General features: G+C 62.4%; 62 protein-coding genes and 1 pseudogene (2 of these 63 only partly in view). 35 read left to right on the forward strand and 28 right to left on the reverse strand.

Translation table 11 applies throughout. The features are described from left to right. From H8B02_RS00510 to H8B02_RS00535, 6 genes and pseudogenes are all read right to left on the reverse strand, one after another. Window positions 1–813, reverse strand: partial view of a CaiB/BaiF CoA transferase family protein gene (locus H8B02_RS00510; RefSeq protein ID WP_283842113.1) — the 5' portion only. 423 nt of this gene lie to the left of the window's left edge; the window shows 813 of its 1,236 coding nt (coding positions 1–813); it begins with the start codon at window positions 811–813; the stop codon falls past the left edge of the window. Continuing rightward, window positions 810–1,853, reverse strand: a complete 1,044-nt coding sequence (locus H8B02_RS00515) for a TRAP transporter substrate-binding protein (protein ID WP_229164015.1) — start codon at window positions 1,851–1,853, stop codon at window positions 810–812. Before H8B02_RS00515 ends, H8B02_RS00510 begins: the two co-directional genes overlap by 4 nt. A gap of 40 nt (window positions 1,854–1,893) precedes the next feature. Beyond that, a complete protein-coding gene (locus H8B02_RS00520; RefSeq protein ID WP_229164016.1) occupies window positions 1,894–3,183 on the reverse strand; it encodes a TRAP transporter large permease in 1,290 nt (429 codons plus the stop codon). Beyond that, the gene (locus H8B02_RS00525) at window positions 3,180–3,740 is read right to left on the reverse strand and encodes a TRAP transporter small permease (RefSeq protein WP_229164018.1); all 561 of its coding nucleotides are present in this window, start codon (window positions 3,738–3,740) and stop codon (window positions 3,180–3,182) included. The genes H8B02_RS00520 and H8B02_RS00525 overlap by 4 nt, the downstream gene beginning before the upstream one ends. 17 nt (window positions 3,741–3,757) lie before the next feature. Next, on the reverse strand, window positions 3,758–4,789 hold the full coding sequence (locus tag H8B02_RS00530) for a TRAP transporter substrate-binding protein (RefSeq protein ID WP_229164020.1): 1,032 nt from the start codon (window positions 4,787–4,789) through the stop codon (window positions 3,758–3,760). 342 nt (window positions 4,790–5,131) lie between these two features. After that, window positions 5,132–6,603: pseudogene (locus H8B02_RS00535) on the reverse strand (ATP-binding protein). A gap of 2 nt (window positions 6,604–6,605) precedes the next feature. On the opposite strand from H8B02_RS00535, the gene H8B02_RS00540 reads away from it, so the two are divergent. Next, the gene (locus H8B02_RS00540) at window positions 6,606–6,773 is read left to right on the forward strand and encodes a hypothetical protein (RefSeq protein ID WP_376711577.1); all 168 of its coding nucleotides are present in this window, start codon (window positions 6,606–6,608) and stop codon (window positions 6,771–6,773) included. 10 nt (window positions 6,774–6,783) lie between these two features. Here H8B02_RS00540 and H8B02_RS00545 read toward each other — a convergent pair whose 3' ends face one another. The 3 genes from H8B02_RS00545 to H8B02_RS00555 form a co-directional block, all read right to left on the reverse strand. Further along, window positions 6,784–7,938, reverse strand: a complete 1,155-nt coding sequence (locus H8B02_RS00545) for an OpgC domain-containing protein (RefSeq protein ID WP_229164022.1) — start codon at window positions 7,936–7,938, stop codon at window positions 6,784–6,786. A 166-nt stretch (window positions 7,939–8,104) separates the two neighbouring features. Continuing rightward, on the reverse strand, window positions 8,105–8,380 hold the full coding sequence (locus H8B02_RS00550; protein WP_212310257.1) for a hypothetical protein: 276 nt from the start codon (window positions 8,378–8,380) through the stop codon (window positions 8,105–8,107). Between the two features lie 161 nt (window positions 8,381–8,541). Beyond that, window positions 8,542–9,180 (reverse strand): LexA family transcriptional regulator, encoded by a 639-nt coding sequence (locus tag H8B02_RS00555; protein WP_092115615.1) that lies wholly within the window; start codon window positions 9,178–9,180, stop codon window positions 8,542–8,544. A 127-nt stretch (window positions 9,181–9,307) separates the two neighbouring features. Here H8B02_RS00555 and H8B02_RS00560 point away from each other — a divergent pair, with 127 nt between their 5' ends. The 5 genes from H8B02_RS00560 to H8B02_RS00580 all read left to right on the forward strand — a co-directional run bounded on the left by H8B02_RS00560 (window position 9,308) and on the right by H8B02_RS00580 (window position 13,430). Continuing rightward, on the forward strand, window positions 9,308–9,868 hold the full coding sequence (locus H8B02_RS00560) for a GcrA family cell cycle regulator (protein WP_229164024.1): 561 nt from the start codon (window positions 9,308–9,310) through the stop codon (window positions 9,866–9,868). Between the two features lie 93 nt (window positions 9,869–9,961). Further along, the gene (locus H8B02_RS00565) at window positions 9,962–10,537 is read left to right on the forward strand and encodes a DUF6456 domain-containing protein (RefSeq protein ID WP_229164026.1); all 576 of its coding nucleotides are present in this window, start codon (window positions 9,962–9,964) and stop codon (window positions 10,535–10,537) included. 359 nt (window positions 10,538–10,896) lie between these two features. Continuing rightward, window positions 10,897–11,319, forward strand: a complete 423-nt coding sequence (locus H8B02_RS00570) for a GFA family protein (RefSeq protein WP_229164028.1) — start codon at window positions 10,897–10,899, stop codon at window positions 11,317–11,319. A 304-nt stretch (window positions 11,320–11,623) separates the two neighbouring features. Next, on the forward strand, window positions 11,624–12,886 hold the full coding sequence (locus H8B02_RS00575) for a CaiB/BaiF CoA transferase family protein (protein WP_229164235.1): 1,263 nt from the start codon (window positions 11,624–11,626) through the stop codon (window positions 12,884–12,886). 361 nt (window positions 12,887–13,247) lie between these two features. Continuing rightward, window positions 13,248–13,430, forward strand: a complete 183-nt coding sequence (locus H8B02_RS00580) for a hypothetical protein (protein WP_229164237.1) — start codon at window positions 13,248–13,250, stop codon at window positions 13,428–13,430. Window positions 13,431–13,453: 23 nt separating this feature from the next. On the opposite strand, the gene H8B02_RS00585 is transcribed toward H8B02_RS00580, so the two are convergent. From H8B02_RS00585 to H8B02_RS00605, 5 genes are read right to left on the reverse strand one after another with little or no spacing between them, the layout of a single operon-like run. Then, window positions 13,454–13,774, reverse strand: a complete 321-nt coding sequence (locus H8B02_RS00585; protein ID WP_229164030.1) for a cupin domain-containing protein — start codon at window positions 13,772–13,774, stop codon at window positions 13,454–13,456. Further along, window positions 13,771–14,511 carry a YqcI/YcgG family protein gene (locus H8B02_RS00590; RefSeq protein ID WP_229164032.1) on the reverse strand — a complete coding sequence of 247 codons (741 nt, stop codon included), beginning with the start codon at window positions 14,509–14,511 and terminating at the stop codon, window positions 13,771–13,773. Before H8B02_RS00590 ends, H8B02_RS00585 begins: the two co-directional genes overlap by 4 nt. Window positions 14,512–14,551: 40 nt before the next feature. Further along, complete coding sequence (locus H8B02_RS00595) at window positions 14,552–15,844, reverse strand: MFS transporter (protein ID WP_229164034.1); 1,293 nt, start codon at window positions 15,842–15,844, stop codon at window positions 14,552–14,554. Next, window positions 15,844–16,158 carry a hypothetical protein gene (locus H8B02_RS00600; protein WP_229164035.1) on the reverse strand — a complete coding sequence of 105 codons (315 nt, stop codon included), beginning with the start codon at window positions 16,156–16,158 and terminating at the stop codon, window positions 15,844–15,846. Before H8B02_RS00600 ends, H8B02_RS00595 begins: the two co-directional genes overlap by 1 nt. A 35-nt stretch (window positions 16,159–16,193) precedes the next feature. Then, on the reverse strand, window positions 16,194–16,556 hold the full coding sequence (locus H8B02_RS00605) for a hypothetical protein (protein WP_229164037.1): 363 nt from the start codon (window positions 16,554–16,556) through the stop codon (window positions 16,194–16,196). Window positions 16,557–16,619: 63 nt separating this feature from the next. On the opposite strand from H8B02_RS00605, the gene H8B02_RS00610 reads away from it, so the two are divergent. From H8B02_RS00610 to H8B02_RS00620, 3 genes are all read left to right on the forward strand, one after another. Beyond that, window positions 16,620–17,639 (forward strand): GlxA family transcriptional regulator, encoded by a 1,020-nt coding sequence (locus H8B02_RS00610; protein WP_229164042.1) that lies wholly within the window; start codon window positions 16,620–16,622, stop codon window positions 17,637–17,639. 165 nt (window positions 17,640–17,804) lie between these two features. After that, complete coding sequence (locus H8B02_RS00615; RefSeq protein WP_229164044.1) at window positions 17,805–18,938, forward strand: alpha-hydroxy acid oxidase; 1,134 nt, start codon at window positions 17,805–17,807, stop codon at window positions 18,936–18,938. Window positions 18,939–19,086: 148 nt separating this feature from the next. After that, a complete protein-coding gene (locus H8B02_RS00620) occupies window positions 19,087–19,290 on the forward strand; it encodes a hypothetical protein (protein WP_229164046.1) in 204 nt (67 codons plus the stop codon). A 13-nt stretch (window positions 19,291–19,303) separates the two neighbouring features. Here H8B02_RS00620 and H8B02_RS00625 read toward each other — a convergent pair whose 3' ends face one another. After that, the gene (locus H8B02_RS00625; RefSeq protein WP_050419149.1) at window positions 19,304–19,489 is read right to left on the reverse strand and encodes a hypothetical protein; all 186 of its coding nucleotides are present in this window, start codon (window positions 19,487–19,489) and stop codon (window positions 19,304–19,306) included. A 231-nt stretch (window positions 19,490–19,720) separates the two neighbouring features. Between H8B02_RS00625 and H8B02_RS00630 the strand changes: the two genes are divergently transcribed. Beyond that, window positions 19,721–20,074 (forward strand): phasin, encoded by a 354-nt coding sequence (locus H8B02_RS00630; protein ID WP_021080362.1) that lies wholly within the window; start codon window positions 19,721–19,723, stop codon window positions 20,072–20,074. Window positions 20,075–20,103: 29 nt separating this feature from the next. Here the strand turns inward: H8B02_RS00630 and H8B02_RS00635 are convergent, their stop codons facing one another. Beyond that, complete coding sequence (locus H8B02_RS00635) at window positions 20,104–20,364, reverse strand: hypothetical protein (protein WP_229164047.1); 261 nt, start codon at window positions 20,362–20,364, stop codon at window positions 20,104–20,106. Window positions 20,365–20,560: 196 nt separating this feature from the next. On the opposite strand from H8B02_RS00635, the gene H8B02_RS00640 reads away from it, so the two are divergent. After that, window positions 20,561–20,863 carry a hypothetical protein gene (locus tag H8B02_RS00640; protein ID WP_229164238.1) on the forward strand — a complete coding sequence of 101 codons (303 nt, stop codon included), beginning with the start codon at window positions 20,561–20,563 and terminating at the stop codon, window positions 20,861–20,863. A gap of 99 nt (window positions 20,864–20,962) precedes the next feature. On the opposite strand, the gene H8B02_RS00645 is transcribed toward H8B02_RS00640, so the two are convergent. Both H8B02_RS00645 and H8B02_RS00650 read right to left on the reverse strand, forming a co-directional pair. Continuing rightward, window positions 20,963–21,148 (reverse strand): hypothetical protein, encoded by a 186-nt coding sequence (locus H8B02_RS00645; protein WP_229164048.1) that lies wholly within the window; start codon window positions 21,146–21,148, stop codon window positions 20,963–20,965. Window positions 21,149–21,538: 390 nt separating this feature from the next. Next, on the reverse strand, window positions 21,539–21,778 hold the full coding sequence (locus H8B02_RS00650) for a hypothetical protein (RefSeq protein WP_229164049.1): 240 nt from the start codon (window positions 21,776–21,778) through the stop codon (window positions 21,539–21,541). Between the two features lie 340 nt (window positions 21,779–22,118). Here H8B02_RS00650 and H8B02_RS00655 point away from each other — a divergent pair, with 340 nt between their 5' ends. The 6 genes from H8B02_RS00655 (at window position 22,119) to H8B02_RS00680 (ending at window position 26,009) form a co-directional block, all read left to right on the forward strand. Beyond that, a complete protein-coding gene (locus H8B02_RS00655) occupies window positions 22,119–22,355 on the forward strand; it encodes a hypothetical protein (RefSeq protein WP_229164050.1) in 237 nt (78 codons plus the stop codon). A 4-nt stretch (window positions 22,356–22,359) separates the two neighbouring features. Next, the gene (locus H8B02_RS00660) at window positions 22,360–22,653 is read left to right on the forward strand and encodes a hypothetical protein (RefSeq protein WP_212310240.1); all 294 of its coding nucleotides are present in this window, start codon (window positions 22,360–22,362) and stop codon (window positions 22,651–22,653) included. An 87-nt stretch (window positions 22,654–22,740) separates the two neighbouring features. After that, window positions 22,741–23,169, forward strand: coding sequence for a GNAT family N-acetyltransferase (locus tag H8B02_RS00665; RefSeq protein ID WP_229164051.1), 429 nt, complete (start codon window positions 22,741–22,743; stop codon window positions 23,167–23,169). Between the two features lie 437 nt (window positions 23,170–23,606). Next, window positions 23,607–24,764, forward strand: coding sequence for an acyl-CoA dehydrogenase family protein (locus H8B02_RS00670; protein WP_376711580.1), 1,158 nt, complete (start codon window positions 23,607–23,609; stop codon window positions 24,762–24,764). A gap of 7 nt (window positions 24,765–24,771) precedes the next feature. After that, a complete protein-coding gene (locus H8B02_RS00675) occupies window positions 24,772–25,326 on the forward strand; it encodes a flavin reductase family protein (protein WP_229164055.1) in 555 nt (184 codons plus the stop codon). Next, window positions 25,323–26,009, forward strand: a complete 687-nt coding sequence (locus H8B02_RS00680) for a TetR/AcrR family transcriptional regulator (protein ID WP_229164057.1) — start codon at window positions 25,323–25,325, stop codon at window positions 26,007–26,009. The genes H8B02_RS00675 and H8B02_RS00680 overlap by 4 nt, the downstream gene beginning before the upstream one ends. 6 nt (window positions 26,010–26,015) lie before the next feature. Here the strand turns inward: H8B02_RS00680 and H8B02_RS00685 are convergent, their stop codons facing one another. Both H8B02_RS00685 and H8B02_RS00690 read right to left on the reverse strand, forming a co-directional pair. Then, on the reverse strand, window positions 26,016–26,891 hold the full coding sequence (locus tag H8B02_RS00685; protein WP_312000582.1) for a polysaccharide deacetylase family protein: 876 nt from the start codon (window positions 26,889–26,891) through the stop codon (window positions 26,016–26,018). A 16-nt stretch (window positions 26,892–26,907) separates the two neighbouring features. Continuing rightward, window positions 26,908–28,002, reverse strand: a complete 1,095-nt coding sequence (locus H8B02_RS00690; RefSeq protein ID WP_229164062.1) for an LLM class flavin-dependent oxidoreductase — start codon at window positions 28,000–28,002, stop codon at window positions 26,908–26,910. Window positions 28,003–28,169: 167 nt separating this feature from the next. On the opposite strand from H8B02_RS00690, the gene H8B02_RS00695 reads away from it, so the two are divergent. The 8 genes from H8B02_RS00695 (at window position 28,170) to H8B02_RS00730 (ending at window position 36,648) form a co-directional block, all read left to right on the forward strand. Next, entirely contained in the window at window positions 28,170–29,051 is an 882-nt protein-coding gene (locus tag H8B02_RS00695) for an FAD binding domain-containing protein (protein ID WP_229164063.1), read from the forward strand. Continuing rightward, window positions 29,048–29,533 carry a (2Fe-2S)-binding protein gene (locus tag H8B02_RS00700; protein ID WP_229164064.1) on the forward strand — a complete coding sequence of 162 codons (486 nt, stop codon included), beginning with the start codon at window positions 29,048–29,050 and terminating at the stop codon, window positions 29,531–29,533. Before H8B02_RS00695 ends, H8B02_RS00700 begins: the two co-directional genes overlap by 4 nt. After that, on the forward strand, window positions 29,530–31,920 hold the full coding sequence (locus H8B02_RS00705; protein WP_229164065.1) for a xanthine dehydrogenase family protein molybdopterin-binding subunit: 2,391 nt from the start codon (window positions 29,530–29,532) through the stop codon (window positions 31,918–31,920). The genes H8B02_RS00700 and H8B02_RS00705 overlap by 4 nt, the downstream gene beginning before the upstream one ends. Window positions 31,921–31,985: 65 nt before the next feature. Next, window positions 31,986–33,239, forward strand: coding sequence for an ABC transporter substrate-binding protein (locus H8B02_RS00710; protein ID WP_229164067.1), 1,254 nt, complete (start codon window positions 31,986–31,988; stop codon window positions 33,237–33,239). 54 nt (window positions 33,240–33,293) lie between these two features. Then, window positions 33,294–34,178, forward strand: coding sequence for a branched-chain amino acid ABC transporter permease (locus H8B02_RS00715; protein WP_229164068.1), 885 nt, complete (start codon window positions 33,294–33,296; stop codon window positions 34,176–34,178). Window positions 34,179–34,185: 7 nt separating this feature from the next. Beyond that, complete coding sequence (locus tag H8B02_RS00720; protein ID WP_229164070.1) at window positions 34,186–35,172, forward strand: branched-chain amino acid ABC transporter permease; 987 nt, start codon at window positions 34,186–34,188, stop codon at window positions 35,170–35,172. Continuing rightward, window positions 35,169–35,939 carry an ABC transporter ATP-binding protein gene (locus H8B02_RS00725; RefSeq protein WP_229164072.1) on the forward strand — a complete coding sequence of 257 codons (771 nt, stop codon included), beginning with the start codon at window positions 35,169–35,171 and terminating at the stop codon, window positions 35,937–35,939. Before H8B02_RS00720 ends, H8B02_RS00725 begins: the two co-directional genes overlap by 4 nt. Before the next feature lie 4 nt (window positions 35,940–35,943). Then, window positions 35,944–36,648: an ABC transporter ATP-binding protein gene (locus H8B02_RS00730; protein WP_229164074.1), complete on the forward strand. Its 705-nt coding sequence runs from the start codon at window positions 35,944–35,946 to the stop codon at window positions 36,646–36,648. 45 nt (window positions 36,649–36,693) lie between these two features. On the opposite strand, the gene H8B02_RS00735 is transcribed toward H8B02_RS00730, so the two are convergent. Continuing rightward, the gene (locus tag H8B02_RS00735; RefSeq protein ID WP_229164075.1) at window positions 36,694–37,845 is read right to left on the reverse strand and encodes a zinc-dependent alcohol dehydrogenase; all 1,152 of its coding nucleotides are present in this window, start codon (window positions 37,843–37,845) and stop codon (window positions 36,694–36,696) included. Window positions 37,846–38,039: 194 nt separating this feature from the next. On the opposite strand from H8B02_RS00735, the gene H8B02_RS00740 reads away from it, so the two are divergent. The 7 genes from H8B02_RS00740 (at window position 38,040) to H8B02_RS00770 (ending at window position 44,026) form a co-directional block, all read left to right on the forward strand. Continuing rightward, window positions 38,040–39,047 (forward strand): ABC transporter substrate-binding protein, encoded by a 1,008-nt coding sequence (locus tag H8B02_RS00740; RefSeq protein ID WP_229164077.1) that lies wholly within the window; start codon window positions 38,040–38,042, stop codon window positions 39,045–39,047. Between the two features lie 37 nt (window positions 39,048–39,084). Next, entirely contained in the window at window positions 39,085–39,900 is an 816-nt protein-coding gene (locus tag H8B02_RS00745) for an ABC transporter permease (RefSeq protein WP_229164079.1), read from the forward strand. 4 nt (window positions 39,901–39,904) lie between these two features. Beyond that, entirely contained in the window at window positions 39,905–40,690 is a 786-nt protein-coding gene (locus H8B02_RS00750) for an ABC transporter permease (protein ID WP_229164081.1), read from the forward strand. Then, window positions 40,687–41,745: an ABC transporter ATP-binding protein gene (locus tag H8B02_RS00755; protein WP_229164087.1), complete on the forward strand. Its 1,059-nt coding sequence runs from the start codon at window positions 40,687–40,689 to the stop codon at window positions 41,743–41,745. Before H8B02_RS00750 ends, H8B02_RS00755 begins: the two co-directional genes overlap by 4 nt. Before the next feature lie 9 nt (window positions 41,746–41,754). Continuing rightward, window positions 41,755–42,594 (forward strand): phosphodiesterase, encoded by an 840-nt coding sequence (locus H8B02_RS00760; protein WP_229164088.1) that lies wholly within the window; start codon window positions 41,755–41,757, stop codon window positions 42,592–42,594. A 295-nt stretch (window positions 42,595–42,889) separates the two neighbouring features. After that, window positions 42,890–43,627 carry a Crp/Fnr family transcriptional regulator gene (locus H8B02_RS00765; RefSeq protein ID WP_092115577.1) on the forward strand — a complete coding sequence of 246 codons (738 nt, stop codon included), beginning with the start codon at window positions 42,890–42,892 and terminating at the stop codon, window positions 43,625–43,627. A gap of 129 nt (window positions 43,628–43,756) precedes the next feature. After that, a complete protein-coding gene (locus H8B02_RS00770) occupies window positions 43,757–44,026 on the forward strand; it encodes a hypothetical protein (protein WP_229164092.1) in 270 nt (89 codons plus the stop codon). A gap of 15 nt (window positions 44,027–44,041) precedes the next feature. Here H8B02_RS00770 and H8B02_RS00775 read toward each other — a convergent pair whose 3' ends face one another. The 5 genes from H8B02_RS00775 to H8B02_RS00795 form a co-directional block, all read right to left on the reverse strand. Continuing rightward, complete coding sequence (locus H8B02_RS00775; RefSeq protein ID WP_229164093.1) at window positions 44,042–45,133, reverse strand: amidohydrolase family protein; 1,092 nt, start codon at window positions 45,131–45,133, stop codon at window positions 44,042–44,044. Window positions 45,134–45,319: 186 nt separating this feature from the next. Continuing rightward, window positions 45,320–46,615, reverse strand: coding sequence for a TRAP transporter large permease (locus H8B02_RS00780; RefSeq protein ID WP_229164095.1), 1,296 nt, complete (start codon window positions 46,613–46,615; stop codon window positions 45,320–45,322). 15 nt (window positions 46,616–46,630) lie between these two features. Continuing rightward, a complete protein-coding gene (locus H8B02_RS00785) occupies window positions 46,631–47,143 on the reverse strand; it encodes a TRAP transporter small permease (RefSeq protein ID WP_229164097.1) in 513 nt (170 codons plus the stop codon). A 42-nt stretch (window positions 47,144–47,185) separates the two neighbouring features. After that, entirely contained in the window at window positions 47,186–48,217 is a 1,032-nt protein-coding gene (locus H8B02_RS00790; RefSeq protein ID WP_229164098.1) for a TRAP transporter substrate-binding protein, read from the reverse strand. Between the two features lie 41 nt (window positions 48,218–48,258). After that, a complete protein-coding gene (locus tag H8B02_RS00795) occupies window positions 48,259–49,002 on the reverse strand; it encodes a GntR family transcriptional regulator (protein WP_229164100.1) in 744 nt (247 codons plus the stop codon). A gap of 70 nt (window positions 49,003–49,072) precedes the next feature. On the opposite strand from H8B02_RS00795, the gene H8B02_RS00800 reads away from it, so the two are divergent. Further along, window positions 49,073–49,879: an SDR family NAD(P)-dependent oxidoreductase gene (locus H8B02_RS00800; protein WP_229164101.1), complete on the forward strand. Its 807-nt coding sequence runs from the start codon at window positions 49,073–49,075 to the stop codon at window positions 49,877–49,879. A gap of 405 nt (window positions 49,880–50,284) precedes the next feature. On the opposite strand, the gene H8B02_RS00805 is transcribed toward H8B02_RS00800, so the two are convergent. Together H8B02_RS00805 and H8B02_RS00810 are read right to left on the reverse strand one after the other, a co-directional pair. After that, the gene (locus H8B02_RS00805) at window positions 50,285–50,995 is read right to left on the reverse strand and encodes a molybdate ABC transporter substrate-binding protein (protein ID WP_229164103.1); all 711 of its coding nucleotides are present in this window, start codon (window positions 50,993–50,995) and stop codon (window positions 50,285–50,287) included. 40 nt (window positions 50,996–51,035) lie between these two features. Then, window positions 51,036–51,986, reverse strand: coding sequence for a Bug family tripartite tricarboxylate transporter substrate binding protein (locus H8B02_RS00810; RefSeq protein WP_376711581.1), 951 nt, complete (start codon window positions 51,984–51,986; stop codon window positions 51,036–51,038). A gap of 175 nt (window positions 51,987–52,161) precedes the next feature. Between H8B02_RS00810 and H8B02_RS00815 the strand changes: the two genes are divergently transcribed. Together H8B02_RS00815 and H8B02_RS00820 are read left to right on the forward strand one after the other, a co-directional pair. Beyond that, on the forward strand, window positions 52,162–53,232 hold the full coding sequence (locus tag H8B02_RS00815) for an ABC transporter substrate-binding protein (RefSeq protein WP_229164107.1): 1,071 nt from the start codon (window positions 52,162–52,164) through the stop codon (window positions 53,230–53,232). A 123-nt stretch (window positions 53,233–53,355) separates the two neighbouring features. Further along, window positions 53,356–54,596: the 5' portion of a molybdopterin oxidoreductase family protein gene (locus tag H8B02_RS00820; protein WP_229164109.1), read on the forward strand. It continues 859 nt past the right edge of the window; 1,241 of the gene's 2,100 nt are visible here — the first part of the coding sequence; the start codon lies at window positions 53,356–53,358; the stop codon falls past the right edge of the window.

Below are 54,596 nucleotides of genomic sequence, written 5' to 3' on the forward strand. Positions count from 1 at the left end.
GACGAAGAACGCGTTCCATTGCTTGTCGGAATAGACCAGCGCGCAGATGTAGCCGTCGCTGGTTTGATACGGACGGCGGTCCGGCGACAGCAGCCGGGAGTAGCCGGGCGGTCCGATCGGTGGCTCGAAGCTGCGGCCGGCCATGTGATCGCCGAGCACGAACTGCGCCATGGTCTCGAACATCGGGATTTCGATCGCCTGGCCTTCGCCGGTGCGCTCGCGGTGAAACAGCGCCGCGAGGATAGCGTGGACGGCATTGAGGCCGACGATGCGGTCGGCCATGGTCGCCGGCGAGTAGCGCGGCTCACCGGTGATCTTGCCGGTCAGCGCGGGCAGGGCGGTCAGCCCCTGGATCAGGTCGTCATACGCGGGCCGGCCGGCATAGGGCCCGGTCTCGCCGAAGCCGTGCAGGCTGGCATAGACAAGCCGCGGGTTGATCGCAAAGAGATCGTCGGCTCCGAGGCTCAGCCGCGCCATCGCCGCAGGACGGACGTTGTGGACGAACACATCGGCATCGGTGGCGAGACGCAGCAGCGCCGCGCGGCCGCTGGCCTTCTTCAGGTCGAGCACGATCGAGCGCTTGTTGCGATTGCCCTGCAGATACATCGCGCCCATCGCGGCATGGCGCATCGGGGCGGCGTGGCGCATCACATCGCCATCGGGGCTCTCGACCTTGGTCACGTCGGCGCCGTAGTCGCCGAGGATCATGGTCGCGTAGGGTCCCATCATCACGCTGGTGAGGTCGATGATCCTGACGCCGGCGAGCGGGCCCGCCGGCGCGCATGGTTTTTCTCTCGTCGGTGCCTTGGTCAATGGGTGGCGGCCAGTGCTTCGGTGAAGGCCTTGAAGACGTCGGTGCCGGGCTTGCCGCGCTTGTCGACGTCCTTCACCCAATCCTGTGCCACCGACTTGAAGGCGGTGTCGAACACCTTCTTGTCGCCGGCGCTGAAGTTGATGACCTTCATGCCCTGCGACTTGATCTTGTCGGCCGCGGCCTTTTCTCCGTCCTCGAACCGCTTGCAGGCCTCGTGCGTGGTCTGCTCGCCGGCCTCGACCAGCGCCTTGCGCACATTCTCGGGCAGCGACTTGAATTTCAGCTCGCCGATCGAATAGGTGAAGATCGCGGTGCCGAAGTTGAGCCCCTCGGTGCCCGACTTCAGGATCTTGCCGAAGTCGTAGGATGCCGAGCTCTGGTAGGAGAAGATCAGCCCGTCGAGCGTGCCGCGGGTCAGCGATTCATAGATCTCGGGCGCGGCCATCCGCACCGGAACGCCGCCGATCGAGCGCATCATCAGGTCCATGGCGCCGCCGGTGGTGCGGATCTTCAGGCCTTCGAGGTCCTTCGCGGTCTTCACATCGCGGCTGGTCGCAAGCTGGACCTGGTAGGCTGGCAGCGCGAGCGTCACCAGCGGCCGAAGCTGGTTCGGCGCAAACTCCTTGGTCTCCAGGATGCCGCCATTGTGCGAGACCTTGTAGAAGGCGAGCGAGCCTTGGCATTCGCTGTCGAAGATGCCGGGTAGTTCAGCGACGGCCGTCAGCGGAAACTTGTCGGACGCGTAGGACGGCACGATGTAGGAGACGTCGGCAACGCCGAGCGCGGTGAGCTGGGCCATGTCCTTGGCCTTGCCGAGTTGCTCCGCCGGGAAGTGCTGGAACGTGACCTGGCCGTTGGTCAGCTTGGTGACGAGCTCCGAAAACGGCTTGCCGACGAGCTCATGGATCACGTGGCCGGACGGCAGGCTGTCGGCAAGGCGCAGGGTGATCTTCTCCTGGGCCAGGCCCGATGATGCGGAAGCCGCCAGCAAGGCGGTGGCGACACCTGCGCCGGCGAGGAAACGGGAATAGAAATTCATAACAGTCTCCCAGAGATGGCCGTCTCGACCGACGGCTTCTTCAATGTTGCATGTGGTTCGGCAGCCAGAGGATGATCTCCGGGAATGCCACGAAAATGGCGATGGCGATCAGATGCGCGATGAAATGCGGGAATGTGCCGTGGAACACCTCGCCGACGGGGCGGTGTGCATAACGCGCCACGATGAAGCAGTTCAATCCGATCGGCGGAGTGATCATGCCGACCTCGGCGGTCACGATCTTGATGACGCCGAACCAGATCGGATCGAATCCGAGCGACTTGATCAGCGGCAGCACGATCGGAACCGTCAGCACCAGGATCGCGATCTGATCCATGAACGAGCCGAGCACGATGTAACCGCACAGGATCAGCGTGATGATGATCCAGCGCGAGACGTCGAGCCCGCCGACCCACCCGACGATGTTCTGCGTGACCTGGGTGAGGGTGAAGAAATAGCCGAAGATGTGCGCGCACATGATGATCAGCACGATCATGCAGGTGCCCTGGGCGGCATGCCGTAACGTCGTGTAGAGCGAGGTCAGGTTGATCTTGCGCTTCCAGCAGGCGAGGCAGAAGGCGCCGAATGCACCGAACGCCGAGGCCTCCGTCGGCGTCGCGATCCCGAGATAGATTGTGCCTGTGACGATCGAGAACAGGACCACCATCGGGCTCACCTGCCAGAGCAGGCTGAACCGCTCCGACCATGTCACGGCCGAAATCGTCGGTGCGCGCGAGGGATCGAGCAGCACCAGGATATAGATCGTCGACATGATGATGATGGTGACGAAGATCGCCGGGATGATGCCGCTGATCAGGAGCTTTCCGATGTTCACCTCGGCAAGCAGGCCGAAGATCACGAGCGCCACCGAGGTCGGCAGCAGCATCGCCAGCGTGCCCGAGATCGCGACGACGCCGGCGGCCATTTTGGGCTCGTAACCCTGGCGGATCATTGCGGGCAGGCTGGTCGAAGAGAGCGTCGCGGCCGAGGCCGTGCTGGTGCCGCAGATCGAGCCGAAGCCCGCACCGGCCAACGCGGTCGCCATGCCGAGACCGCCGGGGATGCGTCCAACCCAGGCCGCGGCGGTCTTGAACAGATCGTCGGCGACGCCTGACAGCAGCACCAGGTCTGCCATCAACAGAAACATCGGGATCGTGATCAGCTCGTAGGAGGTGACGGCCGACAGCGGCGTGGTCTGCAGCACGCCGAGCAGGATCGGCAGGCCGCCGGTCAGATAGAGGCCGAGCCCGCCGGAGAACGCCATGGCGAACGCGACCGGTGTTCCGATCGCGAGCTGGAAGAACAGCAGCGCGAGGATGAAGGTCGGGATCATTCGAAACCTCCGGCAGCCTTGTCCGAATGACCGGAGATGGCCGGCAGCGGCAATATATTCTCGCCGGTCAGGAGGCTTACGGTATTGGCAATGAGATGGACGGCAAGGCGGAGCGCGAGAATTCCCGCCCCGACCGGCACGAAGATCGAGGACGCCCAGGTCGGCCACGGGATCGCACCGGCCATCACGTCGCCCGACACATAATTGTCTAGCGCGCGCTGATAACCGAGCCAGGCGATCGGAACGAAGATGGCGAGGCCAACGACGTTGGAGATGATGACGCAGAGGCGCTGGATAATCGCCGAGAAGCGCGGCAGCAGGATATCGACGCTGATATGGCCGTTGACCGCGTAGGTGCCGGAAAGGGATAGAAAGAACACGCCGGCCATCACGTAGAGCGAGATCAAATCATAGGCCCAGGAGAACGGCCGGTTGAAGACGTAGCGCATCACGACATCGGAGAAGACTATGATCATGATTGCAAACATCATGGCAGCGGCGATGGCCGAGGTCACCTTTTCGATGGCGGTCAGGGCCTTCAGGCTCGTCTTGATCACGTTGGGCTCCCGCCGCGTTACTGGGCCGGCACGGCCGCAACGGCTGCACTGAATTCCTTCAGGGCGTCGCTGCCGTGCTTGCCGCGCGCATCGAGCCCGTCGGCCCATGCCTTGCCCACGCCCTTCGTCAGGTCTTTGAGCTTGGCAACGACGTCAGGCTGCAAGGTGTCGAAGTGGACTCCTGCGGCTTCCATCGACTTCATGGTCTCGCTGTCCTGCTTCTGCACTTCCTTGCAGGCGGACGGCAGGATCTCCTCGGCGGTGTCGATCATCGCCTTCTGGATCTCCGGCGACAGTTTCTTCCAGGCGTTCTCGCTGATCGAATAGGCGACCACGAAGCTCGCAAAGCCGAAGCCGTCGGTGGAATGCTTCACGAGCTTGTCGGCGCCATAGGCGACGACGCTCTCGAGCGGAAACAGCAGACCGTCCATCGTGCCGCGCGACAGCGACTCGTAGGCGTCGGGGGCCGCCATCCGCACCGGCACTGCGCCGATCGCGCGCAAGGTGAGGTCCTGCGCGCCGCCGGTCGACCGCAGCTTCAGTCCATTGATGTCGGTTGTGTCCTTCACCGGCTGCTTCACGGTCAGGATGCGATAGGGCGGCAGGCTCACTGCGAGCAGCAGGCGGATGCCGTTTGCGGTATAATCCTGCTGTGCAATCACACCGCTCCGCGCGGCCTTCCAATAAGCGAGCGTGCCTTGGCAGGAATGCTCGAATGCGCCGGGGAGCATCGCGACTTCGGAGACCGGCATCTTGTCGGACACGTAAGCGGGCGCGACATAGCCGATATCGGCGACGCCGGTTTGCGTCAGCTTGAGCATGTCGGCGGCCTTGCCGAGCTGCTGGGCCGGATAGTGCTCGAACGTCACGGCGTTGTTGGTGCGCTTCTGCACCTCGGCCATCCAAGGCTCGAGCACGAGGCGGACGAGGTAATGCCCTTTCGGAAAAGAGTCGGCCACCCGCAGCTTGATCGGCTCCGCCGCTGCCGCCAGATTGATCGATGCGATGAGGAAGCCGTAACCGGCCAGCGTCCGCCGAAGCCCGCCCATATGTCCTGCCCCTGAGTAGCCTTGTTGTTTTGAGCAGCTGCGCACAAACGAATTTGCGCGTCAAGCAGGGCTCGGCTGAGCATGCATGATCGGACAACCAGAGAGCGCGGGCCACCACGCGCCGACGCGATTGCTAGGGCGGAAGGGATCACGCGAGGACGTCGATGCGCCTGATTTCAAGCCGTAAGCGCGATGGCCAACCGGCTGGAAGCTGATGCTGAGAGGCAACCAGATCTCGATCAATTTTGTCCACCACGCGGGAAATTCCTCCTGTGTGCTCGACGGCTCAGCGCCGCTGGCGGCATGGCGGCCGCGATCATCATCGAGCGGGTCTGACGCCGGTTAGACCGCAGGAAACTCCAGCGCGAAAGCGACGCCCTGCCTGCTGGGCAGGGGACGGATCGTGCCGCCATGGCTCACCATGACCGCTTGCGCGATGGCGAGGCCCATGCCGGTGCCGCCGCTATCGCGGCGGGTGGTGAAGAAGGCATCGAAGATCTTGTCGCTGTTGGCGTTGGAGATCGGGTCGCCATCGTTGCTCACCGTCATCCTGAGGGTCGAAGCTTCGGCAGTCGCTTCGAGCTGCACCGACCGGGCATTGTGACGGAACGCGTTGTCGGCCAGATGCGCCAGCACGATCAGCGCCTTCTCGCCGGACATCCCGATCGGGCGGTCGAGGTCGCCGCTGGCCACGATTGTCCGCTGCGCAAAGCGGCTCTTCAGGTTCGCGATGACGCCAGAGAGTGAGGTCTGCTCGTTCTGCGGAGCGCTCTCTGCGCGCGCCAGCTCGCGCAGCCGCTGGCTCATCGCATCGAGCCGCGCGACGTCGCCAAGGATGTTCGAGATGAAGCTCTGTTGCTCGGATCGGGTCAGCGTATCCGACTTGCTTTGAAGCGAATCCTGCAGCAGCTCGGCCGCGCCCCTGATCGATGTCAGCGGCGATTTCAATTCGTGCGTCAGGTGTGCCGAGAAGGTGGCGATGTAGTCGGAACGGCGCGACAGCTGCTGGGCCATGTCGAGGAAGCTGTCGGAGAGCTGGGCCAGCTCGCGGGTGCCATAGTGCTGCAGGGGCTGAAACGCATTGCGGTCGCCGCGGCCGATCCGCGCGGCGCGATCGACGAGCTCGCGCATCGGACGCGTGACTGTTCGTGAGAACATCAGGCCGATAGCAACGGTCGCCAGCAGCACGGCCAATGTGGCGAGCAGGAACTTGCCGCGCTCCCGATAGAGATGATCGAAGATGTTGCTCGGCGTCCGCGACGTGTAGATCACGCCGGCGACGTGATCGTTGACGATCACGGGCATTGCGGAGAAGACATGGACACCGACGCCGCGGCTGATCGAATAGATCGGTGGCGGAGGCTTGTCCGGCATGCGGATACGGAGCGCGGCGCTATACTGGCCGCCAAGCGCCGCGGCCACTTCCTCGATATGGGCAAGCGACTGCCCGACCTCCTGGCGTCCGGCGATCACCACGCCTTGCGGATCGAGAATACGGAAGCCCGCCAGTGTGACCTTCTGGGTCTCCAGGATGATGGGCATGAGCGCGGTACCGATCTCGACATAGCCGGATCCGCTGGCTTCGCCGCCGGCAACGCATCGGGCCGCCGCCGCAGCAGGTCGTTGCCGGCGAGATCGAGCGCGGGACGGATCGGCGTCACCTGGTCGTCGGGGTCGGGCAGGGCCTCCTGAGGGACTGTAGCGCCGAGCGGGATGCCATCGCCAAGCTGTGCCTTCACGTGTTCGGCGTAGATCGCGGCAAGGACAGGGCTTTGCGCAATCAGCGATCTATCAGCACGATGTCTGCACCGCAGTCGTGGAGGCGTTGAACGCGGGCGTCGATCTGTTGCTGGTCGCCTATGACGGGTTGCAGTTCTACCGCCTGTTCGCTTGCGCGACGGATGCAGATGCGCGAGGGGGCCTCGACACCGCCATGCTGCACGACAGTGAGACGCGGCTAAGGCGCGCGCTGCTGGTCGACTAGATCGATGGATTCAGGAATGAGCGCCGACCGCAGATTTGTTGTCCTGCTGCTTCGACCACGAGACGTAGTAGGCGACAGCCGTCATTGCCGCGAGACCGGCGAGGCTGACCGCGACCTGCCTTGTCAGTGAGTAAGGGCCGGTGATCAAAATCAGGTGCGCGGCGAAGGAGAGGAACACGCCTGCACAGAACACGGCCAGCCATTCCTCGCCGCACTTGATGATCGGCTGCAGGGCGTAAGATCGCAGGTATCCCCAGTCGCGCGGCACCAACCAGGTGAACAGGAATGTCAGGGTCAGGAAATGCAGGATGCGGTGAGGTGCGACATCCTCCCGGTCGTTCTGCAGCAGCATGTCGCTCAGTCCGCTCGGCATCATTTGGGCGAGTGCGGGGATATCGCTACTGGAGACGATCGTCAGCGCGAACAGCAGGTACAACAACGCCGTGGCGCGCAGCGCGGCAACGGCCTGCATCGCGCGGATCGCGGGTGCATAGCGCGTGCCGATGAGCGCGAGCCAGCCACCCATCACGAACAGCAATTGCCAGCAGAACGGATTAAGGTACCAATCTCCGTACGGATATGAAGTCAGGTTCCAGTCGAACACGCGGGCGGTAGCGTAAAGCGCCACTGACGCGAGAAGCGTTGCATTCGGCACGTGGAGCAATCCGAGTACGACGAACGGCTGGAAGGCCATCAGGGCGATAGTGAGTTGCAGCACGTCGAGATTGAGCGGTTTGGCCTGCAGGAACAAGCCGTAGATCAGCGTCCGGATCGGGTGGTCGATGAATCCGGTGATGTTGAACTCGCTGATGATCTCGGGCGCCGCGGTCCGCGTGGCGACATAGCTGATCAACTCGACATAGATCACGAACAGGACGATATAGGCAGCATAGAGCTGCCATACGCGCTTGAAGATCCGGGTCGCAGCCACGACGAATCCGCGCTCCAGCGCCATCCGGGCGTAAATGAGCGTCACCGCATAGCCGCCGATGAACACAAAAAGGTCGGTCGCGCCGCTAAAGCCGAAATTGTGCATGGTCAGCGCACTGACGACGTTGTGCGGAACGTGATCCAGGAACAGAAACCAGTTTGCGATGCCAAGCAGCAGCGCGATCCTGAGATCGCCATCGGCTCTCGCGATCTCGGCGTTTGTTGTCGAAGTCATCTGAAGCTGAAATCTGCCGGCCCGAGAAAACGATTTCGCGAATCTAGTGGGAACCCACGCCCGGTCCGAATAGACTCTGCGTGAACCCTATCTAGTCCGTTTCGGGTTCCGGCCAAGTGGCCGGTTCAAGAAAGATCACGTTTTCGCAATCACCGCGTGAGCGCGGTCAGACCGGCTCGTGTTTGCGCAGGTCGCGGGCGTGATCCAGTGTACTGGCTTGCAGGTTCGCGCCGGTCGGGGCGACCTCCGGCAGGGCAGCCTCCGCGAGGATATCGTCCGTGATATCCTCGACCGAGCACTCGGCAACCTCGTGGATGAAGCTGATGTTGGTGTATTCCCCTGACGCGACCCGTGAGATGACCTCGCGCCGCGTCATTTCGGGATCGACGATCGCCTCGCGGCCACGGCGGCCATAGTCGATCATCACAACAAAATACTGCATTGCCTGGCGGTTCGATGCGTTGACTTTCGTTGTCCATTATTTCCGATAATCGGAATTATGTCAAGGGAAATTGACGATAATCGGAACTCGGGCGCGGTCGCACCAACCGATTCGGGCCGAAGGCACCCGAATCGGTCAGGCCAGCCCCTGAAGCCGGGCGGCTATTTCTCGGACGACCGTCCGCCCTGCGCCCGGGCTGATTTGCGGCCCTTCGCCGCCGTCTTGCCGCGCAGCCTTTCGATCTGGCCGCGGGGCAGGGTGACGCAGATCTCGCCGATCCATTCGAGCTTGACGCCGTTGATCGGCTTGGCATTGAAGCTCTTGAGGTTGACCGTGCCGGATGAGCTGCCCCGCTCGATCGTCTTCAGATAGCGCTCGCCGCTCTTCAGCCGGACCGCAGCTTCCTCTCCGTAGAAGCTCGACAGCGGATAGCGCTGCTCGCGATACACGACGATGACATCGCCGTTCTCGTATTTCGGCAGCATCGAATCGCCCGAAACCTCGAAAGCGACGGTTTCCTCCGTCATCGGGAAGGGAAGCTCGATCTCGCCGAGACCCTCCGGCGGGACCTGCTCAAGTTCCGGCTGGATCGAGGCGCCGGCGCCGACCCGGCCCACGATCGGCACCGCGTTCAGCTCCAGGTATTCCATGATCGGGGCGATCTCCGATGCCTTGATCAAGCGGATTCCCGACAGGATTTCGGACACCGCCCCGGCCCGAACCCCCATTGCGCGGGCAAGCCCGCCCTTGCTCTTTCCCGTCTTTTCCAGAGCTCGTTCGATAAGTGCCGCGTCCAGCATGTTTCATCCTCTCCAAAGCTGGACATACTCTTACCGTTACGATTATCAGAATTCAAGCTTGACTTTTTCTTCGGAATATCGGAAGCTATGCGAGGCGCCGGCGGAATGGCAAAAATGGGAATTTGGAATGGATATGGTGAACTGGCTGCCGGAGCATTCGGCTGCCTTGCAGGACCTGCGCGCCCGCGGCTTGTCCTATTCGGAAATCGCTGACACGATCAACGCAACCTTCAGCACGGCCTATACACGCGACGCGGCCCTCAGCCGGGCGCAGCGCATGGGGCTGGCGGGCCTCGATCGGCCAGAGCCGTCCCTGCCAGGGCATCTCGATCCACCCAAGCCGGCCTTGCCGGAGCCACCGAGGATCGGGCGCCTGCGTGAAGGGCGGGCCGAGCTCAAGCCCGATCTGCTTCGCTGGCCGAAAAGCTTCACCGAAACGGTGGAGATGCCCCAACTTCGTTGCGCGGCGGTCGCGCCACGGCACCTTTCACTGTTCGACCTCAAGCGCGGAGACTGCCGCTATCCCTATGGCGGGGATGCCGACGGCGAAACCATGACCTTCTGCGGTCACCCGCGCCGTCCGGGCGCGAGCTATTGCACGCCGCATTTTCACCTGAGCCGCGATCCCGAGGCATCGACGAGGCCGGTACTGAACGACGCCTGGCTTCAAGCCATCGGGGCCATCTGAGGCCGCTCATCTTCCGACCGATCGATGTCGGTCCACAACCCGAGTCGCGCGGACGACGCCGCGCGCTTTCATCACACATTTCGGAGGTCACCAATGCCGCGCGCAAAACGCCGGAAACCGTACGATCCCGCTGGAACACATGATCGGCGCTCCCAGGATCTGCCCTTCAACGCCGAGGTGGCGACCGTCGAGATCGACGATCCCCTCGCGCTCGAGCCGGGCGAGAAGATTGTTGCCTTTCGCTCGATACGCAACGACCCGCTCGGCCGGTTGCATGCACACCGGCAGATCGACGACACCCAGTACCGAAGCGGTCGGGCCTTCCAGAACGATTGGGAGAAGGCCGAGCGCGGCCCTCGCGCGGTGGATACGACGCGTGAATATGTTGACGGCGGTCAGCAACGTGAGCCGATCACGGAGGGGCAGCGCCAGGCGACCTTGCGCCTCAATCGCGCCGAGCATGAGCTCGGTGCCGACGGTTCGGCGCTGGTCCACGACGTCCTGATCCTCGGCATGACCATGGAGCAGGTGGGGCAGCGGCGCGGCTTGCGTACGCAGCGCTGGCAAGACTATTTTGCGCGGCGCCTCAAGGAATGCCTGGATCGGCTGGCGCTGATGTACGGCCTTGCGACGCCGAACAAGGTTCCCGTGAAGGACCATCAACGCTGATCTGAAGTGATGTGCTGACGCGCCGGTTGCCGCACAGGCAGCCGGCACGGCAGCGAGTCATCACATTGCGGCACTGTGCTTTGCCTCACACTGAGCTCGTCCTGATCTGTTTCGAAGACGGTCGACAGCCGCGCGGACTCTCATGTAACTTCGCTCGCGTCGACGATCTGCCCGCATTGGAGCGTAGTGATTGCCTCCGGTGCGAGGAATGGTCTGGTACGTCCACAAGGGAGTTCGCAGCGGCTACGCCCGCTTAATCTTATCCTGCATCGCGAACATCACGAGTAACGTGGGTCGATGCCGGCGCGGAGTCTGATCAATTCACCCTCCGATCAATTCACCCAAGGGAGAACCGAGCGATGAATCACACTGGAACCTGCTTTTGCGGCGCGGTCGAACTCAAGGTCACCGGGGAACCTGAGGCGATGGGCTACTGCCACTGCCGTTCATGCCGCTCCTGGTCCGGCGGCCCAGTGAATGCGTTCAGCCTGTGGAAGCCCGGGGCGGTCGAAGTCACCAAGGGCGCTGATCATGTCGGGACGTTCGAGAAGACCGCGATGAGCCAGCGCAAATACTGCACCAAGTGCGGTGGTCACTTGATGACGAACCACCCGACACTTGGGCTCGTCGACGTGTTCACGGCAACGATCCCAACGCTGAAGTTCAGCCCCGGCGTTCACGTCAACTATTCGGAGGCGGTGCTGCCGATACGCGATGGCCTGCCGAAGCTGAAGGATTTTCCGGCCGAGTTCGGCGGCTCCGGCGAAGTGATCGCCGAATAGCGCGACGGTTCTCGAGCGGGTAGCGACGGAGCGTCGCTACCCGCCGATGTCCATTCTTCCGCTCGCCGGACGCGCTGACGGATCCGGTATCCGGCGGGTTTCCTCGACATTCGAACCGTTTGACCGTGTCGGCGCTGCCGGCACTACGGGACCCCCTTGCCGGTGACAGCCATGTCAGGCGAAGGTCCCGCCCTGCAAAATCCGGGTTTGGTCTTGGTGATGGGCTTCCGCTAAAAGGCAGGCAGTGCCGGTCCTGGCAAGGGCCGTCGTATTTCGCCTGACAAAATAACAGAGGAAGCGTCAGATCATGACCAAACCAGAATTGCCAGGGCGCGCGCCGCGCGGGGAAGGAGTTCCGACGGCGCTCGATGGCCTGCTGGTGGTCGACTTCACCCGCGTCGTCGCCGGCCCGGCCTGCACGCAAACGCTGGCCGATTTCGGGGCCGAGGTCATCAAGATCGAGAATCCGGACGGTGGGGATGACACGCGAGCTTACGAGCACGCCGAGATCGGCGGAGAAAGCGCAGCGTATCTGAGCCTCAACCGCAACAAGCGCGGCATTGCGCTCGATTTCAACAATCCTGCGGCACTCGAAGTCGCGCGCGCGCTGATTGCCAAGGCAGACGTCGTGGTGGAGAATTTCTCCGGCGGCGTGATGAAGAAATTCGGTCTCGACTATGCGTCGGTGTCGCCGACCAATCCGCGGCTGATCTATTGCTCGATCTCCGCCTATGGCCGCAAGGGTGATTTCGCGCTGCGCCCGGGCTTCGACCCGATTACGCAGGCCGAAAGCGGCTTCATGTCGCTCAACGGCTTTCCGGATGGCGAACCGGTGCGCACCGGGCCGCCGATCGTGGACATGGCAACCGGTATGTCGGCCTGCAACGCCATCCTGCTCGCCTTGATTGCGCGGGATCGGCTCGGTCGCGGGCAGCAGGTCGAGGTCGCGTTGATCGATACCGCGGTGTCGATGACCGGCTTCTACGGCATGGCCTATCTCATCAACGGCAACAACCCCGGCCGCTTCGGCAACTCACCTAACGGTTCGCCGACCGTCGGCGTTTACCGGGCGTCCGATGGTCCGCTCTATATGGCCTGCGCTAACGACCGGCTCTATCGCCGGCTCGTGACCGACGTACTTGAGCGCCCGGATCTCGTCACCCACCCCGAGTTTGCTCACCGCAAGGCGCGGACCGCCAACAAGGAGAAGCTGCGCGCCATCATCGCCAGCGTGTTTGCAAGCGACACGCTCGAGCATTGGATGGCAAAGATGAAGAAGGCCAATATTCCGGTTGGCTATTTGCGTACGGTCGAGGAAGGCTTCAACGCACCCGAGGTGCGCGACCGTCATCGCCTGAGCAAGATCGCGCATCCGACCGCCGGCTCGGTTCCGAACATCGAGTCGCCGGTCAATATGAGCCTGACGCCGACGGTCGATCCCGTTGCGGCTCCGCTGCTCGGTCAGCACACTCGGGATGTGTTGAGCAAGACGCTTGGCTACGACGACCGGCGCATCGCCGCTTTGGCCGAGGCAGGCGCGTTCGGCAGGCCAGGTAACACCGGCTAGCCGTTTGGTCTGAACCAAAGATCAGATACGCGCTAACCACCTGACCTGAGGCGAGAGGGAAGCCTCTCGCCTCGCAAGATGTCGTTCAGACGTCGCGGGCCCCCATCGCGTGCCGGCGGCCTTCGATACGGAACTGGCCCGTTCGGGACCTCAGTTCGGCTTGCTGCGCAAGTTGTTCCTTGGCATACTTTCAACTTCCTCGGGCTCCGCCCGATCAATCTCGAGACGGGCCATCCGGAGTATGAGGGTTGCCGTGGTCAGGCCAAGGCGTTCGGCCTCTTGCGCTGCGGTGTCGACCTTCTGGGCCAAGCCTTCACGTTTACCTGGGTATGCCATTCGTAATCCTCACTTAAGGTGCGAGATGAAAAATCCCACATACGTTGCAGAGCTGCAGAACAAGCTCGGAGCTCCATCGAGCGAAACACTGGAAAGCCTGCGATTGTTGAAGGCTTTCCTTCGACTTGCGCCCGACCAGCGTTCCGAGGTCATCGAGCTGGTCGAACGTTTGGCGGTTGAGCCGCCGCGCGATCCCTTACTGTCCTGAGGTGTTCGCGTTTTTCCTGGATGTCAGTTGTTCATTGGCCTGGCGGGCGGCTGCGTCGCGATCACGTAGATTGCACCACCCTCGAGCGCTTCGGATTGATGCCGGGTGCCGGCAGGCAGCAGGATGGTGTCGCCGGCACCGACCACCCGCTCACCGCCGTCCCAGATGAAGTTCAACCGGCCGCTGATGATCATCAGGATTTCATCGACCGGATGGGTATGGAAGTGATGCACCTTGCCGGCCGCATCATGCTGCAGCTCGACGGACCCCTGGGCCGGGAGCAGGTTCATGATCTCCGGATCGATGGCAAATTCGGTCTTCGTGCCCGCGATGATTTGGGTCATGCTGCCTGTTCCTTGTTCGCGATAGCTGGCGTCTTGTTCTGCGCGAGCTTGGCAAAGGGGCAGCCTCCGCTCGCATTGTTGTCGTCGTGCAGGAAGTACTGCAGATATTCGCGGCCATCGGTCGCGCCGTAGCGGCCAAGAAGCGGAGAGGGGCTCGCGCTATCGTACGGGATCAGGCGCTTGCGCACCTCGGCGAACGCGGCGGTCGCCGCCTTTTCCGTCCCGAGGATCTTATCGAACACCCAGCGCGGCTGGAACGTGAGCATGAAGGCGCTGGACCGGCGGCTCTGGCGCATCACATGGGCCGGCGTCGTGCACACGACGAAGATCGGCTCACCCGCAAACGAGAACTCCCACATGGGGTGGTCGATCTGTTCCGGAATCTCGGTCGGCCACGGGTTCTTGTCCAGGCGTGCGAGCTGGTCGAGCGTGAGCCACATCTTGCGATAATAGGCATCAAGCGTCTGCACGGGGCGGGGACGCGTGAACACGATCAAGGAGGTGTTGGGGCCGAACGAGCGCGCCTCTGAGACATATTGTGCGAGCTGCTCGCCGAGCACGGCGACGTCATACGGATCGAGGAACAGATAGCGGAGCTGATCCTGGCGATGTCCGGTCACCCCGAACACGCAAGGGAACGGCCTTGCCTCGCTGCTCATCTGCGCTTCAAACTCGGAGAACATCACGCTCTGCCAGCTACTGACCGGAAAGTTTGACGCGACTTCGCCTTTTCTCAAGAACAAGCGCTCCATAACACCCCCTACACTCATAACGACACTAACGGGCTATCAACTTGCTTCTCATCAATAGCGGCCCGGCAATGCCCGGCAGCGACATGAGAAGCAGAATGACGATCAAGGCGCTGTAGCCGCCGTCACCGATCGCGGCCGTGTTGTGCACGGCGTCGGTTCCGGAGGCGTTGCTGGCGGCAAGCATCGCAAAGCCGATGATCGGCTGCGAGACGCCGGCGAATATCCCGGCAGCAGTGGTGTTCACAGAAGCGCCGACACCGATCAGTTCGGAGGTGTAGAGCTTCTTCACGCATTTCAGCACCAGCGGGACGGTGCCGCCGGCGACGAGCCCCAAGGCCGTGAACACGACGGTGACGTAGGCGAGACCAAATGTCCGGGCGACCTGCGGCAGCAGCATTGCGATCAGCAGCATGCGCAATACGCAAATGCCGATCAATGCGCGGTCGAGCGCCGCCGCGGCACGATCGGCGGCGTGACCGAGGAAGATCGAGCCGAGCGCATTGCCGATCATGAAGGCGAGCAGCGGCGTGCCGGCGGCCGTCGGAGAGATATGGAAGAAGTGGGCGACCATCGGAATGCCCCAGACGCCCGACAGCGTCGTCACAACCGCGAAGTGCGACGCAAACGTCATCGCACAACCCCAGTTCGCGATATGGGCCAGCGATTGCCGCGCAGCGATCACGACGCCCTTCAGCGTCTTGTTGCTGTGCGATGCCGGATCAGGCTTGAGCGCGAGTTTGGCGAAGGCGAGGTTGGCGAGGCCAATGCAGGCGATGAACAGGAAGCAGGCCCGCCAGCCAAACCCCGAGACGGCGGCTGCGAGCGGCGTGGTCGCGATCACGCCTCCGACATAGCCGGAGACCTGCGAGATGCCCGACATCATGCCGAACCGCTCGTCAGCGAAACTTTGTGCCACGAACTTGAGGAGTGCCGTGAAGACCAGCGCATCGCCGCAGGCGACGATCAGGCGCGCAGCAAAAACGTCGAGCAGGTTCGGCGCCAGCGCGAACGCTGCGCTGCCGAGCGACGAGGCGATCATGCTGACAAGGACGACGCGCTTGACGCCGTAACGATCGACCAGCAGGCCGGCCGGAATCTGCATCAAGGTGTAGCCCCAGAAATAGCTCGAGGCGAGCATCGCAACACCGGCCGCATCGGTGCTGAAGTCGTGCATGAAACTAAGGCTTACCGATTGCGGTGACACCCGCTGCAGGAAGGCAATGGCGTAGGCGATGGCCACTGCCGTCCAGGCGAGATAGCCGCGGTCGGTGAAGCGCGACGTCGGGGCGTAAACGGCTTGTTGTCCGAGCATCGACATCACACCCTCGCGTAACCCACCGAGAACAGGGCATCTGCTGAATTCGGAATCTTCCGCGACATCGCAGCATCGACCAGCGACGCGGTGCCACGATAGGCCTGCCGGTGGTGTTTAATGTGGCCGTAAGCGCCACGCATGATCATGTCGGGCAGTTCGAGCGGCTTGCCCGGATAGAGTGAGGTGCACATCTCGACACAGGCCGCCTGCAACGCCGGGTCCTGCGCATCATCGAGCAACGATGGAGTCACTTTTTCGCAAATTTTAGCGTTCGCTGCCCAGACGATCGGATTGCGGGTCCGCCAGCCGTAGAGCACGTTGCCGTCGACCCTCTCGGCGGCGCCCGAGCACTTCAGAACTTCCGCCGTAAAGAAGCCGTAGAGGCCGCGGCCTGATGCGCCGGGAGTACTTCTGTCCCGCTGCGATAGATTCCAAGTCCGGCCGACATCTGTAGGATGCGGTAGACCGAGAAGGCGACGAGGCCGGAGCCGTCATAGACGAGGATCAGGCTGTACTTCTGGTCGAAGGGTGAGGAGGTTGCCGTCCAATGCGGCTCGGTGGCCAGCCAGTTGACGGCAATGATGCCGTTCATGGCGTCCATCAGCGGCTGGCGGTCGCGGGCTTCGATCCGGGAGGCATCGGGTAGACTGTAGACCGCGTAATCCGCCCAAGGCGATTTGATCGCCTCGTATCCGCTGCCCAGATTTCGCGACATGGCAGAACTCCAGAATTCCATTGCAAGCTATACAGGGCAGCCTCGAATGGCTTAAAGGACAATATGCCCTCGAAAACTGCCAAGCCGCCCCGGCCCGAGCCGCGCGACAAGAAAGCGACGCGGCGGATCGCGATCGTTGCCTTTCCGGGCGTGACCTTGCTTGACATCTCGGGGCCGGCTCAGGTGTTCGCGGAGCTGGAGGCGATCGAACTGCCCGGGCCGGACTATTCGCTGTCCTATCTGTCGACTTCAGGCGGCTTGGTACCGACTGATGTCGGCATGATGATCGACACGGCGCCGATCGCCGGTGTTGCGCCCGCCGAGGTCGACACGCTGGTGATCCCCGGCGGACCCGGCATCTGGAAGATCCGCAACGACGCCGAGTTGATGAACTGGATTGCGGAGGCGCTGCCGAAGGCGCGCCGTATCGCATCAGTCTGCCTTGGTGCATTTGCGTTGGCCTGGACCGGGATTCTGGACGGCAAGCGTGCTGCAACGCACTGGCGCTATTGTCCGCGTTTGCAGGACAGCTTTCCCGACATCCGCGTCGAGCCCAACGCGATTTTCGTCAAGGACGGACATGTCTGGTCGTCGGCGGGTGTCAGCGCCGGCATCGATCTGGCGCTCGCGATGATCGAGGAGGATTTCGGCCACACCATCGCGCTCGATGTCGCGCGCAGACTTGTGGTGTTTCTGAAGCGGCCGGGCGGTCAGAGTCAGTTCTCGACCGTCCTTGCGGCCCAGGCGTCGGACGTCGAGGGACGCTTCAGCGCGCTGCATGCCTGGATCATCGAAAACATCACGAGCGACCTCAAGGTCGAGACCCTCGCGGAAAAGGCCGGGATGACGCCACGCACCTTTGCCCGGACCTATGTAAGCCGCACCGGCATGACACCTGCTAGCGGTGTCGAGGCGCTGCGCGTTGAGACCGCGCGCTTGCTGCTCGAAAGCCGCCAGATCGGCGGCGTGGTCGAAGTCGCCAAGCGCGCGGGATTTGGCGACGACGAACGAATGCGGCGGGCCTTCCTGCGCCACCTCGGCGTGTCGCCGACCGAGTACCGAAACCGGTTTTCGGGCAGCTAGCTCGCGTCGGACGGCTCAGTTCGGAGCCAGCCGCTTCGTTTCGAAACCCGATCCATCTCACAAGCGAATAGCTGGCCTTCGCTGGCCGGATTCGTCGGTCAAGGTGGTAGCTTTTCCGGTTTGTCTGCGGCTAATGTGCCGGCCAAATCGGGAGAAGAAACGACCATGAATGACGGGACCCCCATTCAGCAGGCGCGCAACGTCGAACTCGGTGCCAGCGGCGAGGAATTCCAGAACCTGCACGAATTCGCGCAAAAGGCCCGCGCCAGGCTGAATCAGAACGCCTGGGACTACATCGTCGGCGCATCGGAAACCGAGACCACGATGCGTCGCAATAGGATGGCGCTCGACGAGATCGCGTTCCGGCCGCGCGTGCTGCGCAACGTCATCAATGTAAATCCATCCACCGAGGTCTTCGGCCGCAAGCTCCGGCTTCCCGTGATGATCGCGCCGGTCGGCGCACTCGAGATCTTCGATCCGGATGCCGGCGCAGCCGTCGCGCGCGGAGCGGGAACGTTCGGCGCGGCGCATATGCTGAGCTCGGTGTCGGAGCCGGGGCTGGAGAATACCGCCAAGTCGGCGCCCGACGCCTTGCGCATCTTCCAGCTCTATGTGCGCGGCGACGATGCGTTCGTCGAGGATGTGGTCAGCCGGTCCATCGACAACGGCTACGCCGCGTTCTGCCTCACCGTGGACACCGCCCATTACAGCCGGCGTGAGCGCGATATCGCCAAGCGCTATGTCCGCGAAAGCCGCATCCGCGCCACCGGCGGCGATTTCCAGAAGGGGCTGGAATGGCGGACGGTGAAGTTGATCAAGGACAAGTTCAAGATCCCGCTCATCCTGAAGGGAATCGCCACCGCGGAAGACGCCAAGATCGCGCTCGATCACGGGGTCGACTGGATCTATGTCTCAAATCATGGCGGACGGCAGCTCGACCACGGCCGTGGGTCCATGCATGTCCTGCCCGAGATCGTTCAGGCCGTCGCAGGCCGCGCCAAGATCATGGTCGATGGCTCGATCTGCCGTGGCACTGACATCGTCAAGGCCATCGTCTCGGGGGCCGACCTTGTCGGGATCGGCCGTCTGCAATGCTGGGCGCTTGCCGCGGCGGGCGAGGCAGGCATCGTCCGGATGCTTGAATTGCTGGAGGACGAGGTGATCCGCTGCCTTGGGCTGCTCGGCGTCACCAGCTTCGCCGAACTGGACAAGTCCTATCTGCATCCGGCGATGCCGACCAATCTGCCGAGCGTGTTCAGCGCATTCCCGCTGCTCGATATAGATCCCTACCGCTACTGAGCCGCGCCGCTACGAAGACATATGGAGTGATGACGCGATCGGAGCGCCGGGCACCTCGATCGCGCCGGCTCGCCGTCTATCTGTGGTGTCCATGAAGCCGCCGCGGCAAAGACAAAGTCTGATCCAAATGCCGCACTAGTCGAAGCGAATGGCAAACAATCCATTCGCTGAATTTTCACTTGAGCGCGCGATCGCCTTGCGCTGGACCCTCCGTGACATCCAGGCCGGCCGGCTCAAACTGTCGCCGGTCAGCGACGAGGATCTGGGCGTCCTCATCGAACTCGGTCTGGTCGAACTGTATGACGGCGAGCCCGAGTTGACGGAGGCGGGGGCCTCCGTGCTGAACGACTGAACGGGCCGATAGCCTAGCGCGCGTTCAGGAAGCTTTCGCCGGAATTGCACGGCGCGCACTGATAGGTCAGCACGTCGTAGACTTGGTCGCGCGGCTCGATCAAGGCGAGCCGCATTTGCGTGCCGCACTTCATGCACGGCATCTCTATGCTGGTCTTGAAACGGGTGCAGGTCGGTGTTGGACGAACGGCGCGCAGCATCGGATCCCCTTATTCCCCACAAGAGACGCGAACGCGACCAACGACGAGGCCGAATCACTATGCCACAGTGCTGACATGATTGGAATCGGCCTGCGGTGCAGTCCGGTCGCTGCTAGGTAAATTTTCCTCGGCTGCAAGGATGAGTGGGCCTCTCATGGTTTGGCGATACGGCGCTGACGCCGTCACAATCTATGCTAACCTTGGCAGACGCTTTTTTCAGGGGGCGCGATCATGATTGAGCCGAAGCTTGAAGTTCCCGCCGAGTTGCGTGATCTGGCGGAAAAGACCATCGACCAGGCCGAACAGGCCTTCAGCCTGTTCTTTGATGCCGCGAGCAAGTCGATGACGGCGATGCCGGGCACCGGGACCGAGATTTCCAAACAGGCGCTGTCGTTCACCGAGCAGAATATGAAGGCGGCGTTCGAGCACGCGCGCAAGCTCGTGCATGCGACCGATCTGCAGGAGGCGATGCGGATCCAGTCGGAATTTCTGCGCAGCCAGTTCACCAATGCCGGCGAACATATGCGCCAGATCAGCGGAAGCGTGATGTCAGCCACCAAGGACGCCACGAAGGGCAAGTTCTAGGGCAGGCGGCCTTCGCGGCGCGTCGGCGTCTAGCGCCGGCGCGCGACCGCGACGCCGAGCAGAAACGCGACGAACAGGCTTGCGAGCGGCGCTTCGCGCGCGACCGCGCTCACGGTGGCGAGGACGCCGCCCGGCCGGCGCGAGGTTGCGATCGCGTCGCTGAGGCGATCGGCCGCCGCTCGAAGTCCGTCCGACACCTCCGTGATGGTACGCGAGACGTCCGTCGCGGTGTCGATCGCCCGCTCACCGAGTGTGGGCTGAAGCGGAGACTCGGGTGTTTCAGAGCTCATGGGCCGTGCCGCGATTTCACTAAAGGTGGGGTGGCCGTTACCTTGGCTATCCGCGCGTGCGCGTGGCGACGGCCACATATCGGGGAAATTCAGCAGCTGCGGATTGGTTCCAGCAACATGCCTCGCTTTCACGTCGCGGAACCGGAAACTTACACGCCGGTTGCGGCTTGTTTCCGTGGAGGAGACGATGATGACAATGCAGGCGCATGGCATATCGGATGGTCGTTCGGTCAAGCATCGAAATCGGCACGGCGGAACGCCGCTGCTGATCGTGGCCCTGGTTGCGATCCTCGGCGTGCTGGGCATGCTGATGGTCGACCACGGTCCGTGGAGCGAGCCGAAGGTGCAGCCGGCCGCTTCCGCCAACTATTCAACGACCGGCGAGGCGGCACGTGCGGCGGGCGCAAAGGTGATGCCGACCGAGCCCAAGACACCGATTGAGCCTGAGCCACCCGGTCCAAAGCCCGCTCAGCCGGCAAATCCGAGCACACCGCAATAGATGCGGGCGTTCTTGAGATTGCATCCGACGCAAAGTGCAGGAATTGACTCGTCGGGCAAATCAGCAGCACAGAGCTATAGTCGAAATACTGCGGGACGATCAGCGCACGCTGACGAGCATGCCCCACGCCGCGGCGAACCCGGCACCGACGAGAACCAGCACCGGACTGTCGCAGAAGATACCGCCATACTGGCACATGGCGGTACCGATCGAACCGATCTCATGATGGCCCGCTGCATAGAACAGGCCGGACAGGACCGCGAGCACGGCAGCAACGAAATACATCGGCGCTTCCTCCTTGCAATCTAACTGCGGCGCGGGTCGACCGACGCGAGCCAAAACTGTCCTGATGTCGATCCAAATGTTGTGAGCCACTTGTCCGCTTGACGCGTCGGGCAACTCAGCGGCACACTGACATCATCGCAACAAGCATACGGCCGATCGGCGCAACGCGTGTTGCGATTCCGGATCATGCGCCAACTTTCGGTCGAAGCGGTTTCTCACCGTCGAAGCCGACGCATCACATTTTACCGATCGCATTCAGCTCGCAAAAACGTTTGACACGTCGGGCAACTCAGGGGCATAATCCGAAAATCAGAAATTGTTGAGCCCGCGCGGAGCAATCCGCAGCGGGCTTTTTTTTGCCGTTTCACCAATCGGACGGCGGCCGCAACGTCACGACGCCACATCCTCCCGTCGCTTGAGCGTCGCAAGCGAGCCGCCGTCCGAACCCATTGAAACGAGCACAAAATTGGCCGGTGCGCGCGAACGCGCCGGTCCTGCGGCGCGGCGAAAGCCGGCGCCGCCCGCGGCCCCGCTCGTCAGGGATAAGGTTCGCGCCCCAAAGATCGCCGCCCGCTGCGCGATCTGCCGCACATTCCATTCGATGGCCGCATCTCGCGGACGGCCGATCAACGAGGTTGCATGACCGCCTATCTCATATCGCTCGCTCGCGGGCCTGATCACGATTGCATTGTCGGAGTTTGCATGAGCGCAGAGATCATACACCGCCGGCTTCGACCAGACCGCTGAGCCCATCCAGCGGACAGCCGATGCGATATCTGCCGCCGTATCTTCATTCACTGAGCTGCGGCGTCTTCGGCCGGTTCGGCACCGGCGGACAGTTTTCGGCGGGATCTGCTATATCGTCGCGACCGCTCTCGGGGCGCGCCCTCGTCCATGACCGTTCAAGCGAGATGATCACCGCTCGGCACCAGGCGGGCGTCCGATCCGATTTGCCTTACCGAGAGCAGCCTTGTCGATCCTGAAAATTCCAACCGCAAAAGTGTTCGAGCCGCTGCTTCAGCCGGCGCGCTACAAGGGGGCATTCGGCGGCCGAGGATCGGGAAAATGCGTGATCTGGGACAAGGTTCTCGGCCTGGGGACGACGCCGCAACTCGCGGGAGACGTGAGCACCTGGGCCGGCATGATCATGGGCTTCTACTTCGGAAAGCGTACGTTTGAGAATGTCGCCCGCATCATACGAAGGTGATCCCATGCGCGAAGCCGATGTCAAAGCAATCGTGATGGAAACGCTGATTGAACAGGATCGGGTGCGCAGAAGCGACATCGATGCCGTTGTGGTCAAGACCATCGCGACAGTCTTGACTTCATTTGGATTTGAGGAGGGGGACCGACGAGAATTGCGCGCGGACTTTCAGCACCTCCGGCGATGGCGAAAGAGTGTGGAGCAGGCGCAAAGCTATACTTTCAAGGCGGTGATCACCGTGATCGCTACCGGCTTTCTCGGCGCCGTTTGGTTGGGGATCAAAGCCACGCTCGGAAGGTAATTCGTGTTGCAGCTGGAGTGGGCGCATCTCTCTCCAGACTGGAGAACCAGGTACCTTGGCGGACAATAGAATCTCGAGGTGCGAACAATGTACAGGATACGCGAGGTTGATCCGCAGGACGAAGAGGTCGCGGATGCGCTCGCCGAGCTTCATCAGCTGACCTTCTGCGATGGGACTCGTGTGCCCGACTTCGAGCAGGGGTATTGGTGGATTGCTTTTCATGGGCTAATGCCGATTGCATTCGCGGGCGTCGTTCCGTCAACCCATGTTGCCAACGCCGGATATCTGTGCCGCGTCGGGGTCGTGATGCCGCACTGCGGCCACGGCCTGCAAGTGCGGCTCACTCGCGCGCTGGAAGCGCGCTCGCGGCGCTCCGGCTGGAAGGCGATCGTCTCGGATACGACAGACAATCATTTCTCGGCCAACAACTTCATCCGGCAGGGGTATCGGCTCTTCGAACCGGCCTCGCCCTGGGCATGGCAGCACACGCTGTATTGGCGGAAGCAGCTCGTCTAGATCTTGCGAGGTGGATTTGACCGTTGCCGAAAGTTCGACGACGTAGAGCGCCCGGTGGTCGATTGGCCGCCGGGCTTTTTGGCGTTCTGGTTCGTGGGCCGCACCCTTCGGCAAGCCGCCGTCGTTGGCCGGAGCTTGGCCGCGCATCGAATCTTTGACGGGAGAATGCTAGAGTGCCGCGTCCCGCGCGGACGAAACATGGCTGAGAGCGTTCCCCTCACCGGACGCCCGGTGGCGGCAGTTGAGAGTTCTGCGCCTTGAATTCGCCGGACGCAGCTTGCGCGTCTTGATATCTGGTGATCGCTCGATAAACTGAGCCGAACGACCGGTCGCGCGAATGTTTCGGAGATCGAACGAAGGAAGAGACCATGATTGAGGTTGGCCGCGGGCTCGACACCAAGGTGCCGCCAGGGTCAGATCGGGATCATTATTCGCTCATGGTCGCACGAGCCCGAGCGCTGGCACCGGCTCTGCGTGAACGGGCGGCGCGGACCGAGGAGCTGCGCCGTCTGCCGCCCGAGACCGAGCGGGATCTACACGATAGTGGCCTTTTCCGGATTTTGCAGCCCGAGCGCGTCGGAGGCAGTGAGCTCGACTATGTTGCGTTGGTCGATTGCGCCGACGCCCTGGGGCAGGGCGACGCCTCGGTCTCCTGGAACTTTGCCAATCTTGCGAGCCACCACTGGATGCTGGGTATGTTCGCGCCCGAGGCGCAGAGCGCCGTGTGGGGCGAGAATCCCGATACACTGATCGCGTCTTCCTTTGTTTTCCCGGCAGGACGGGCCATGAAGACAAGTGGCGGTTATTTGCTGAGCGGTCATTGGCCGTTCTCGTCCGGGGTGGAAGCGTGCGGGTGGAACATGCTCGCGAGCGTGGTTGCCACGGATGATGAGGCCGACGGCGTCGAGTATCGGCTCTTCCTGTTGAACAGACGGGACTACAGCATCGACGATACCTGGAATGCGGCAGGCCTGCGCGGAACAGGATCGAACGATGTGCGAGTAACTGACGCATTCGTTCCCGAGCACATGACGGTTGGCATCAGCGATCTTGCGGGCGGTGCAACGCCAGGCAGCGTCGTCAATCCGAACGCGCTCTACATGCTTCCGGTTTTCTCGCTGTTCCCCTATGTGCTGTCTGGGGTCGGTCTGGGAAATGCCCAGGCTTGCCTTGATGATTACGTCGAGATCGCGCGACACCGTGCCTCGACATACAATCGGGCCAAGCTCGGCGACCTGCAGAGCACACAGATCAAGATCGCCGAGGCTTCTGCGAAGATCGATGCCGCACGGCTGATCATGCGCACGAATTGCGTTGATGTGCTTGCAGAGATTCGGCGTGGTGATATCCCCAGCATTGCGGCGAAGACGAGGCTCCGGCGCGATGGCGCGTTCGCTGTCAATTTGTGCACCGAAGCCGTTTCTCTTCTGTTCGCAGCAAGCGGGGCGCGCAGCCTGTTCACCTCGGGAGCGCTGCAGCGCCAATTTCGCGATGCGCATGCAGTGAACGCGCATCTCGCCTTCAATTTCGATGCGGCGGGCACCAACTATGGGCGAGTAGCTCTTGGGCTGCCGTCTGAAAACCTGACGCTTTGAGGTTGGGATGTCCGACTCACCCAAACATCCGCCGGATCCGGCCAATGAACTCGCAAGCGACAGCTCGACGATCGATCCCCGTGACTTCCGCCATGCCCTCGGTATGTTTGCGACCGGTGTGACGATCGTCACCGCGATGTCGACCGAAGGACGTCCGTACGGAATCACTTGCAATTCCTTTGCGTCGGTGTCGCTCAACCCTCCACTCGTGTTGTGGAGTCTGGGGATGTTTTCGCAGGGACTGCCGATCTTCCAGAATGCCAGTCATTTCACGGTCAACGTTCTTGACGCGTCGCAGCAGACGCTGGCGATAAAGTTTGCCAGATCATCGGGTGACAAATTCGCCGGTGTGAGTTGGTCACCAGGCCTCGGGAACGCCCCCGTGCTTGCCGACGTGGTCGCGAATTTCCAATGCCGGGCCGCCAACCGCTACTACGGCGGCGACCATGTCATTTTCCTTGGGGCGGTGGAGGCCTACGCCTATAACCGGAATAATCCGCTGCTGTTCGCGCAGGGAGGTTTTGGCCGGTTTCTGGCCGACGATGACGGCAACGCCTCATGAATCGAAAGACGCCCGTCAAGCGAACTCGTGCCAAGCAGAGGCGGCTGTCGGCCGACGATCGTCGCAGTGAATTCGTCACCAAGGCGACAGAGCTTTTTGCGGAGGAGGGGTTCGGCGGCGGCACGCGTGCCCTCGCTCGCAGGCTCGGTGTGACGCAACCGTTGCTCTATCGCTACTTTCCGAGCAAGGACGATCTCATCAAGGAGGTCTACCGCAAGGTCTATCTCGAGCCCCTTGAAATCGGCCGGGAAAAGTTGCTCTCCGACCGGTCGCGTCCACTCCGCGTGCGGCTTCAGGAATTTTACGAAGGCTACACGGACGCAATCTTCAACCGAAAATGGCTGCGGATCTATCTCTATTCAGGCCTGAAGGGCCTCGATATCAATCGTTGGTATGTTGGCATGGTCAAGGACAAGATCCTGACACGCATTGTCAGGGAATGTCGCCACGACGCCGGCCTCGCCACGCAGAGCAGGCCCAGCGCGGCCGAACTGGAACTGGCCTGGGTGTTTCACGGTGGCATCTTCTATTACGGTGTACGCAAGTACATCTACGAAGCGCCCGTCCTCGAGGACAAGGCGCAGATGATCAGTGATGCGCTGGATCTCTTTCTTGCGGGATTTGAGAGGATGGCGGAGAGCGCGACCGATCGTCGGGGGGCGCCGATCAAGGTCGTCGGCTGAGCCGGATTACTTTGCCGCCATCTGGTCCCGATACCAATCTCCAATCTCGCTCGCCGTCATGAGCGCGACGCCGTCATGGCCTATCACGTAATCGAGCAGGGCCTCCAGATACTTGATTCGATGTGGTACCCCCGTGATGTAAGGATGCACCGAGATTGCCATGATCCGCGCGTTCTCTGCGCCTTCGAGATACAGCCGATCGAACTGGTCGGTACAGCGCGTCAGGAACTGTTCCGAGGGCAGGTGCTGTAGCGCGTGAATGACAATGTCGTTGGTCTCGACAGAATAGGGAATCGTCGTCACAGTTCCGTGCGGTGTCGCGATGTCCTGAGGAAGATCGTCGATCACCCAATCGGCCACGTATTCGATCCCGTTGAGGCGCAGCAGATCGAGTGTTTCTTCGGTCTCGGTCAGGCCGGGGCTTTCCCACGATCGCGGCGGCTTGCCGGCAAATGAGGCGATCGTGTCGACAGCACGCTTGATCGCATCCGCCTGGTTCTCGACCTTGTGCATTGGGCCCTGGACGAACCCATGCCCCATGAATTCGAAGCCCGCCTCGCGCGCCGCCGACGCCACGCGCGGATAGCTGTTGCAGACGTTCGCATTCGTAGCCAGCGTCACTGGTATCTTTCGGTCGGTGAGGGCTTTGAATTGCCGCCAGAAGCCGGCGCGCATTCCGTATTCATGCCACGACCAGTTCGGCACGTCAGGCAGCAGCGGCTGGCCCATCGGTGGACTCAGCACGGTGCGCGGCATCGCATTTTCGATACGCCATTCCTCGACATTGAGGATGACCCAGACAGCAAGCTTCTTGCCATCAGGCAACGTCAGTTTCGGTCGGTCGATCTGAGCCTGGTACGGAATGCGATCAGTGAAAGCCACGTCGAAACTCCTTAGGTCACACGGATGATCCGACGGCGGCGTTGATCTGTGGCAAGACCTTCTCGGCCATCAGGATCATCGATTGGCGGCCAAGCTCGCGATCCTTCCAGTCCTTGCCGGCATAGAGCAAGGTGCCGAAGGTGCCGATCTCTTCCTGAAATGCCAGCAGCTGATCGGCCACGCTTTCGGGCGTGCCGTAGACGATCAGCTTGTCGCAGATCGATTCGAGGGTGACCTCCGCGTCAGGTTGGTCCCGCCGCGTCTTGAACAGTTCGAGCCGGCCGCCGCGCTTCAGCTTCGTGAACAACTGGTGATAATAGTACACGTAGGGGCTATCGGGCGACGTGGCATAGGCCTTCGCGGTTGCTGCGTCCTTTGCAACGAACACGCTCTTCGCAACGCGCCAATTGGAGGGGTCCGCTGTCCGGTTCACACGCTCGCAACCCTCGACGTATTTGGGCCAGTGGCTCTTCACCCAGGCAGGCATCAGGAAGTTCGCCGAAATCGGATCCCAGCCGCGCGCAGCGGCTTCCGTGACGCCTTTTGAGAACGGCGCGACCGCGGTCACCACGATTGGTGGGTGAGGCGTTTGCAATGGGCGGGCAATCAATCCCTGGCCAATGTCCTCGATCAGGGTTCGCTGGACCAAGACATTCCAATATCTGCCCCGCAGATCATAGGGCGGCTTGCCTGCCCAGATATCGAGAACCTGATTGATCGCCTCCAGGAACATGGCATTGCGGTCGGCATCGAGATTGCCGAACGCCTCGGCGTCGGACAGTAGTCCGCCGGGGCTTATTCCGAGTATGAAGCGGCCATCAAGCATGTGATCGAGCATGGCGACGGATGCGGCGACCGCTGCCGGATGAGTGTTCGGCATGTTGATGGTGCCGGTTCCAAGCTTGATCTGGCTGGTTGCGGCTGCGACCCAGGCAATGAACGCGATGCTGGAGGTGATGTTCTCGGCTTTGTCGGTGACATGCTCGCCGACATACGCCTCCGTGAACCCGAGCTCGTCCGCGAGCAGGAAGGCCTCCCGATCCTCCCGGAGCGATTGCCGCCAGTCCTTATCAAGAGGGTGGATCGGCATCGTAAAGAATCCGAGCTCCATGATCGCCCCCCCGCGCGTTGAACTTTAGTTGGCAGGAACCTGCGTCCTTCCCAGGGCGAAGACAAGCCCCGCTGCACAAATAATCACTCGATAAACAAACTTGACCTTTGAAGAGGGCGGCCCTCTAATCGGGCAAACCAAAATTCGGCCCGGGAGGCCACGCCCACATGAAAGCTGCGGCTTTCGCCTACGCCCGCGCGACCAGCGTCGTGAATGCGCTGGAGTTGCTTGCCGCGCATGGCGACAAGGCGAAGGTTCTGTCGGGTGGCCAAAGCCTGATGCCGGCGATGAACCTGCGGCTCATCTCCCCGGACATTCTGGTCGATATCGGTGGCCTCACCGAGTTGCGCGGCATCGCGGTGAGAGGAGATCTGCTGGTCGTTGGCGCGCTGACGCGGCATGTCGACCTGCTCAGGTCGCCGGAGATAGCGCTGCACGCGCCGCTCTTGCGGGATGCGGTCGCTCACATTGCCCATCCCGCGATTCGCAACCGCGGAACAATAGGCGGTAGCCTCGCCCATGCCGATCCGGCATCGGAGCTGCCAGCCTGCGTTGTCGCGCTTGACGCCACGATCGTTGTTCGCGGCCCGACGGGCGAGCGCCGGATTGCTGCGACCGAATTTTTCAGGGGCATCTACGAAACGGCGCTGTCGCCGGACGAATTGCTTGTCGCGATCGAGGTACCAGTCGCGGGCCAGGGCTCGACATTCTTCTTTCAGGAGTATGCCCGACGGCATGGTGACTACGCCATCGTTGGTCTTGCGGCACGTGCTGTTGTTGCAACTGGCAGGTTCACGGATCTTCGGCTCGGCTTCTTTGCGATTGGCGACCGGCCTCTGCTAGCGGCGGCCGCAGGTAGGTTGATCAATGCATCCGTGACCTCTGCCTTGCTTGCTGATGCCGCGACAGCGCTGGCCGATGAACTCGATCCACAGGAGGATCAGCAGGCTACCGCGGCGATGCGCCGACATCTTGCTACGGTCTTGCTCCGGCGCTGCGTGGCCGCATTGCTGGTGCGGCCCGAACTCGAAGCGGGAGTAGCCAGGTGAGTCTTCCAGTAGCGGTTTCGCTTCTAGTCAACGGCGAGCCCATTGATGCGCTTGTATTGCCGCGTCTCAATCTCGCTGATTTCCTTCGGGAGAATATGAAGCTGACCGGAACCCATGTCGGTTGCGAGCACGGCGTTTGTGGTGCCTGCACGGTCCGGATTGATGGCGAGATCGTCCGCTCCTGTCTGATGCTGGCGGTCCAGGCGCAGGGGGCGTCAGTCGAGACAATCGAGGGGCTGTCCGACAGCGGCGAAATCGCCGATCTTCAGGCGGCCTTTCGCGAACGCAATGCATTGCAGTGCGGCTATTGCACGCCCGGGATGCTGATGACGGCGCAGGACCTGTTGAAGCATTTGCCCGCGCCTGATCGTCAAGCGATCCGCGAGCATCTTTCCGGCAATTATTGCCGCTGCACCGGCTATCAAGCCATTGTGGACGCGGTGGAGGCGACAGCCAAGACGCGCGCGGAGCGGCCGGCATGACGGTGACCCGTGCGCCAGCAGAGACACTTTCGGTGCTCGATCGCCCGAATTCCTATATCGGCAAGACGGTGCCACGGCCGAACCTCGACAGGTTGCTGCAAGGGCGTGGACAATACGTCAGTGACCTGGAATTGCCGCGGATGGCGCACGTGGTTTTTCTACGGTCGCCCTATGCCCACGCCAGGATCGTGGCGATCGACGCCGACGCGGCACGGCGCATGCCTGGCGTCATGTCCATCGTCACGGGTCGAGAGCTTGAGCCTGTCATCACGCCGTGGGTCGGCGTACTCTCGCATCTGAAGGGATTGAAGTCGGCGCCGCAGCATGCGATCGCGATCGATCGGGTTTGCTGGCAGGGCGAGGCGGTCGCGGCGATTGTCGCAACCAGCCGTGCGGCAGCCGAAGATGCCATGGAGCAGATTGCCGTCGATTACGAGGAACTCGAGACGGTCACGGACATGCGCACCGCGCTCGATCCGGCAACGCCAGTCATTCACACCTCGCTCGGTGACAACCTCGCCTTTGAACGGACTCTCGATGCCGGCGATGTCGACCAAGCATTGTCGGATTCCGAGGTGGTCGAGGCCGACTTTGTATTCGGGCGCCACACCGGCGTGACGCTCGAACCGCGGGCGGTGGTTGCCGACTGGAATGCAGCCGAGGCGCGGCTCACGATCTATCAGGGCACGCAGGCGCCTCACATGGTGCAGAACATCGCAGCCCTGCATCTCGGACTAAGCGAGGCGCAGGTCCGGGTGGTCTGCAAGGATGTCGGCGGTTCATTCGGCATCAAGGTTCACATCTACGCCGACGAAATGGCGACCTATGCGCTGTCCAAGCTGCTACGGCGGCCGATCAAGTTCGTAGCCGATCGTGTCGAGAGCTTCAACACGGACATTCACGCCCGCGATCATCGATGCAGGGGCCGGATCGGCGTCAGGCCGGACGGCACTATCACGGCCTTCGAGATCGACGACCTGACGGGGATCGGTCCCTATTCGATGTATCCGCGCACCAGCGCCATCGAGGCAAATCAGGTGGTCAATCTGGTTGGCGGGCCGTATGTCACCCCGAACTATCGGGCGCGAACGCGAGTCGTCTTCCAGAACAAGAACGTGATGTGTCAGTACCGGGCGGTCGGACACCCGATCGCCTGTTCGGTCACCGAGGGTCTGGTCGACCTTGCCGCAGCGCGGATTGGTATGGACCCCGTCGAGATCCGCCGGCGCAACTTGATCCCCGACGATGCCTATCCCTGTGCGTCACCCTCCGGCATGAAATTCGAGCAGCTTTCGCATCATGCCTCGTTGGCCAAGCTGTTGCAGATGATGGATTACGACGCATTGCGTGCCGAGCAAGCGGCATTGCGCGCCAGAAATATTCACCGGGGTATCGGAATCGCCAGCTTCATCGAGGTCACCAATCCCAGTGCTGCCTTTTACGGCGTCGGCGGCGCGAAAATCTCGTCGCAGGATGGCGTTGCGGTTCGACTCGACGCGCAAGGCTCGGTGATCTGCCAGACCAGCATCACGGAGCAGGGGCAAGGGTCGGAATCGCTGACTGCCCAGATCGTGGGCAGTGTGCTGGGCGTTTCGATGGAGCGGGTCCGCGTGATACTGGGCGACACCGACAACACGCCCTATGGCGGCGGCACCTGGGCCTCGCGCGGTGCCGGCATCGGCGGCGAAGCCGCGCTACAAGCCGCCAAGGCTCTGCGCCAGAATATCCTGGATGTCGCCGCGGCCATCCTGCAATCGACGCCGGGCGGGCTCGATATCGTCAACAACAGCATCGTCAATGCCGGCGACGGTGCGTCGCGGATCGAACTGAGCGAACTGGCACGGATTGTCTATTTTCGGCCGGATACCCTCCCGCCGGGCATCCAGCCTGAGTTGATGGCGACCCGACATTTCGTGCCGCGCCAATATCCTTTTGCGTTCACCAACGGGGTACAGGCCTCATGGCTTGAGGTCGATACCGAGACCGGGTTCGTGACGCTGCTGAAGCATTGGGTTGTCGAAGACTGCGGCACCATCATTAACCCGCAACTGGTCGACGAGCAGATCCGGGGCGGGGTCGTCCAGGGGCTCGGCGCGGCGCTGTTCGAGAAATGCATCTATGACGAGCGCGGCCAGCTGACCAACGCCAACATGGCGGACTACCTGGTCCCGATGTCCGGCGAGATGCCCGATATCGAGATTGGCCACGTGGTGTCTCCGACGCAGGAGTCGGAGCTGGGAGCCAAGGGGGCGGGCGAGGCAGGGACGGCCGGTGCGGCAGCTGCGGTTGCCAACGCGGTCAACGACGCGCTGCGGCCGTTCGGCGCAACAATTACCGAGATTCCGCTCACGCCTCAGGTTATCCTGACGGCCTTGGGACGAATCTGAGGTGGAGACGTTCCGGCAAAGATAACGATAAACAAAACACAGACAGTTCTTGGGGAGGAATAGTCATGACGAACAAGGTCACCAAAGCTGGATCGATATCGCGGCGTCGTCTGCTGACGACGGCAAGCGCCGGCGCCGCTCTCGCCGTCTCGCCTTTTCGCATCAATTTGCTCAAGGCCGAGGAAGCAGCCATCAAGATCGGCTTCCCTGTTCCCTTGACCGGTCCGTATGGTGCCGAGGCCCAGGACCAGGTGCGGGCGGGTCAGCTCGCTGTCGCCCAGTTCAATGATGCTGGCGGTCTCAACGGCCGCAAGGCCGAGCTCATCGTGCGCGACGACAGGCTCAATCCCGGTGAGGCGGCAACGCGGACATTGGAGCTGGTCGAGAAGGAGAAGGTGAATTTCGTCGTCGGCAGTCTGTCCGCGGCAGTCCAGCTTGCGATCAACAACGTCACCAAAGAGCGCGGCGTCATCTTCAATTCGATCAGCCAGTCCGACGCCATCAACGAGGCGGCCGACTTCAGCAAGCACACATTCCACGAAGCGTTGAACCCGCACATGACGTCAGGCGCGGTCGGCCGCTATGCCTTCGCCAAATTCGGCAAGAGGGTTGCGTTTCTCACGGCGGATTATGCCTACGGGCACGAGATGGTTCGCGGCTTCCTCGAGGTCGGCAAGGAATTCAACGTCGAGAACCTCGGCGACATCCGCCATCCGCTGGGAACGACTGACTTCTCCACGCTGCTGCCGCGTCTCCAGGCGCTGAAGCCCGATATTCTGTGCATCAGCAATTTCGGCCGGGACCAGCAGATCGCGCTGAAGCAGGCGACCGATTTTGGCATCAAGAAATCGATCCAGATCATCGCGCCGCTGCTCTCGCATGCCAGCCGCGTCGCGGCTGGCCCCCAGGCATTCGAAGGCGTCGTCGGCGGCTGCTCGTTCTACTGGGGTATCGAGGACAAGTTCGCCTCGACCAAGGCGTTCAACGATGCGTTCCGCAAAACGTACGACGGCAAGTTGCCCACCGATTACGGTGCGCTCGGCTATGGCGGTGTTCGGACCGTGCTCGAGGCGGTCAAGGGCGCCGGCAGCGTCGAGACCGACAAGGTCGTCGCTGCATTGGAAGCTCTGAAGTACGACGACTACAAGGGGCCGCAATATTATCGCAAATGCGACCACCAGTCGGTGCAATCGGTGCTCGTGATCAAGTCGAAATCCAAGGACCTGCGGAACGAGTCCGACGTGTTCGAGGTTCTGTCGACCGAAGAGCCCAACGAGAAGAACCTGCGTACCTGCGAAGCGCTCGGCCACAAGAGCTGAGCTTATGCGACGGCGCGCGCCACCGGGCGGTGCGCGCCGTGCTGAGGGGGACAAATGGCGGGCCTGAGCTTTGACCTGATAGCGCTGCAACTGTTTGCCGGGCTGGCGCTTGGCGCCATCTATGTGCTGTTTGCGATCGGCCTCTCGCTGATCTTCGGGATGTTGACGGTCGTCAACTTCGCCCATGGCGCGTTCTACATGGTCGGCGCTTATGTCGGGCTCTATCTGATCTCGATCGGGGGCAATTTCTGGATCTGCCTCGTGGCCGTGCCGATCGCAATCGGACTGTTCGGCCTTGCCGTCGAGCGCGTGCTGATCCGGCCGCTTTACGGCCGCGGCATCGACTATCCGCTGCTGCTGACCTTCGGGCTCAGCTACGTGATGGTCGAATGCGTGCGCATTGCCTTTGGCAAGACCGGCTATCCTTTCGACACGCCCGAGGTTCTGCAGGGCGCCGTCGACATCGGCGTCGGCTATTTCCCGCTCTACCGGCTGTTTGTGATAGGCGCGACGGCCGTCGTGCTGCTGGCGCTCTGGCTGTTTCTGGAGAAGACCAGCTTCGGGCTGATTATCCGTGCCGGGGCGCGCGATCCGCAGATCGTCCGTGTGCTTGGGGTCGACGTTTCCAAGATGTGGTTGATCGTGTTCGGCATAGGTACCGCGATCGCGGGTTTTGCCGGCCTGCTGGCCGCGCCGCTTCAAGGCGCCATTCCGGAGATGGGCGGCACGATCCTCGCCGAAGCCTTTGTCGTGACCGTGGTAGGAGGGATGGGGTCGATCGGCGGCGCCGTCCTGGCAGGACTGCTGGTCGGTGTGGTGGTCAGCATGACCTCGCTATTCGCACCCGAGATGGCCAAGGTTTCGATCTTTGCCTTGATGGCGATCGTTCTGATCGTTCGCCCTCAGGGCTTCTTCGGCCGCGCCGGATTGATGAGCTGAGCCCGGCATGACCGAAACCCCTCAATCGATCAAACAGCCCGCTGCCGCGACGGGCAGTTGGTATGAGTTCGCGACGCGGCATCGTGCCAGCATTGTCGCAGCGGTCATCCTGGTTTTCCCGCTGGTGATGCCTTTCACGGCTCTTGCCGTGAACATCCTGATCTATGGGTTGTACGCCCTCGGCTTCAACCTCGTGTTTGGATATCTAGGTCTGTTGTCGTTCGGTCATGCGGCGCTGTTCGGGACCGGTGCCTACCTCTGTGGCATCGCCATCGTGCACTTCGGCTGGCCGTGGTATGCGGCGATCGCCGCCGGGGTTGCCGGCGGATTGTTGATGGCGCTGCTGATTGGCGTGCTCGCGATCAGGACCCGCGGCATCTACTTCGCCATGGTCACAATGGCGTTGTCGCAATGTGTCTACTACCTTTTCTACCAGGCGGTTGACTTGACCGGTGGCGAAAACGGCCTTCGCGGCATCAACGTCCGCACCATCGATCTGTTCGGCTTGCGGATCGATTTCATCAATCCGATGATCCGCTACTACGTCATCGCGGCTTTTGTGATCGCCGCATTCTTTGTGATGTCACGCATTCTGGCGTCACCCTTTGGCGCCGTGATTGAAGCGGTGCGCGAGAACGAGATGCGTGCACGCGCGTCCGGCTACGACGTGACCCTGACGCGATTGCTGACCTTCGTCCTGTCGGGCGGCTTCTGCGGCCTTGCGGGTGCATTGCAGGCCCTGCATTTGTCGATCGTTCCGATCGAAATCTTGCATTACGAGACCTCGGGCCTGGTCGTGATGATCGCTCTCCTGGGCGGTATGGGCACGTTCTTTGGGCCGATGGTCGGCGCTGCGGTGTTCCTGGTCCTGGAGAATGTGGTCTCGGTGTGGACCGTTCACTGGCAACTGATCGTTGGCGCCATCTTCATTGCATGCGTGCTGTTCTTCCCGGCGGGCATCTGGGGCACGCTGATCGCGCGGGGCAGACGATGAGCGCCGCAGAAGGTCAGGCAGGAGATATCATTCTGCGCACCAGGGGCGTCGGCAAGACGTTCGGGAAGATTGTCGCCCTCAACAATATCTCGGCCGAATTTTCCAAGGGAGCGATCACCTCCATCATTGGTCCGAACGGGGCTGGAAAGAGCACTTACTTCAACCTGCTGTGCGGCGCCTTTCCGCCGACGAAGGGCAGCGTTGAGTTCGAGGGCAAGGATGTCACCGGACTGCCGCAACACCGCTTTGCGCATATGGGGATCGCGAAATCCTTCCAGATCACCAGCGTGTTTCCGCAGCTTACGACACGAGAGAACATCCGCGTCGGTCTGCAGGCGCTGGTGTCGCGATACGACATCTGGCGTCCCCGTGCGCGCCTGACCGAACTTGTCGAGCGGGCGGACGAACTGCTGGCGCTCGTCGGGTTGTGGGAATCCCGGGAACGCGCGGCCAAGACGCTGGCCCATGGTGAGCAGCGGGCACTGGAAATCGGCATGGCGCTTGCCAGCCAGCCCCGCTTGCTGCTGCTGGACGAGCCGACGGCCGGCATGAGCCCGGAAGAAACGCGGATCATGATGGATCTGATCGTGAAACTCGCCAAGGAGCGTACGGTCATTCTCGTCGAGCACAAGATGAAGCTGGTGCTGGGCATCAGCGATCGCATCCTCGTGCTGCACCACGGAGAACTGCTGGCCGAGGGAACGCCGCAGGAAGTCCGGCAGAACGAGGCGGTGAAGCGGGTCTATCTCGGCCAGCGGGAGCACTGACCGGATGCTGCAGATCAGCAAGCTCAATGCCTGGTATGGCGCAAGTCACGCGTTACAGGACATCAGTCTCGAGGTGAGCAAGGGCGAAATCGTCTGCCTGATCGGCCGCAACGGGGCCGGCAAGACGACGACGCTTAAATCAGTCATGGGGTTGATGGGGCGGGCGCGCGGCTCGGTCACCTTCAAGGGTGAGGAGCTGCTGCGCCAGCCGGCGCATGTGCGCTTCGCGTTAGGACTCGCCTATGTTCCAGAGGAGCGACGGATTGTGCAGGGACTGACCGTGCGAGAGAATTTGCGGCTCGGGCTGGTTGCCTCGAGGGAGAAGAAGCGGGAAGCCGAGCTGATCGACGAGATCGCTGCGATCTTCCCGCGGCTGGCCGAGCGCATGGACCAAGAAGCGGTCACGATGTCCGGCGGCGAGCAGCAGATGCTGGCGATCGCGCGGGCGATGATCGCAAAGCCCGACCTGATCATGCTGGACGAGCCGTCGGAGGGCATCATGCCGGTCCTGGTCGACGAGATGTTCGAGCTGTTCAGCAGCATGAAGGCGAAGGGAACGACGGTTCTGCTGGTCGAGCAGAACGTCGAGCTCGCACTCGGCATTGCCGATCGTGCCTATGTGCTGGATCAAGGGTCCGTCGTGCATCAAGCCTCGGCGCAGGCGCTGCTCGCCGACGACGAGATCAAGGAGCGCTACTGCTCGGTGTAAGCAGGGTCTCGGATCAGCGCGCGTGCCACCGGCACGTACTGAACTTTACTCCGCAGCGCTCGCGATCGCGTCGGCTTTCCGATTGGTGACGACGACCTTGATCGCGTCATCGACGCGGTCCCGCGCATATCTCAGCGCGGTCGGCAGGTCGGCCAGCGGAAACGTATGCGTGTGGATCCTGGTCGCGTCGAACCGCTTCGCTGCCATCAATTTCATCGCGCGGTGTGTGGCGCTGCGGCCTTCGCCGCGGATGCCGTAGGCGTAGATGTTGTTCCGTACGAGATGCGCGATGTCCAGCGTCGCGGCCTCGTGCGGGAAGGCGGCCAGACAGATCTTGCCGCCGCGATTGGTCATGTGAATGGCCTGGTTGAGTGTCGCGTCGGTGCCGGCACATTCGACGACATAGTCCGCGCCGATCCCCCCTGTTAGTTGCTTCACGACCTCAACGACGTCTTCGTCGTTGATGTTGATGACGCGGTCGGCCCCCAGTTCCCGGCCGATCGCCAGCCGCTTGTTGCGCGTGCCGGTCAGGATCACCGGGCTTGCACCAAGCGCCTTGGCCACGGCAACTGCGAGAAGTCCGATCGGCCCTGGGCCGATCACCACGACGCTCTCGCCGGCCACCAATCCCCCCAATTCCGTCAAGCCATACATCGACGTCCCGGCGGTCACCACGAGCGTCGCTTCCGCGTCGCTCATGGTATCCGGGACGCGCGCCAGCGTATTGATATGATTGACCGCGTATTCGGCGAATCCGCCGTCGGTCGTAAAGCCGTTGGCGCGGTGACCCTTCTCCGGCTTTCCATAGTTGAGGCACGACGTGTACATGCCCTGGCGGCAGCGTTTGCATTGGCCGCAGCCGGCGTGGATTTCCACGCTGACCCGCTCACCGATCCTGAACTCGTCGACGTTTGGGCCAAGCGCGGCAACCGTGCCCATGTATTCGTGACCCGGCGTAAAGTTCTTGTTGAAGGGCGCGCCGCCTTGAATGCTTGCCGGCGACCCGGCATGGATGATTTCGAGATCGGTGGCGCAGATCGCAACCGCGTCGATGCGCACCAGCACTTCGGCGCGCGACGGGATCGGCGTCGGCTTCTCGCGAAGCAGGAGCTGGTCGGGGTCACCAAGGACCCAGGCTTTCATCAGGTCGGGGACGGGAAGGTCGGACGATGTCTTGACGCCGGGCGGCTGGTACATGGGCGCTTCCTCATTCGGCTCGCAGCCTAGCGCGAAACGACGGTTTGCCGCGAGCCTCCGGTCGTTGGTATCCGGGCTGCTGCATTTGCTGCACGGCAGCAAGCGCGTCGCAAAACCTTCATGCGCGGTCTATACTTGGTCGCTCCGTTGATGTTGAAATCCGCATTGCATCCTCTCCCAGACCGGAGCCTGCCATGAAGACCGTCCGCCTTGTCCTTGCGTTGCTGGCGCTGACACTGATCGCGCCATGGCAATCCGCCAGGGCGGCCGACGTGATCTGCTACAATTGCCCGCCCGAATGGGCGGATTGGGCCTCGATGCTGAAGGCGATCAAGGCGGACCTCAACTACGATATCCCGCATGACAACAAGAATTCCGGTCAGGCGCTGGCCCAAATCCTGGCCGAGAAGAGCAATCCGGTCGGTGATATCGGCTATTTCGGCGTGACCTTCGGCATGAAGGCCAAGGCCCAGGACGCGCTCGAGCCCTACAAACCCGCGCATTGGGAGCAGGTGCCCGCCGGCCTCAAGGACCCCGACGGCTATTGGACCACGATCCACTCCGGGACGCTCGGCCTGTTCGTGAACAAGGACGCGCTTGGCGGCAAGCCGGTGCCGGCCTGCTGGAAGGACCTGCTGAAGCCAGACTACAAGGGCATGGTCGGCTATCTCGACCCGTCGTCGGCCGCGGTCGGTTATGTCGGCGCGGTCGCCGTTAATCTCGCGCTGGGCGGCTCGCCCACCAATTTCGATCCGGCAATCACCTTCTTCAAGGAACTGCGCAAGAACGATCCGATCGTGCCCAAGCAGACGTCATATGCCCGTGTCGTCTCGGGAGAGATGCCGATCCTGTTCGACTATGACTTCAACGCTTACCGCGCGAAATATTCAGAGAAGGGCAACTTCGAGTTTGTCATCCCCTGCGAGGGCTCGGTGGTGTTTCCCTATGTCGTCGGTCTCGTGAAGAACGCGCCCGACAAGGAGAAGGCCAAGAAGGTGATGGACTATTTGCTGTCCGACAAGGGGCAGGCGATCTGGACCAATGCCTATCTGCGTCCGGCCCGCCCGATCGAGCTGCCTGCTTCCGTGAAGGGCAAATTCCTCCCCGACAGCGACTATGCCCGCGCCAAGAGCGTCGACTGGGGCGAGATGGAAAACGTGCAAAAAGCCTTCGTCGACCGCTATCTCGCCGAGGTCCGCTGAGGCAATATGGTGCCCTTCGCGGGGCACCATTCTTCCCATGTCGCAAAAATCCTTCGTTTGGCTCTGCCTGCTGCCGCTTGTGCTGGTGACGACGGCGTTCTTCCTGTTGCCGATGGCGCGGCTGGTGGTGGCGGGCGCCGAAGGGCCGCACGGGCTCACCGGATACCTCGCCATCCTGACCGAAGGCCGCTATCGCGCGACGCTGATCAATACCGTGCTGCTGGCGGCGGCAACCACGGGCGTCACGCTGATCGTGGCGACGATCGCCGGAATGTTCCTGCAGCGGCACCGCTTTCCCGGGCGGGCCGTGCTGATCGCGATGCTGACCTTTCCGTTGGCCTTTCCCGGCGTGGTGGTCGGCTTCATGATCATTCTGTTGGCAGGCCGGCAAGGGCTGATCGGCGATCTCTCGAACCGGATCTTCGGCGAGAAGTTCGTTTTCGCCTATTCGATCTACGGGCTCTTCCTCGGCTATCTCTACTTCTCGATCCCGCGCGTGATCCTCACCATCATGGCGGCCGTGCAAAAGCTAGACGTCGGTCTGGAGGAAGCCGCGCGTTCCCTTGGCGCCAGCCCCTGGGCGGTCCAGCGTGACGTCGTGTTGCCGGCACTGGCGCCGGCCTTCGTTGCGTCCGGCGCGATCGCATTTGCGACCGCGATGGGCGCTTTCGGCACCGCTTTCACGCTGGCGACTAATATCGACGTACTGCCGATGCTGATCTACACCGAGTTCACGCTGGCCGCCAATTTCGCGACCTCGGCGGCGCTGTCGGTGGGGCTCGGCTTGATCACCTGGCTCATCCTTGCGCTGGCCCGCACGTTCAGCGGAAGCGCGGTCGCGGCGGCCGGGTGAAAGCATGCGCGATCGCCTGATCTTCACCGGCCAGTTCATCTTCACGTTGCTCGTTGCCGCATTCCTGGTGGTGCCCGCGGGGCTTTCAATTTCCGCCGGCGTCACCGTCAATTATTTCCGGGGCATTCAGTCCGGCGTGACCCTGCAATGGGTCGCCCAGGTCTGGGAGCTCTATGCCGGCACCATTCTGCTCTCCTTCGTGATCGCCTTCGCGACACTCGCCGTCACGTTGCTCGCCGGCGTTCCCGCGGCGTACGCGCTGCACGCACGGGGAGGCCGCCTTGCCCGCATCGTCGAGGAGATCATCACGCTGCCCTTGGCGATCCCCGGGCTTGCGATTGCGCTTGCGCTGTTGCTCGCCTATGGGAGCTTTGGCGGCTTTCGCCGCTCCTGGCTCTTCATTCTGGTCGGTCACGTGATCTTTACCATGCCGTTCATGGTGCGCTCGGTCATGGCGGTGTTTGCGACCGTGGACATCAAGACGCTCGATGAGGGCGCCGCCTCGCTCGGCGCATCGCCATGGCGGCGCTTCTGCGATGTCATCGTGCCGAATGCGCTGCCGGGAATTCTCGCTGGTGCGCTGATGGTGGTCACGCTATCGCTCGGCGAGTTCAACCTGACCTGGATGCTGCATACGCCGCTGACGAAGACGCTGCCGATCGGGCTGGCCGACAGCTACGCATCGATGCGGCTCGAAGTGGCCTCGGCCTACACGCTGATCTTCTTCGTGATGATCATTCCGCTGCTGGTCGCGATGCAACTGCTGGCCGACAGGAATCACAAGCGATGAATACGGCCGGGCACGGTGCAGCGGTGCGGATCGAGGCATGCGGCAAGACCTTTGCCGACGGCACGCGTGCGCTCGATCCCGCGACCCTCGACATTGCGCGCGGCGAGACGCTGGTGCTGCTCGGACCATCCGGATGCGGCAAGACCACGATGCTGCGCATCATCGCGGGCCTCGAGTTGCCGGATGCGGGCGGCAAGGTGCTGTTCGACGGCAAGGATATGACCTCGGTCCCGATCGAGCGGCGCAATGTCGGCATGGTGTTTCAGTCCTACGCTCTGTTCCCCAACATGACGGTGGCGGACAATATCGCCTACGGTCTGAAGATCCGGGGTGTTGCCAGGGGCGAGCGTGCCGCACGCGTCGCCGAGCTGGTGGCTCTCACGAACATCACGGGGTTGGAGAACCGCCGCATCGACCAGCTCTCGGGCGGCCAGCGCCAGCGGGTGGCACTGGCGCGTGCCGTCGCGATCCGGCCCGGCATATTGCTGCTCGACGAGCCCTTGACCGCGCTTGATGCCGCCTTGCGGGACCGGCTGCGAGGTGAGCTCAACCGGCTGTTGCGCGCACTTGGTATCACGACGATCTATGTCACCCATGATCAGTCCGAAGCCATGGAATTGGGCGACCGCATCGTCGTGATGCGGAAAGGTGCGATCGCCCAGATCGGCACGCCGCGCGAGGTCTACTTCGCACCGAAGGACCGCTTCGTGGCGGAGTTCATCGGAGCGGCGAATATAGTTGAAGCTCCGATCGAGAACGGCATACTGATCCTGCCCGGCGGACGATTGCCGATCGAGGGTGGCGCGACAGCTGCGAACGCGACCGTCATGATCCGTCCCGAAACCATTCGCGTGACGGACGCCGGGGCGGCAGTGCTTTCGGGAGTTGTCGATTCCGTCAGCTTCATCGGCAACCGGCAGCGGCTCGTTGTGAGTGGTGCATCGAGCAAGCTGCTCAATGTCGACGCGCCCAATACAATTCAGGCCAAGGTCGGCGATCGAATCGGGCTTTCGATCGCGGCCGACGCCGTTCGTCTGCTCCCTTCCGAACCCTGAGATTGATCGATGCCGCCGAAACCGGTTCTCATCGCACAGATATCCGACCTCCACATCAAGTCGCCGGGAGTGCTGGCCTATGGCCGGGTCGATACCGCGAAGGCGCTTGAACGCTGTGTGGCGGCGCTCGGAGCGTTCGAGCCGGTGCCCGATTTCGTCGTCGTCTCGGGCGACCTTGTCGATACGCCGTCGGTCGAGGAATACGACTATCTCAAGCGATTGCTCGCGCCGCTGCGCCTGCCGTTTGCCGGCATTCCCGGCAATCACGACTCGCGTCAGTGGATGCGCGAAGCGTTTCCGGCCGCGCCCTATGTTCACGCAACAGGCCCGCTCGACCAGAAGATCGAAGTGAATGGCCTCGATCTCCTGCTGCTGGATTCAAGCGTCGCCGGCAAGCCGCACGGCATGCTCGAAGCGCCCACGCTGCAATGGCTGGACGCGGCGCTCGCGACGGCAGCCGACCGGCCGGCGCTGCTTTTCCTGCATCACCCGCCATTCAAGGGCGGCATCTGGCATATGGACCGGCAAGACCTCTTCAATGCCGACGCATTGGCGGAAATCGTCAGGCGTCACCCGCGTGTGCGGTTGATCGGGTGCGGGCACGTCCATCGCGCGATGCTGACCACCTTCGCCGGGATTGCCGTGACAATATGCCCCGCGCCGAACCATGCGGTCGACCTGGACCTCGGACAGCTCCGCGAACCATCGTTCAAGGTGGAACCGCCCGCATTTCATTTGCACACATGGTTTCCCGGGCAGGATTTTGGACAGCTGGTCACACACCAGATCCCCATCGGTCAGTTCGATGGGCCGCATCCGTTCTTTGGACCAGACGGCAAGCTGCTGTGAGCGGGTGGCGGTGACCCGTCACACGGACGGGTCCTGCCAGGCGAGATTGCGGTTGATGGCGGGTTTTCCAGACCAAGGGCGGCCGTTGCCTACAATTGAGCGTTGCAACTAGGCACATATTTATTCCAAATTGTACCTTCGATGCCTTCTAGCCCGATCTCACCGGCCCGGACCTTTTGTTGCTGTAGGCCCCCGGTGGGGCTATAGTCCTTTCCGCTTTCATTGATCGATGGCTTGTCGGTGTGTCGCCCTGCTGGCGCGCCGATCGAACGCAACACAATCAGTCTGGATCACAATGACCGGTGCGCTGCCCATAGAACGAACTGCCGGCGCGCCGTTGTTTTCAAACAACAAGCTATCGGTGCTGCGCAAGCATCCCTATTTCGCGGATCTTGAGCCCGAGGCATTCGATCAGCTCTGCCGTTATGCCAAGCACACCACGCTGAAGCGCGGAACGACGATCTTCTCCAAGGGCGATCCGGGCACCAGCCTGATCGCGGTGATCTCGGGTACGGTGAAGATCAGCATCTCGTCGCCGGATGGTCGCAACGCGATCCTGAACCTGATCGAGGCCGGAGAGATATTCGGCGAGATCGCGCTGCTCGATGGGTTGTCGCGGACGGCCGACGCCACCGCCAACACCAATTGCGAGCTGTTCGTCATCGACCGGCGCGAGTTCATTCCGTTCGTGCGCAGCCAGCCGACGCTTGCGATGAAGTTCATCGAGCTGCTGTGCGCAAGGTTGCGCTGGACCAGCGACCAGGTCGAGCAGGTGATCCTGCAGGATTTGCCGGGCCGTTTGGCGAGCGCGCTGCTGCGCCTGAGCGACAAGCACAAGCCGCAGGGGCGCACCATCTCGATCACCCAGCAGGAGATCAGCGAGATGGTCGGGATGACCCGCGAGAGCATCAACAAGCAGCTCCGCGCCTGGGCGACACGCGGTTGGGTCAGGCTCGAGCATGGCGCGATCGTCGTGCTGAAGCCCGAGTCGCTGCAGGCGCTGGTCGACGCCGGGGCTGATGACGGCGAGTAGTCGCGCGGTTAGTCCCGTACTTCACGAAACGGTGAACCGGACAAGGCCTGTGAAACCATTCACATCGGCCGTGCGTGCCCTGCGGTAAGTGACGCTTCGGTGGAGCACACTCGCACTGTGGAGGAATCCATGCAGGGCTCTTTCGACAACCGGCAGCAGGATCCGGAAAGCCACTACGGGAGCTTCAGCATCAAGCTGATCGCTCTGCCGGCGCTCGTGATCGTTGCATTGATCGGGATGCTGGTCAGCCACCCCGCCGCAGTGAAATGGATATCGGATGCGGCACAAGCGGAGTTCGCGGGAATCGACGTCGTCGACGTCGATCCATTGACCAAGATTGCGCAGCCGGCACCCACGGCGCTGCCGCGCAATGAGATGCGGACGGTGAAGGCCAACTGATCGTCGGCGCCGTCGTCAAGCGGCAACGCCGAGCAGCTTCGCTGCAGTTCGGCCGAGAATGTTGGCCTTGTCGTCGTCGCTCAGCGATGAGCAGCCGAAGATGTGGTCGGCCGGTGCCATTTGCCATGGATAGGGATAGTCGCTTCCCAGCACAATCTGGCCGGCGCCAACCTGGGCGGCGAGATGCCGGATCGCCTCAGGAGTGAACACCAGCGAGTCGAAGTAGATCTGCTTGAGATATTCGCTCGGCGCCTTCTGGAGCTTGATCTCCGGATTGCATCCCTTGGGTCCGACCAGGCAGGGGTGGTCCGAGCGATCGGCATAGGAGGGGAGATAGCCGCCGCCATGCGCGGCGATGATCCTCAATCCCGGGAAGCGGTCGAGCGTGCCCTCGAAGATTAAATGGGACAGTGCGATCGTGGTCTCGAGCGGATTGCCGATGGTGTTGCCGAGCCAGCCATTGCCGGAGAGCCGCCTGCCGAGCTCGGGCACGCCCTGCGGATGGATGAACAGGGGGACGCCGAGTTCCTCGGCCTTGGCCCACACGGGATGAAACCTCGGATCGGAGAATTCGACGCCATCGACCACACCGCCGATCGCCGCGCCCTTCAGCCCCTGTTTCTTCACCGCCGTCTCCAGCTCCTGCACCGCAAGGTCCGGCGCCTGCAGCGTCAGCGAGGCGAAGGCCGCGAACCGCTCGGGCTTCGAAGCGCACAATTCCGCGAGCTTTTCATTCTGGATTTTCACGATCTTCCCGGCGAGCTCGCGATCGCGGTCGTACCAGAACGGATTGATCGAGAGCACCTCCATATCGACGGCCTGCGCGTTCATCGCAGCGAGGCGCTTGTCGATTTCGACGAAGGCCTCGGTGGCGCCGTTGACCGGCGGTAGCTGCAGCTTTCCGGCGTCGGCGCCGAGCAGGGCGCCGGCCTCGCGGAAGTGGCAATGCGAGTGAATGTCGATCGTCCTGACGCGCTTGCCGTCGACGGTGACCGGCAATTTCTGGCGCGATTGCTGCGCATTCGCATTGTGGACGAGCCCGCAGCCGCAGAACACGATACCCGCAGCCGCTGCTCCCGCTTTCAGGAAATCCCGCCTTGTGGTCATGACGATCGCCTCCCTGGTCTTTTTGTTATGGACGGGGAGCCTAGGGGCGCTGGCGAACGGTCGCAAGACCACACGCTGTGCGTGTCGCGCAATGTTGATCTGCTCAGACCGGCTTGATCCCGGCCTTGGCGATGATGTCGATGGGTTCCGGTGACGGCCGCAGTTCTGCAAGATGTCCGCTAGCCCTCAGTGCAGCACCTGGAGTTGCCGCGGCAGCCATAGCGAGATCTCCGGCAGATAGGTCACGCACATCAGGACAAAGAACATCACCGCGTAGAACGGCCAGATCTTGCGCATGACTTGCTCGATCGTGACCTTGCCGACCGCGCAGCCGACAAAAAGAATTGCTCCGACCGGTGGGTGGCACAGGCCGATGCCGAGATTGAGCAGCATGATCATGCCGAAATGGACCGGATCGACGCCGAAGTTCTTCATGACAGGCAACAGGATCGGCGTTGCGATCAGGATCGATGGCGCCATGTCGACAAGCGTGCCGAGCACCAGCAGCAGGATGTTGATCAGGAGCAGGATGACGTACTTGTTGTCAGAAATCGACAGGAAGAAGGCGGTCATCTTGGCCGGCATCTGCGTCAGGGCCATGATGTAGCCGACACTGGAGGCGCACGCGATCAGCGTCATCACCATCGCGACGGTGCGTAATGTGCGATGGAGCAGCACCGGCAGGTCGCGCCAGCGATAGTCGCGATAGATGAACATTGTGACGAAGAAAGCCCAGATGCAGGCGACGGCGCCGGCTTCGATTGCCGTGAAGATGCCGCCGAGAATGCCGCCAAGGATGATAACGAGGGTGATGAGACCCCAGGAGGCATCGATGGCGATCCGGATCGCGTCCTTGGCCGGCACGGTCTGGCCGTGCGGGTGCTTCTCGCGATAGGCGACGGCCAGGCACAGGATGATCAGCGAGAAGCCGAGCAGCAGCCCGGGGAATACGCCGGCCATGAAGAGGGCGCTGATCGAAATCGTTCCGCCCGTCGCAAGCGAGTAGAGCACCGCGTTGTGGCTCGGCGGCACCAGAAGGGCCTGGACCGACGAGGTGATCGTGAGATTTGTCGCGAACACGCGCGGATAGCCGTTCTTTTCCATCTGCGGGATCATCACCGAACCGATGGCGGATGTATCGGCGACCGCCGATCCGGAAATGCCGCTCAGGAATGTCGTCGCAAGCACGTTGACGATCGAAAGGCCGCCGCGCAGCCGGGTCAGTCCAACCAGCACGTCGGCGAACGCAACCAGGCGGCGGGCCATGCCGCCCTCCGCCATGATCGCGCCGGCCAGCACGAAGAACGGGATCGTCAGCATCGCGACCTTGCTGACGCCGTCGGAAATCTTCAGCATCACCGCTTCCAGGGGAATGCCGATCCACAAGGCGCCGACGATGGCCGCCATCGCCAGCGAATAGGCGATCGGCATTCCGATCAGGAAGCAGAGCAGCATGGTCGCGAGCAGAATGAGGATATCCATGATGGCCTCTCGCGATCAGTCGGCGGAAAACTCGCGGTGTGGTGCGATCGGATCGGGCGGCGCACCCAGAAAAATCCGCTCGATGATGAACAGGAGCAGACAGACGCCGCCGATCGGAATCGGAAGATAGGTGACGCCGACCGAAAGCGACGGGAAGTCGGCGATGGTGTTGTACCAGGTCACCTCGACGAGCCGAGCGCCCCAGATGACCATGAACAATGCGATCAGGCCCATCAGCAGCTGGACCACAAGGTCGGTCAGGTTGCGAAGCGGATCAGGCAGCTTGTTGGCGAAATACGCGACGTTCATGTGCAGATTGAGCCGATATCCGGCGGCCGCACCGATGAACGTCACGACGATGGTGAGCAGCACCGCGAGAGGTTCGGGCCATGACGCGGCGCTGTTCAGGACATAGCGGGTGAACACTGCCCAGGGGATGACGGCTGAAATCAGGATCAGCGCGACAGAGCCCGTGGTGACGCAGGCAAGATACAAATAGTCCATCGCGCGGCGATATGATCCGGCCATGTCCATTTCCTGTAAGAGGACGATTTCCCGTATGGCGTGACGTCAGGCGGACTGGATGCGCCCGATCATGTCCTGGTGTTTCGGGCCGTATTTGTTCCATACCGGCTTGATCGCGTTCTGGAATGGCGTCTTGTCGGCGATCTCGATGATCTCGCACCCGGCAGCTTTCGCTTTTTCCATCGCCTGCTGCTCGTAGGTGTTCCAGAGCCCGCGCTCTTCCAGCTGCGCCTCACGGGCGAGCTTCCTGATCAGCGTCTGGTCGTCGGCTGCCAGCGCGGACCAGGCGCGTTTCGAGAACACCAGCAGCTCGGGAACGATCAGGTGCTCGGTGAGCGAAAAGTGTTTCGCTGCGGTGTAGTGATTGCTGAAGACGTAGCTCGGGGGATTGTTCTCGGCGCCGTCGATGACGCCGGTCTGCAGCGCGCTGAACACCTGATCGTAGCCCATCGCGACACCGTTGCCGCCCAGCGCGTTCATCATGTCGATGAAGATCGGATTGCCGATGACGCGGAACTTGAGGCCCTTGATGTCGGCGATCGTCTTGATCGCGTGCTTGGTGTTGTAGAGGCTGCGTGCGCCGGAATTCATCCAGCATAACGCGACCAGTCCGGCATTCGGGCTTGCCGTAATCTTGTCCAGCAGCTCCTGGCCGATCGGGCCATCCATCATCCGCTCGGCATGCGCCATGTTCTTGAACAGGAAAGGCATGTTGACGACGTTGATGTCATCGACGATCGGGCCGATCGAGCCGGCGCTGACGCGCAGCATCTGGATCGCGCCGATCTGGGTCTGCTCAATGGTTTCCTTCTCGCCGCCGAGCTGCATCGAGGGGAACATCTGCAGCGACAGGCGGCCGTTGGTCGCCGCCGCCAGCTTCTTGCCGAGGTTTTCCGTCGCGACCACGGTCGGGTAGCCCGGCGGTTGTACGTCCGACGCCTTGAAGACCGCTTTCGACTGGGCGAGGGCGGTCTGCGCCGAGGTCGCAACCACCGCGCCAAGGCCAGCGCCGATCTTGATGACGTCGCGCCGGTTGAGCCCGGCACCGCGCTGCTGCGATCGATCTGTATGGTTCATGTCGTTCCTCCCAAAATTGCCTGGCCGGAGTCCGGCCGCGGTCATGCCGGCTGGCTTTGCGCGTCGAAGAACTCCGGATTGTGGTGCCGGGTGGCCGAGATGTCGGCCAGAAGCCGTTCGAGGTGTCTGGCCATCGCCGCTCCGGCGGATGCCGGGTCGCGCGCCTCGATCGCGGCCATCACGGCCTCATGCTCGGCGATGACCTCGGCCATCCGTCCACGCTGCGGCAAGGTGAGCCACCGGAAGCGGTCCACGTGAACCTTGACCTGCAGGATCAGCTTCCAGATGCCGGGATGTCCGGCAATTTCGGCGATGGCGGCGTGAAAGGCTTCGTCGGCCTGATGGAATGCTTCGCGATCGGCGGCCATCTCGGCCTCGCGCTGGCGTTCGAGGATCGCGTGCAGGCCGAGGATCTGGCTGGCGCTGGCGCGCTCGGTTGCCATGCGGGTCGTGGTTTCCTCCAGCGACCTGCGGACGATAATCGCCTCCGGAAGTGCGGCCAGCGGGATGCGCGACACGAAGATGCCGGATTGCGGGAAGATCTCGACCAGGCTCTCGTCCGACAGGCGCAGGATGGCTTCCCGCACCGGTGTCCGGCTGACGCCATATGCGCGCGCGATCTCTGCTTCGATGATCGGATCGCCGGGTCTGCGCTTCAGTGAGACCAGTTCAGCGCGCAGCTCAGCATAGATCCGCGCCGCCGCGGTTGCGGTCCGCGGACGACCGGTCCGCCGGTGGCCGGCGAGGTTGCGGAGCTCCGACTTTTTCGGCGAGCGGGCGGGCATTCTTGCTCCCAAAACTGATATATTAGTATATGAAGTTGCCATGGAAGGCAAACGAGCATCGGGAGGTCACATGACCGACTACCGCAAGCTGTTCGATCTCACCGGCAAGACCGCCGTGGTGCTGGGCGCCGCCTCGGGTATCGGCAAATCCTCGGCCGAAGCACTGGCGTCGCTTGGCGCACGCGTGCTGTGTGCCGATCGCACGCTCGAGTGCGCGGATGCGACCGCCGCGGCAATCCGGGAGCAGGGCGGAGCGGCGGCGGCCGCCAGTTGCGATGCTGCCGACCGTGCGGACGTCGATGCGCTGGCAGCGAAGGCGCTCGCGGAGTTTCAGCGCGTCGACATCGCCGTCACCACGCCGGGGCTGAATATCCGCAAGACCATCCTCGACTACACCGACGAGGACCTCGATCGCGTCATCAACCTCAACATCAAGGGCACGGTGTGGTTCTTCCAGGCCTTCGGCCGCATCATGGTCCAGCAACAGGGCGGCAGCCTCATTGCCTGCTCCTCGGTGCGCGCGGTGACGATCGAGCCGGGGCTTGCAGTCTATGGTTCGACCAAGGCGGCGATTGGGATGTTGGTCAAGGGCTTCGCGTCCGAGGTCGGGCGGTCCGGCGTCCGCGTCAACGCCATCGCGCCGAGCATTGCGGAGACCGCCTTGACCGGCCCGTTCAAGCAACGGCCCGACATCTACAATCTCTATGCCGGTCACACCGTATTCAATCGCTGGAGCAGCGCCGACGAGGTTGCCACCGCCGTGGCTTACCTTGCATCTGATGCGGCGAGCTATGTCAGCGGCAGCACGCTGTTCGTCGACGGCGGCTGGACCGCGGTCGATGGACCGCCGACGGGCCTCACGCAATTGGCGCAGTAGAGCGTGATGAAGTCAGGTTGAAGCGGTCTCGCGGTAGACTCTGTGCACCTCTCCCCGCTTGCGTCCACCGCCGTCATCGCCCGGTCAAGGTACGCCGCGGCCTCTCGGCTCAAGCACAGGCGTCTCTGGAATACTGGATCACCCGCATGCGCATGCGCGGGCGATGACACCGAGCAAGCTGAGCAATCACCCCGTCATCCGGAGGAGGAGCCCGCCAACGGCGGGCGTAAGGATGGCCTGCACGATTTCTGGATAATGGAAGAATGCCGCTGATTTGCCCGACGAGTCAAGTTGCCGTATCTGCCGGACAGCTGCCGGCTACTTTGCATGGGGTTGTTTTGGATATTTTGGCAGTGCGCCCCCGCGGCGGCAGGCTATCGCATCCGATCACGCTCCAGGTTGTGTCTACGACCTCGGTTCGGAGACAAAGCCAGCCTGGCCGCGTAGCTCCGACGTATCTGACGACGTCAGCAGTGCGATCAGGCGCCGCGCCTGCGATGCAGCCGATGCTTGCGTCGCAACGGCAGCCGTATACATGGTCGCGAGCCCGCATCCCGGCGGCAGGATGCCGGACAGCACGACGCCCTTGGTGCTGATGATCTCGGTCGATTGCGTGCAACCGATCGGCCGCCGGTCGCTCGACTTGGCCAGATGCCGCATGGCCGTTGCGCCGTTCGGAAAGACTTTCAGCCGATCGGCGACGGCATCGGCGATATCGAGTTGCGCCAGCACCTTGGCGACATGAATTCCGGCGGTTGATGCCTTGGTATCGGGCACGAAGATCGCGTCCGCAGCGAGCAACACCGCGCGCAGGCTGGCCGCGTCATCAGCGCGCGCTGGCGGATCGCTTGCGCGGACCGCAAGCGCCGTTTCAACGCGGCCGATGTCAGCGATCGAGCTTCGCAAAACCAGCCCTTCGTCGGCAAGCTTCGCGATCAGCGCAGCGGTCAGGATGACGATGTCGGTTGGAATGCCGGCACGCAGTCTGTCGGCCATGACGCCGACCGCGCCAAAATCGCCGGCAATGCCGAGGCCGGTTTTGGCTTCAAACGCCGGCGCAAGGCTGCGCACCAGGCCCTGCGCTGCGCCGCCGCTCAGGATGTTCAAGGTCTTCATTTGCACCTGTTCCGTCACCACGGTCTTGGCCGCTACGTGCCTATTCGGTCTTGTCGAGTCTTTTGACGACGTCTGTCCACTTCACGATATCGGCGCGCAGAAATTTGTCGAAGGCTTGCGGCGTCATGGTCATCGGCACCGCGCCCTGCGCGGCCCAAAACTTCTCGACCTCCGGCCGCCTGACCGCGGCATTCACGGCCGCGTTGAGTTTCTCGATGATCGGCTTCGGCGTACCTGCTGGGGCCATCAAGCCGAGCCAGATCGTCGCCTCATAGCCGGAGACGCCGGCCTCGATGACCGTGGGAACACTGGGCAGCACTGCGGAACGCGTCTTGCCGGTTGTTGCCAGCGCGCGGACCTGGTTTTCGGCAACATTCGGTGCCATCGCCGGAACGGCGTCGATCATCATCTGGACCTGGCCGCCGATGACGCCGCTGCGGGCCTCACCACTGTTGCGGTAGGGCACATGCACGATGTTGATCCCGGCCATGGCTTTGAACAATTCGCCTGCCATGTGATACGGCGTGCCCTGACCCGAGGAGGCGTAGTTCAGCTTTCCGGGCTCTGCCTTTGCAAGCGCGATGAACTCCTGCAGCGTCCTGGCCGGCACGGCGGGGTGGACCACGATCACCAGATCCGAAGTGTTCAGGGTTGCGATCGGCGTCAGGTCGCGCATCAGCTCATATTTGCGCTGGGGCACCAGCGATTCATTGGCGGTCTGGGTGTTTGACATCATCAGAAGGGTGTAGCCATCGGCCGGCGCCTTCGCGACCTCGAGCGTGCCGATCACGCCGCCGGCGCCGGTGCGGTTCTCCACCACGAAGGGCTGGCCGAGGTTTTCCTGCAAGATGCTGCCGATCTGGCGCGCAACGACATCGGCCGGACCGCCGGGACCAAACGGAACGATGATCCTAACCGGCCGCGCAGGATAATCCTCGGCGTCCGCATGTGAGCCTGACATCGACACGGTCAGCAATGCCGCGACACACATCAAGGCGTACCGAAAGTCCGCCATTGATCGTCTCCCCCAACTTTAGTCTTCTTTCTTGACCAGAAGTCTAGCTGCAACCTGAAGCATCTGTCGACGACAGACATCGTCTTCGCGCATCGGAACGAGGGCGGGAGGACGGTGTACTCAAACTTCGCCATCGCGTGCGGGGAATCAAATGAGGAAACATCCTGGGCTATCGCGCCGCGATCTGCTGAAGGGCGCCAGTGCCGTGCTGGCAGGGACCGCCTTTTCAACACGCGTGATGGCCGCCGCGCCAGCTGCGGAACCGGTGACGCCGGCGTTGATCGAGGCGGCGAAGAAAGAGGGGCAGGTCGTCTATTACACCTCGACCGATCTGCCGGTCGCGGAGAAATTGGCGAAAGCATTCGAGGCAAAATATGCCGGGATGACCGTGCGTGTCGAACGCACCGGCGCGGAGCGTGTGTTCCAGCGGGTCGGCCAGGAATACGCCAGCAACATTCATGCGGTCGACGTCGTCAATTCCTCCGACGCCGCGCATTTCATCGTGTGGAAGCGCGACGGTATTCTGGCGCCCTATGTCCCGGAGGAGGTCGCAAAATACTATCCGGACGAGCATCGCGATGCGGACGGGCAGTTCGCAAGCTTCCGGGTCTGGCTTTCGATCATTGCCTACAACACCAATCTGGTGAAGGCCGAGGAGGCGCCGAAGAGCTTCGCCGATCTGCTCGATCCGAAATGGAAGGGCAAGATCGTCAAGGGCCATCCCGGCTATAGCGGCACCATCATGACCGCGACCTATCAGATGCAGCGCGATCTCGGCTGGAGCTTCTTCGAGCAGCTCGCCAAGCAGAACATCATGCAGGTGCAGTCCTCGACCGATCCACCGAAGAAGCTCGACCTCGGCGAGCGCGCGGTGATGGCCGACGGCAACGAGTACAACATCTTTCAGATGAAGGAGATGGGCCGCCCGGTCGAGCCGGTCTACGCCACCGAAGGGTCGCCGATCATTGTCGGCCCCAACGGGATATTCAAGGATTGCCCCCATCCGAATGCGGCAAGGCTGTTTCAATCGTTCGCGCTTGGGCGCGAGGGGCAGCAGCTCAATGTCGAGATCGGCGGCCTCAGGTCGGTCCACGCGCAGGCCCACGAGAAGGCCGGGCGCACGCCGTTGAAGGACATCAAGACGATGAAGGACGACCCGGTGGCGGTGGAGAGGGAGGGAGAATCGATCAAGGCGCACTACACCCGGATCTTCCGCGTTTGACGGACGGAGTGGGCCGGTAGCCGAGCATTTCGGCGTTTGCTGCATGGCTTATGCGCGATTTTCGCCCGGACGGGGTCAATAATGCCCCTCGGCGGAGCGGATATTTGATGTTACCAATTTGGCATGAACCAGCATGCCAAGGTCGATATCCGCCATTCCACCTGTCCGCACGACTGCCCCTCGGCATGTGCGCTCGACGTCGAGGTGATCGAGGGCCGCTCGATCGGCCGGGTGCGCGGCTCGAAACAGCAGACCTATACGGCCGGCGTGGTCTGCGCCAAGGTCGCGCGTTACGCCGAGCGGATTCATCATGCCGAGCGGCTGATGCATCCGCTGCGCCGGACCGGCCCGAAGGGCTCCGGCCAATTCGCGCGGATTTCGTGGGACGAGGCGCTGGACGAGATCGCGGTGCGATTCGACGCTGCCGAGCGGGAGTTCGGCGCCGAGTCGGTCTGGCCCTATTACTACGCCGGCACCATGGGGCTCGTGATGCGCGACGGCCTCAACCGGTTGTCGCATGTGAAGAAATACTCGCGCTTCTATGGAACGATCTGCTCGACCATCGCGCGCATCGGCTTCGCCGCCGGGACCGGCAAGATCGCCGGCGTCGATCCGCGCGAGATGGGCGTCTCCGACCTCGTCGTGATCTGGGGCACCAATCCGGTAAACACCCAGGTCAACGTGATGACGCATGCAGCGCGCGCGCGGAAGGAGCGCGGCGCCAAGATTGCGGCGGTCGACGTTTACAACAACGAGACCATGAAGCAGGCGGATATCAAGATTCTGCTGCGGCCGGGAACCGATGGCGCCTTCGCCTGCGCCGTGATGCACGTGCTGTTCCGCGAGGGATTTGCCGATCGCGATTATCTCGCGCGCTATACCGATTGCCCCGGCGAGCTGGAGGCACATCTGAAGACCCGCACGCCGGAATGGGCATCAGCGATCTCGGGCGTGCCGGTCGAGGAGATCGAGGCATTCGCGCGGCTGGTCGGGACCACCAAGCGCTCGTTCTTCCGTCTTGGTTACGGGTTCACCCGCAGCCGCAACGGCGCCGCGCAGATGCATGCCGCGCTGTGCATTCCCGCGGTGACTGGTGCCTGGCAATATGAGGGCGGCGGTGCGTTCTTCAACAATGCGGGCATCTGGCGCTTCGACGAGTCCATTATTGAGGGCCACGATGCGATCGATCCCTCGACCCGCGTGCTCGATCAGTCGAAGATCGGCCGCATCCTGACCGGCGATGCCGAGGCGCTGCGCGGCGGCGGACCGGTCAAGGCGATGCTGATCCAGAACACCAATCCGATGACGGTGGCGCCCGAGCAGGCGCTGGTGCGGCAGGGATTTGCCCGCGAGGATCTGTTCGT

Source organism: Bradyrhizobium altum, assembly GCF_020889705.1.
Lineage (GTDB): Bacteria > Pseudomonadota > Alphaproteobacteria > Rhizobiales > Xanthobacteraceae > Bradyrhizobium > Bradyrhizobium altum.

Excerpts from the sequence above, each read along its gene's own strand:
- H8B02_RS00515 (WP_229164015.1), bottom strand. The coding sequence starts at position 1,853 with ATGAATTTCTATTCCCGTTTCCTCGCCGGCGCAGGTGTCGCCACCGCC.
- H8B02_RS00520 (WP_229164016.1), bottom strand. The coding sequence starts at position 3,183 with ATGATCCCGACCTTCATCCTCGCGCTGCTGTTCTTCCAGCTCGCGATC.
- H8B02_RS00530 (WP_229164020.1), bottom strand. The coding sequence starts at position 4,789 with ATGGGCGGGCTTCGGCGGACGCTGGCCGGTTACGGCTTCCTCATCGCA.
- H8B02_RS00545 (WP_229164022.1), bottom strand. The coding sequence starts at position 7,938 with ATGACTTCGACAACAAACGCCGAGATCGCGAGAGCCGATGGCGATCTC.
- H8B02_RS00550 (WP_212310257.1), bottom strand. The coding sequence starts at position 8,380 with ATGCAGTATTTTGTTGTGATGATCGACTATGGCCGCCGTGGCCGCGAG.
- H8B02_RS00555 (WP_092115615.1), bottom strand. The coding sequence starts at position 9,180 with ATGCTGGACGCGGCACTTATCGAACGAGCTCTGGAAAAGACGGGAAAG.
- H8B02_RS00560 (WP_229164024.1), top strand. The coding sequence starts at position 9,308 with ATGGATATGGTGAACTGGCTGCCGGAGCATTCGGCTGCCTTGCAGGAC.
- H8B02_RS00565 (WP_229164026.1), top strand. The coding sequence starts at position 9,962 with ATGCCGCGCGCAAAACGCCGGAAACCGTACGATCCCGCTGGAACACAT.
- H8B02_RS00570 (WP_229164028.1), top strand. The coding sequence starts at position 10,897 with ATGAATCACACTGGAACCTGCTTTTGCGGCGCGGTCGAACTCAAGGTC.
- H8B02_RS00580 (WP_229164237.1), top strand. The coding sequence starts at position 13,248 with ATGAAAAATCCCACATACGTTGCAGAGCTGCAGAACAAGCTCGGAGCT.
- H8B02_RS00585 (WP_229164030.1), bottom strand. The coding sequence starts at position 13,774 with ATGACCCAAATCATCGCGGGCACGAAGACCGAATTTGCCATCGATCCG.
- H8B02_RS00595 (WP_229164034.1), bottom strand. The coding sequence starts at position 15,844 with ATGTCGATGCTCGGACAACAAGCCGTTTACGCCCCGACGTCGCGCTTC.
- H8B02_RS00605 (WP_229164037.1), bottom strand. The coding sequence starts at position 16,556 with ATGTCGCGAAATCTGGGCAGCGGATACGAGGCGATCAAATCGCCTTGG.
- H8B02_RS00610 (WP_229164042.1), top strand. The coding sequence starts at position 16,620 with ATGCCCTCGAAAACTGCCAAGCCGCCCCGGCCCGAGCCGCGCGACAAG.
- H8B02_RS00615 (WP_229164044.1), top strand. The coding sequence starts at position 17,805 with ATGAATGACGGGACCCCCATTCAGCAGGCGCGCAACGTCGAACTCGGT.
- H8B02_RS00620 (WP_229164046.1), top strand. The coding sequence starts at position 19,087 with ATGGCAAACAATCCATTCGCTGAATTTTCACTTGAGCGCGCGATCGCC.
- H8B02_RS00625 (WP_050419149.1), bottom strand. The coding sequence starts at position 19,489 with ATGCTGCGCGCCGTTCGTCCAACACCGACCTGCACCCGTTTCAAGACC.
- H8B02_RS00630 (WP_021080362.1), top strand. The coding sequence starts at position 19,721 with ATGATTGAGCCGAAGCTTGAAGTTCCCGCCGAGTTGCGTGATCTGGCG.
- H8B02_RS00635 (WP_229164047.1), bottom strand. The coding sequence starts at position 20,364 with ATGAGCTCTGAAACACCCGAGTCTCCGCTTCAGCCCACACTCGGTGAG.
- H8B02_RS00640 (WP_229164238.1), top strand. The coding sequence starts at position 20,561 with ATGCAGGCGCATGGCATATCGGATGGTCGTTCGGTCAAGCATCGAAAT.
- H8B02_RS00645 (WP_229164048.1), bottom strand. The coding sequence starts at position 21,148 with ATGTATTTCGTTGCTGCCGTGCTCGCGGTCCTGTCCGGCCTGTTCTAT.
- H8B02_RS00660 (WP_212310240.1), top strand. The coding sequence starts at position 22,360 with ATGCGCGAAGCCGATGTCAAAGCAATCGTGATGGAAACGCTGATTGAA.
- H8B02_RS00665 (WP_229164051.1), top strand. The coding sequence starts at position 22,741 with ATGTACAGGATACGCGAGGTTGATCCGCAGGACGAAGAGGTCGCGGAT.
- H8B02_RS00670 (WP_376711580.1), top strand. The coding sequence starts at position 23,607 with ATGGTCGCACGAGCCCGAGCGCTGGCACCGGCTCTGCGTGAACGGGCG.
- H8B02_RS00675 (WP_229164055.1), top strand. The coding sequence starts at position 24,772 with ATGTCCGACTCACCCAAACATCCGCCGGATCCGGCCAATGAACTCGCA.
- H8B02_RS00680 (WP_229164057.1), top strand. The coding sequence starts at position 25,323 with ATGAATCGAAAGACGCCCGTCAAGCGAACTCGTGCCAAGCAGAGGCGG.
- H8B02_RS00690 (WP_229164062.1), bottom strand. The coding sequence starts at position 28,002 with ATGGAGCTCGGATTCTTTACGATGCCGATCCACCCTCTTGATAAGGAC.
- H8B02_RS00695 (WP_229164063.1), top strand. The coding sequence starts at position 28,170 with ATGAAAGCTGCGGCTTTCGCCTACGCCCGCGCGACCAGCGTCGTGAAT.
- H8B02_RS00705 (WP_229164065.1), top strand. The coding sequence starts at position 29,530 with ATGACGGTGACCCGTGCGCCAGCAGAGACACTTTCGGTGCTCGATCGC.
- H8B02_RS00710 (WP_229164067.1), top strand. The coding sequence starts at position 31,986 with ATGACGAACAAGGTCACCAAAGCTGGATCGATATCGCGGCGTCGTCTG.
- H8B02_RS00715 (WP_229164068.1), top strand. The coding sequence starts at position 33,294 with ATGGCGGGCCTGAGCTTTGACCTGATAGCGCTGCAACTGTTTGCCGGG.
- H8B02_RS00720 (WP_229164070.1), top strand. The coding sequence starts at position 34,186 with ATGACCGAAACCCCTCAATCGATCAAACAGCCCGCTGCCGCGACGGGC.
- H8B02_RS00725 (WP_229164072.1), top strand. The coding sequence starts at position 35,169 with ATGAGCGCCGCAGAAGGTCAGGCAGGAGATATCATTCTGCGCACCAGG.
- H8B02_RS00730 (WP_229164074.1), top strand. The coding sequence starts at position 35,944 with ATGCTGCAGATCAGCAAGCTCAATGCCTGGTATGGCGCAAGTCACGCG.
- H8B02_RS00735 (WP_229164075.1), bottom strand. The coding sequence starts at position 37,845 with ATGTACCAGCCGCCCGGCGTCAAGACATCGTCCGACCTTCCCGTCCCC.
- H8B02_RS00740 (WP_229164077.1), top strand. The coding sequence starts at position 38,040 with ATGAAGACCGTCCGCCTTGTCCTTGCGTTGCTGGCGCTGACACTGATC.
- H8B02_RS00745 (WP_229164079.1), top strand. The coding sequence starts at position 39,085 with ATGTCGCAAAAATCCTTCGTTTGGCTCTGCCTGCTGCCGCTTGTGCTG.
- H8B02_RS00750 (WP_229164081.1), top strand. The coding sequence starts at position 39,905 with ATGCGCGATCGCCTGATCTTCACCGGCCAGTTCATCTTCACGTTGCTC.
- H8B02_RS00755 (WP_229164087.1), top strand. The coding sequence starts at position 40,687 with ATGAATACGGCCGGGCACGGTGCAGCGGTGCGGATCGAGGCATGCGGC.
- H8B02_RS00760 (WP_229164088.1), top strand. The coding sequence starts at position 41,755 with ATGCCGCCGAAACCGGTTCTCATCGCACAGATATCCGACCTCCACATC.
- H8B02_RS00765 (WP_092115577.1), top strand. The coding sequence starts at position 42,890 with ATGACCGGTGCGCTGCCCATAGAACGAACTGCCGGCGCGCCGTTGTTT.
- H8B02_RS00770 (WP_229164092.1), top strand. The coding sequence starts at position 43,757 with ATGCAGGGCTCTTTCGACAACCGGCAGCAGGATCCGGAAAGCCACTAC.
- H8B02_RS00775 (WP_229164093.1), bottom strand. The coding sequence starts at position 45,133 with ATGACCACAAGGCGGGATTTCCTGAAAGCGGGAGCAGCGGCTGCGGGT.
- H8B02_RS00780 (WP_229164095.1), bottom strand. The coding sequence starts at position 46,615 with ATGGATATCCTCATTCTGCTCGCGACCATGCTGCTCTGCTTCCTGATC.
- H8B02_RS00785 (WP_229164097.1), bottom strand. The coding sequence starts at position 47,143 with ATGGCCGGATCATATCGCCGCGCGATGGACTATTTGTATCTTGCCTGC.
- H8B02_RS00790 (WP_229164098.1), bottom strand. The coding sequence starts at position 48,217 with ATGAACCATACAGATCGATCGCAGCAGCGCGGTGCCGGGCTCAACCGG.
- H8B02_RS00795 (WP_229164100.1), bottom strand. The coding sequence starts at position 49,002 with ATGCCCGCCCGCTCGCCGAAAAAGTCGGAGCTCCGCAACCTCGCCGGC.
- H8B02_RS00800 (WP_229164101.1), top strand. The coding sequence starts at position 49,073 with ATGACCGACTACCGCAAGCTGTTCGATCTCACCGGCAAGACCGCCGTG.
- H8B02_RS00805 (WP_229164103.1), bottom strand. The coding sequence starts at position 50,995 with ATGAAGACCTTGAACATCCTGAGCGGCGGCGCAGCGCAGGGCCTGGTG.
- H8B02_RS00810 (WP_376711581.1), bottom strand. The coding sequence starts at position 51,986 with ATGTGTGTCGCGGCATTGCTGACCGTGTCGATGTCAGGCTCACATGCG.
- H8B02_RS00815 (WP_229164107.1), top strand. The coding sequence starts at position 52,162 with ATGAGGAAACATCCTGGGCTATCGCGCCGCGATCTGCTGAAGGGCGCC.